Origin of the sequence: Myceligenerans salitolerans (assembly GCF_017349295.1) — a bacterium.
GTDB lineage: Bacteria > Actinomycetota > Actinomycetes > Actinomycetales > Cellulomonadaceae > Myceligenerans > Myceligenerans salitolerans.
The window spans coordinates 331,433-375,291 of sequence record NZ_JAFMPK010000027.1 but is presented as its reverse complement, the minus strand read 5'-3'; the positions used below and the strand labels follow the sequence as shown (position 1 = coordinate 375,291).

At 70.9% G+C, this 43,859-nt stretch carries 34 protein-coding genes (1 of these 34 cut by a window edge); 19 read left to right on the top strand and 15 right to left on the bottom strand.

The features are described 5' to 3' along the window. The first annotated feature begins 282 nt into the window (after positions 1–282). From J0911_RS07025 to J0911_RS06950, 16 genes are all read left to right on the top strand, one after another. Entirely contained in the window at positions 283–1,626 is a 1,344-nt protein-coding gene (locus tag J0911_RS07025; RefSeq protein ID WP_207274713.1) for a geranylgeranyl reductase family protein, read from the top strand. 22 nt (positions 1,627–1,648) lie between these two features. Beyond that, positions 1,649–2,008 (top strand): NADH-quinone oxidoreductase subunit A, encoded by a 360-nt coding sequence (locus tag J0911_RS07020; protein ID WP_123815812.1) that lies wholly within the window; start codon positions 1,649–1,651, stop codon positions 2,006–2,008. 101 nt (positions 2,009–2,109) lie between these two features. Continuing rightward, positions 2,110–2,661, top strand: a complete 552-nt coding sequence (locus tag J0911_RS07015; RefSeq protein WP_192865162.1) for a NuoB/complex I 20 kDa subunit family protein — start codon at positions 2,110–2,112, stop codon at positions 2,659–2,661. Then, on the top strand, positions 2,658–3,518 hold the full coding sequence (locus J0911_RS07010; RefSeq protein WP_372434847.1) for an NADH-quinone oxidoreductase subunit C: 861 nt from the start codon (positions 2,658–2,660) through the stop codon (positions 3,516–3,518). The genes J0911_RS07015 and J0911_RS07010 overlap by 4 nt, the downstream gene beginning before the upstream one ends. Then, a complete protein-coding gene (locus tag J0911_RS07005) occupies positions 3,515–4,885 on the top strand; it encodes an NADH-quinone oxidoreductase subunit D (protein ID WP_207274712.1) in 1,371 nt (456 codons plus the stop codon). The genes J0911_RS07010 and J0911_RS07005 overlap by 4 nt, the downstream gene beginning before the upstream one ends. Then, on the top strand, positions 4,882–5,694 hold the full coding sequence (nuoE, locus tag J0911_RS07000) for an NADH-quinone oxidoreductase subunit NuoE (protein WP_207274711.1): 813 nt from the start codon (positions 4,882–4,884) through the stop codon (positions 5,692–5,694). The genes J0911_RS07005 and nuoE overlap by 4 nt, the downstream gene beginning before the upstream one ends. Then, complete coding sequence (gene nuoF, locus J0911_RS06995; protein ID WP_207274710.1) at positions 5,691–7,049, top strand: NADH-quinone oxidoreductase subunit NuoF; 1,359 nt, start codon at positions 5,691–5,693, stop codon at positions 7,047–7,049. Before nuoE ends, nuoF begins: the two co-directional genes overlap by 4 nt. Further along, positions 7,049–9,853, top strand: coding sequence for an NADH-quinone oxidoreductase subunit G (locus tag J0911_RS06990; RefSeq protein ID WP_207274709.1), 2,805 nt, complete (start codon positions 7,049–7,051; stop codon positions 9,851–9,853). The genes nuoF and J0911_RS06990 overlap by 1 nt, the downstream gene beginning before the upstream one ends. Further along, a complete protein-coding gene (gene nuoH / locus J0911_RS06985; protein WP_207274708.1) occupies positions 9,850–11,145 on the top strand; it encodes an NADH-quinone oxidoreductase subunit NuoH in 1,296 nt (431 codons plus the stop codon). Before J0911_RS06990 ends, nuoH begins: the two co-directional genes overlap by 4 nt. A gap of 1 nt (position 11,146) precedes the next feature. Next, complete coding sequence (nuoI, locus tag J0911_RS06980) at positions 11,147–12,040, top strand: NADH-quinone oxidoreductase subunit NuoI (RefSeq protein WP_207274780.1); 894 nt, start codon at positions 11,147–11,149, stop codon at positions 12,038–12,040. Then, positions 12,037–12,852 carry an NADH-quinone oxidoreductase subunit J gene (locus tag J0911_RS06975; RefSeq protein ID WP_242636345.1) on the top strand — a complete coding sequence of 272 codons (816 nt, stop codon included), beginning with the start codon at positions 12,037–12,039 and terminating at the stop codon, positions 12,850–12,852. Before nuoI ends, J0911_RS06975 begins: the two co-directional genes overlap by 4 nt. Next, the gene (nuoK, locus tag J0911_RS06970; protein WP_207274707.1) at positions 12,852–13,151 is read left to right on the top strand and encodes an NADH-quinone oxidoreductase subunit NuoK; all 300 of its coding nucleotides are present in this window, start codon (positions 12,852–12,854) and stop codon (positions 13,149–13,151) included. Before J0911_RS06975 ends, nuoK begins: the two co-directional genes overlap by 1 nt. Positions 13,152–13,268: 117 nt before the next feature. Further along, the gene (gene nuoL, locus J0911_RS06965; protein WP_207274778.1) at positions 13,269–15,215 is read left to right on the top strand and encodes an NADH-quinone oxidoreductase subunit L; all 1,947 of its coding nucleotides are present in this window, start codon (positions 13,269–13,271) and stop codon (positions 15,213–15,215) included. Between the two features lie 12 nt (positions 15,216–15,227). Beyond that, a complete protein-coding gene (locus tag J0911_RS06960; protein ID WP_207274706.1) occupies positions 15,228–16,838 on the top strand; it encodes an NADH-quinone oxidoreductase subunit M in 1,611 nt (536 codons plus the stop codon). Next, on the top strand, positions 16,838–18,838 hold the full coding sequence (nuoN, locus tag J0911_RS06955; protein ID WP_207274705.1) for an NADH-quinone oxidoreductase subunit NuoN: 2,001 nt from the start codon (positions 16,838–16,840) through the stop codon (positions 18,836–18,838). The genes J0911_RS06960 and nuoN overlap by 1 nt, the downstream gene beginning before the upstream one ends. A 193-nt stretch (positions 18,839–19,031) precedes the next feature. Continuing rightward, complete coding sequence (locus J0911_RS06950; protein ID WP_207274704.1) at positions 19,032–20,198, top strand: polyprenyl synthetase family protein; 1,167 nt, start codon at positions 19,032–19,034, stop codon at positions 20,196–20,198. Between the two features lie 91 nt (positions 20,199–20,289). On the opposite strand, the gene J0911_RS06945 is transcribed toward J0911_RS06950, so the two are convergent. The 3 genes from J0911_RS06945 to J0911_RS06935 all read right to left on the bottom strand — a co-directional run bounded on the left by J0911_RS06945 (position 20,290) and on the right by J0911_RS06935 (position 26,505). Then, positions 20,290–21,309, bottom strand: a complete 1,020-nt coding sequence (locus J0911_RS06945) for a thiamine ABC transporter substrate-binding protein (protein ID WP_207274703.1) — start codon at positions 21,307–21,309, stop codon at positions 20,290–20,292. Positions 21,310–21,360: 51 nt separating this feature from the next. Next, complete coding sequence (locus J0911_RS06940) at positions 21,361–23,856, bottom strand: hypothetical protein (protein ID WP_207274702.1); 2,496 nt, start codon at positions 23,854–23,856, stop codon at positions 21,361–21,363. A 138-nt stretch (positions 23,857–23,994) separates the two neighbouring features. Next, positions 23,995–26,505 carry a hypothetical protein gene (locus J0911_RS06935; RefSeq protein ID WP_207274701.1) on the bottom strand — a complete coding sequence of 837 codons (2,511 nt, stop codon included), beginning with the start codon at positions 26,503–26,505 and terminating at the stop codon, positions 23,995–23,997. Between the two features lie 254 nt (positions 26,506–26,759). Here J0911_RS06935 and J0911_RS06930 point away from each other — a divergent pair, with 254 nt between their 5' ends. Next, positions 26,760–28,037: a DUF418 domain-containing protein gene (locus tag J0911_RS06930; protein WP_307864954.1), complete on the top strand. Its 1,278-nt coding sequence runs from the start codon at positions 26,760–26,762 to the stop codon at positions 28,035–28,037. Positions 28,038–28,169: 132 nt separating this feature from the next. Here J0911_RS06930 and J0911_RS06925 read toward each other — a convergent pair whose 3' ends face one another. The 12 genes from J0911_RS06925 to J0911_RS06870 form a co-directional block, all read right to left on the bottom strand. Then, positions 28,170–29,129: a hypothetical protein gene (locus J0911_RS06925; RefSeq protein ID WP_207274700.1), complete on the bottom strand. Its 960-nt coding sequence runs from the start codon at positions 29,127–29,129 to the stop codon at positions 28,170–28,172. A 1-nt stretch (position 29,130) separates the two neighbouring features. Then, positions 29,131–30,696, bottom strand: a complete 1,566-nt coding sequence (locus tag J0911_RS06920) for an OmpA family protein (RefSeq protein WP_207274699.1) — start codon at positions 30,694–30,696, stop codon at positions 29,131–29,133. A 32-nt stretch (positions 30,697–30,728) separates the two neighbouring features. Beyond that, complete coding sequence (locus J0911_RS06915) at positions 30,729–30,974, bottom strand: hypothetical protein (RefSeq protein WP_207274698.1); 246 nt, start codon at positions 30,972–30,974, stop codon at positions 30,729–30,731. A 64-nt stretch (positions 30,975–31,038) separates the two neighbouring features. After that, positions 31,039–31,749, bottom strand: a complete 711-nt coding sequence (locus tag J0911_RS06910; RefSeq protein ID WP_207274697.1) for a response regulator transcription factor — start codon at positions 31,747–31,749, stop codon at positions 31,039–31,041. Then, positions 31,749–32,978 carry a sensor histidine kinase gene (locus tag J0911_RS21025; protein WP_207274696.1) on the bottom strand — a complete coding sequence of 410 codons (1,230 nt, stop codon included), beginning with the start codon at positions 32,976–32,978 and terminating at the stop codon, positions 31,749–31,751. Before J0911_RS21025 ends, J0911_RS06910 begins: the two co-directional genes overlap by 1 nt. Positions 32,979–33,018: 40 nt before the next feature. Then, the gene (locus J0911_RS06900) at positions 33,019–33,900 is read right to left on the bottom strand and encodes a type II secretion system F family protein (protein WP_207274695.1); all 882 of its coding nucleotides are present in this window, start codon (positions 33,898–33,900) and stop codon (positions 33,019–33,021) included. A gap of 93 nt (positions 33,901–33,993) precedes the next feature. After that, a complete protein-coding gene (locus J0911_RS06895; protein ID WP_207274694.1) occupies positions 33,994–34,917 on the bottom strand; it encodes a type II secretion system F family protein in 924 nt (307 codons plus the stop codon). Then, complete coding sequence (locus J0911_RS06890) at positions 34,914–36,203, bottom strand: TadA family conjugal transfer-associated ATPase (RefSeq protein WP_207274693.1); 1,290 nt, start codon at positions 36,201–36,203, stop codon at positions 34,914–34,916. The genes J0911_RS06895 and J0911_RS06890 overlap by 4 nt, the downstream gene beginning before the upstream one ends. A gap of 1 nt (position 36,204) precedes the next feature. Next, positions 36,205–36,645, bottom strand: a complete 441-nt coding sequence (locus J0911_RS06885) for a TadE/TadG family type IV pilus assembly protein (protein WP_207274692.1) — start codon at positions 36,643–36,645, stop codon at positions 36,205–36,207. A 1-nt stretch (position 36,646) separates the two neighbouring features. Further along, positions 36,647–38,332 carry a P-loop NTPase family protein gene (locus tag J0911_RS06880; RefSeq protein ID WP_207274691.1) on the bottom strand — a complete coding sequence of 562 codons (1,686 nt, stop codon included), beginning with the start codon at positions 38,330–38,332 and terminating at the stop codon, positions 36,647–36,649. A gap of 2 nt (positions 38,333–38,334) precedes the next feature. Beyond that, entirely contained in the window at positions 38,335–39,045 is a 711-nt protein-coding gene (gene cpaB / locus J0911_RS06875) for a Flp pilus assembly protein CpaB (protein WP_207274690.1), read from the bottom strand. Then, positions 39,042–39,869, bottom strand: a complete 828-nt coding sequence (locus J0911_RS06870) for a hypothetical protein (protein WP_207274689.1) — start codon at positions 39,867–39,869, stop codon at positions 39,042–39,044. Before J0911_RS06870 ends, cpaB begins: the two co-directional genes overlap by 4 nt. A gap of 528 nt (positions 39,870–40,397) precedes the next feature. Here J0911_RS06870 and J0911_RS06865 point away from each other — a divergent pair. Both J0911_RS06865 and J0911_RS06860 read left to right on the top strand, forming a co-directional pair. Further along, positions 40,398–40,748, top strand: a complete 351-nt coding sequence (locus J0911_RS06865) for a DUF192 domain-containing protein (protein ID WP_207274688.1) — start codon at positions 40,398–40,400, stop codon at positions 40,746–40,748. Between the two features lie 260 nt (positions 40,749–41,008). Further along, a protein-coding gene (locus J0911_RS06860) for an Ig-like domain-containing protein (RefSeq protein WP_307864953.1) crosses the window boundary here: on the top strand, positions 41,009–43,859 show its 5' portion. 3,269 nt of this gene lie beyond the right edge of the window; only the first 2,851 of its 6,120 coding nucleotides appear in the window; its start codon is at positions 41,009–41,011; the stop codon falls past the right edge of the window.

Genomic DNA, 43,859 nt, shown 5'->3' with positions numbered 1-43,859 from the left:
CGGCCGGCCGGCCAGCGACCCCCCACCCACCCCCGGCCGGGCAGCGACACGCCACCCGGCCGGCGAGCACGCCATGTGTGGGCGTGGGAGCCCTCCCATGCCCCACGGATGGCGTGGTCGGCGATGTGGTTCGCGGCCCGGAGGGCGGCCTCGGGTTCCGGCGAGGGATGTCCATGGAGCTGGGGAGGGGCGTGGGTGCCAAGTTAGGTTCGCCTTGCTACCCAATGTCCGTCTCGTGTGGCTAGGGTGGCGGTGTTGTGACAGGGTTCACAAGGACCTTTCATGACACCCAGCAGCGAGTTCACAATCGGGGGTGAGCACGTGAAGCATCGGAACGACGACGCTGACGTCATCGTGGTGGGCGCCGGCCCGGCCGGCTCGTCCACCGCGCACTGGTGCGCGTCCGCGGGTCTCGACGTGCTGCTCCTGGAGAAGGCCGAGTTCCCCCGCGACAAGATCTGCGGTGACGGGCTCACACCCCGCGCGGTCTCGGAGCTGGTGCGCATGGGTGTCGACACCGACGAGCGCGACGGCTGGATCCGCAACCGCGGCCTGCGCGTCCACGCGACGGGTCGCTCCTGGGAGCTCGACTGGCCCGACCTCACCGCGTATCCCGGGTACGGCATGGCCCGCGCCCGCATGACGCTGGACCAGACGCTCGCCCAGCACGCGCAGGCGAGCGGCGCGAAGCTCCTCACCGCCACCAAGGTGACCGGCGCCGTCACCGACGAGCGCACCGGCCGGATCACCGGCGTCACCGCCCAGCCGCTCGACGGACGGGGGCGTGCCGAGGGACCCGAACGGACGTTCCGCGCGCCCGTCGTCGTCGCGTCCGACGGCGTGAGCTCGCGCCTGGCGACCGGTGTCGGGCGGATGCGCCGCGACGACCGGCCCATGGGAACCGCCGTCCGCGCCTACTACACGACGCCCCGGCACGCCGACCCGTTCATGGAGTCGCACCTCGAGCTGTGGTCCGGCGAGCCGGGCCGCTCCGATCTGCTGCCGGGCTACGGGTGGGTGTTCCCGCTCGGCGACGGCACCGCCAACGTCGGCCTCGGCAGCGTGCACAGCACCCCTGCCCGGCAGTCGCGGGCGGGGATCGACTACCGGGCGCTCCAGGACACCTGGCTCACCCACTCCGCCCCCGAGGGCTGGGACATCGGTCCCGAGGCCGCCACCGGCAAGGTCCGGGGCGCGGCGCTCCCCATGGGCTTCAACCGTGGCCCGCTGTACGCCGACGGTCTGCTGCTCGCGGGAGACGCCGCGGGAATGGTGTCCCCGTTCAACGGCGAGGGCATCGCCTACGGCCTGCAGGCAGGCCGGGTCGCCGCCGAGGCGATCGCCGCCGCCCGCCACAAGTCCACGGACGCGGCGCGTGAGGCGGCCCTGGCCACGTACGCGGACCGCATGCGCGCCGACCTGGGCGGCTACTACACCCTGGGCCGCTGGTTCGTGCGGCTCATCGAGCACCCGCAGGTCATGCGGGCCTGCGTGAGACACGGACTGCCGCGCAAGGTGGTGATGCAGTTCGTGCTCAAGCTCCTGTCCGACTGCTACGAGCCGAGCGGCGGCGACTGGATCGACCGCACCATCGCCGGCTTGACGAAGGTGGTGCCACGCTCGTGACGGAAATCCGGAAGGCAACAGCATGAATCCGTACCTGCCCATCCTGATCCTCATGGGGATCGGGGCGGTGCTCGCGCTGGGCGGTGTCGCCGCGAGCGCGGTCATCGGCCCCAAGCGGTACAACCGGGCCAAGCTCGACGCGTACGAGTGCGGCATCGAGCCGACGCCGAACGCGCTGGGCGGTGGCCGGCTGCCGATCAAGTACTACCTGGTGGCGATGACGTTCATCGTGTTCGACATCGAGGTGGTGTTCCTCTACCCGTGGGCGGTCGACTTCACCACCCTCGCCACGTTCGGACTGGTCGCGATGTTCGCCTTCTTGGCGCTCATCACCGTCCCGTTCGTCTACGAGTGGCGGCGCGGCGGGTTCGACTGGGTATGACATCGACGAACGGCGCGGCGCGGGCGGCCGTGGAGGTACGGGGCGGCCGCCCGGAGCAAGCCCGGGGAAATGCCGGCCAGGGGCACTGAGAAGGAGGAGACATGGGTGTCGAGGAAGCGCCGTCGGGATTCCTCCTGACGACGATCGAGGACTTCGCCGGCTACATGCGCAAGGCGTCGATGTGGCCGGTGACGTTCGGTCTGGCGTGCTGTGCCATCGAGATGATGGCCGCCGGCGCGCCGCGCTACGACCTGTCGCGGTTCGGCATGGAGGTCTTCCGGGCGTCGCCGCGCCAGGCGGACCTGATGATCGTGGCCGGGCGCGTGAGCCAGAAGATGGCGCCGGTGGTGCGTCAGGTCTACGACCAGATGAGCGAGCCCAAGTGGGTGCTCTCGATGGGTGTGTGCGCGTCGTCGGGCGGGATGTTCAACAACTACGCGATCGTGCAGGGCGTGGACCACGTGGTGCCGGTCGACATCTACCTGCCCGGCTGCCCGCCGCGGCCGGAGATGCTGATCAACGCGATCCTGGCGCTGCACCACCAGGTCCAGAACGCCCCGCTGGGCGCGAACCGCGCCGAGGCGGCGCGAGCGGCGGAGGCCGCCGCCATGGAGGCGACGCCCACCTTCGAGCAGAAGGGGCTGCTGCGGTGAGCGACGAGAAGGACAAGGTGACCCCGGACAAGGCGACCCAGGACGAGGCGGCGCTGGACAAGGCGGCTCAGGGCAGGGCCGTCCAGGACAAGGCGGCTCAGGGCACCGGCCTGTCCGGGTCCGGTGCCGGTGGCGAACCGGGGGACCTGGAGCGCGTCGCCTCGCCCCTCGAGGTGGTCGAGGTGCGGCACGGCATGTTCGGCGCGCACGACTCGGGCGACACCTCGGGATACGGCGGCCTGGTGCGGCCCGTGGCGCTGCCGGGGCCGTCGTCGCGCCCCTACGGGAGCTGGTTCGACCGGGTCGTGGACGTGCTGACCGAGGTCCTGCGTGAGGAAGGCGTCGACGCGGACGCGGCGATCGAGAAGGTGGTCGTCGACCTGCACGGCGCCCGGGCCGCGGACGCGCCGCAGGCGGAGCTCACGCTGTACGTGACGCGCGAGCACCTCCTGCCCGTGTGCCAGGCGCTGCGTGACGACCAGGACCTGCGGTTCGAGCTCTCGCTCGGCGTCTCGGGCGTGCACTACCCGCACGAGACCGGCCGCGAGCTGCACGCCGTCTACCACCTCGTGTCGGTGACGCACAACCGCCGCCTGCGCCTGGAGGTGACGGCTCCGGACGAGGACCCGCACGTCCCGTCCACCACGTCCGTGTACCCGGCCAACGACTGGCACGAGCGCGAGACGTACGACTTCTTCGGCATCGTGTTCGACGGCCATCCCGGCCTGGCGCGCATCGAGATGCCGGACGACTGGGAGGGCCACCCGCAGCGGAAGGACTATCCGCTCGGCGGCATCCCGGTCGAGTACAAGGGGGCCACGGTGCCCCCGCCCGACACGAGGAGGGCTTACTCGTGACCGCCACAGCAGAACCGCGCGCCGGGGCCGGCGGCCCCCACGCGACCCGGCCGATCGACGACGAGACCGCCCGCACGATCCGCGGGTTCGAGGCCTACGGCGACGGCGACTGGGACGAGATCGCCCGTGAGGCCATCGGCGAGGAGCGCATCGTCGTCAACATGGGCCCGCAGCACCCGTCGACGCACGGCGTGCTCCGGCTGATGCTGGAGATCGACGGCGAGACGGTGACCGAGGCACGGGCCGGCATCGGCTACCTGCACACCGGCATCGAGAAGAACATGGAGTTCCGCACCTGGACGCAGGGCCCCACGTTCTGCACCCGGATGGACTACGTGGCGCCGTTCTTCCAGGAGGTGGCGTTCTGCCTCGCCACCGAACGCCTGCTCGGCGTGACCGACGACGTGCCCGAGCGAGCGTCGGTGATCCGGGTGCTGATGATGGAGCTCAACCGGATCACCTCCCACCTGATCTGTCTCGGCACGGGTGGCAACGAGATGGGCGCCACGACGGTGATGACCGTGGCGTTCACCGCGCGCGAGGAGATCCTGCGCCTCTTCGAGGCGGTCACCGGGCTGCGGATGAACCACGCGTACATCCGCCCGGGCGGCGTCGCGCTGGACGTGCCGGAGGGTTTCACCACCCAGGCTCGCGACGCGCTGAAGAAGGTCCGCGGGTACCTCAAGGACCTGGGCGACCTGATGCTGGCGAACCCGATCTTCCGGTCCCGCCTCACCGACGTCGGTGTGCTCAACCTGGCTGGGTGCATGGCCCTTGGCGTGACGGGCCCGGTGCTGCGGTCCACCGGCCTGCCGTACGACGTGCGCAAGGCCGCTCCGTACTGCGGCTACGAGACCTACGACTTCGACGTCCCGGTCTCGAAGAACGCGGACTGCTACGACCGCGCCGTGCTCCGGCTGGAGGAGTGCTACCAGTCGCTGGGCCTGGCCGAGCAGGCGTTGACCAGGCTGGACGCCAGTGAGGGCGAGCCCGTCATCGTGGCCGACAAGAAGATCGCCTGGCCGGCCCAGCTGGCCATCGGGAGCGACGGCCAGGGCAACTCGCTGGAGCACATCCGCAAGATCATGGGCACATCGATGGAGTCCCTGATCCACCACTTCAAGCTGGTCACGGAGGGCTTCCCGGTCCCGGCCGGGCAGGCGTGGCAGACGGTCGAGCACCCGCGCGGCGAGCTCGGCGTGCACGCCGTGTCCGACGGCGGGACCCGCCCCTACCGCGCGCACTTCCGCGACCCCTCGTTCAACAACCTCCAGGCCACGTCGGTGATGTGCGAGGGCGGCCAGGTGGCCGACGTCGTCGTCGCCGTCGCGTCCCTGGACCCCGTGCTGGGAGGTGTGGACCGATGACGGCCGAGCCGGCCCAGACCAGGGCTTCCTACGACGCCGAGACGCTCGCGTCCCTGACGACCGATGCCGCCGAGATCATGGCCCGCTACCCCGACCCGCGTTCGGGTCTGCTGCCGATGCTGCACCTCGTGCAGTCGGTGGACGGGTATGTGAGCCGTGACGGGATCCTGTTCTGCGCCGAGCAGCTCGGGATCACCGCCGCCGAGGTGAGCGCCGTGGCGACGTTCTACACGCAGTACAAGCGCAAGCCGAACGGGAAGTACACCGTCGGCGTGTGCACCAACACGTTGTGCGCGGTGATGGGCGGCGACGCGATCTTCGACGAGCTCAGCGAGCGCCTCGGCGTCGGGCACGACGAGACGACCGAGGACGGTGCGATCACGCTGGAGCGGGTCGAGTGCAACGCGGCCTGCGACTACGCGCCGGTGATGATGGTCAACTGGGAGTTCTTCGACAACCAGACCCCGGAGTCCGCGGTCGAGGTCACCGACCGGCTGCGCGCCGGTGAGGAGGTGGCCCCGACCCGCGGTGCCGACAGCGTGTGCTCGTTCAAGCAGATGAGCCGGGTCCTGGCCGGGTTCCCCGACGGCCGCGCCCACGAGGGCGTGGGCGCGGGTGAGCCGACGCTCGTCGGACTGCGGCTCGCGCGTGAGCAGGGCTGGGCGCCGTCCGGTGACTCGTCCGCCCCGGACGCCGAGCAGCGTGAGACGCTCACGGGCGAGCCCGGTTCCAGCGCCGACCGCCGTCCTGTGACGCCCGCGGACGCCGAGGTGGGTATGGACAAGAAGCCGGGGGAGGACGCGCGATGACCGAGCTGCTTCCGGTGCTGACGGAGACCTGGGACGCCCCGCGGTCGTGGCGGTTGTCCACGTACGAGAAGCACGGCGGGTACGGCGGGCTCAAGAAGGCCCTGACGATGACGCCGGGCGACCTGGTCCAGGCGGTCAAGGACTCGGGGCTGCGCGGCCGTGGCGGCGCGGGGTTCCCGGCCGGCATGAAGTGGGGCTTCCTGCCCCCGGACGACGGCGGGCCGAGGTACCTGGTCGTGAACGCCGACGAGTCGGAGCCGGGTACCTGCAAGGACATCCCGCTGATGATGGCGAGCCCGCAGCACCTGATCGAGGGCGTGATCATCACGTCGTACGCGATCGGCTGCAACCACGCCTTCATCTACGTGCGCGGGGAGGTGCTGCACGTGTACCGGCGGCTGCTGGAGGCCGTGGCCGAGGCCCGGCGTGTCGGTTACCTCGGCACGGACATCCTGGGTTCCGGGTTCGACCTGGAGATCACGGTGCACGCCGGCGCCGGCGCCTACATCTGCGGTGAGGAGACGGCGCTGCTGGACTCGCTCGAGGGCCTGCGGGGCCAGCCGCGCCTCAAGCCGCCGTTCCCTGCCGTGGCGGGCCTGTACGCCCGCCCGACCGTGGTGAACAACGTGGAGACCGTGGCGAGCGTGCCCGGGATCGTGGCACGCGGGGTCGACTGGTTCACCGGGATGGGGACGGAGAAGTCGACCGGGCACGGTCTGTTCTCCCTGTCCGGGCATGTCACGCGGCCGGGACAGTACGAGGCGCCGCTCGGCATCACGCTGCGCGAGCTCCTCGACCAGGCCGGCGGCATGCGCGGCGGCAAGCCCTTGAAGTTCTGGACGCCGGGCGGGTCGTCGACGCCGTTGTTCACGGCCGAGCACCTGGACACCCCGCTCGACTACGAGTCGGTGGGCGCGGCCGGGTCGATGCTCGGTACGCGCGCGCTGCAGCTCTTCGACGACACGGTGTGCGTGGTCCGCGCGGTGAGCCGGTGGACGGACTTCTACGCGCACGAGTCGTGCGGCAAGTGCACGCCGTGCCGCGAGGGCACGTACTGGCTCAAGCAGATCCTGCACCGGATCGAGGAGGGGCAGGGGCAGGACCAGGACGTCGACCTGCTGCTCGACCTCTGCGACAACATCCTCGGCCGGTCGTTCTGCGCGCTGGGCGACGGCGCCACCTCTCCGATCACGTCGAGCATCCAGCACTTCCGCGAGGAGTACCAGGCGCACATCGACGGGCGCGGCTGCCCGTTCGACCCGTCGGCGTCGGCCCTCTTCCCGTACACCCCAAGAACAAGGACGCCGGACGCTGCTGGTCGTGAGCTTGCCGGCGCCGACGCGGGAGGTCACTGATGACCGTCACCACATCGAGGCCCGAGGGCGAGGTGACCGAGCCGAAGATGGTGACCTTCACCATCGACGGGATCGAGTCCCAGGTTCCCGAGGGCACGCTGATCATCCGTGCGGCGGAGCAACTCGGGATCGCGATCCCGCGGTTCTGCGACCACCCGCTGCTCGCGCCCGCGGGCGCCTGCCGGCAGTGCCTCGTCGAGGTCGCGATGCCGGACCGCGAGGGCAACGTGCGGCCCATGCCGAAGCCACAGGCGTCGTGCACCATGACGGTCACGCCCGGCATGGTGATCAAGACGCAGGTCACGTCACCGGTCGCGGACAAGGCGCAGCAGGGCGTGATGGAGCTCCTGCTCATGAACCACCCGCTCGACTGCCCGGTGTGCGACAAGGGCGGCGAGTGCCCCCTGCAGAACCAGGCGATGAGCAACGGCCGGGCCGACAGCCGGTTCGACGACGTGAAGCGCACCTTCACCAAGCCGGTGCCGCTGAGCGCGCAGATCCTGCTGGACCGGGAGCGCTGCGTGCTCTGCCAGCGCTGCACCCGGTTCAGCGACGAGATCGCGGGCGACGCCTTCATCGCCCTGCAGATGCGCGGGGCCCGGCAGCAGATCGGCCGCTTCGACGAGAAGGTACTGGGCTTCGAGTCCCCGGGCTGCGGGTGCGGTGACGGCGGCTGCGGAGGTGCGGAGGCCGGCGCCGAGTCCGACGAGGTGTCCCCGCCCTCGGTCCCGGACGCCGCTCCGGTGGAGACCGACGCGAACGGGCAGGCGTTCTCGTCCTACTTCTCCGGCAACACCGTCCAGATCTGTCCCGTGGGGGCACTCACCGGATCCTCCTACCGGTTCCGGGCACGGCCCTTCGACCTGGTGAGCGTGTCGAGCATCGCGGAGCACGACTCGTGCGGGTCCGCGATCCGGATCGACCACCGCCGCGGCCAGGTGATGCGCCGTCTGTCCGGTGAGGACCCGGTGGTGAACGAGGAATGGATCACCGACAAGGACCGGTTCGCGTTCGCCTGGCAGTCCGCGCCGGATCGCCTCACGACGCCGCTGGTGCGGGACCGCGACGAGCACGGCAACCGCGGTGACCTGCGCACGGCCTCGTGGGCGGAAGCCCTGGAGATCGCTGCTCGCGGCCTGGCCGAGGCGCGTGCGGCGAGCGGCGTCGGGATGCTTCCCGGTGGCCGCCTCACCGTCGAGGACGCCTACGCGTGGTCGCGGTTCGCCCGGCAGGTGCTCGGTACGAACGACGTCGACCAGCGCGCCCGCGCCCACTCCGCCGAGGAGGCCGAGTTCCTGGCCCACGCGGTGGCCGGGACCGGCATCGGCGTCACCTTCGCCGATCTCGAGAAGGCGCCGGCGGTGCTGCTCGTCGGTCTCGAGGCGGAGGACGAGGCGGGTGTCACCTTCCTGAGGCTGCGCAAGGGCGTCGCGAAGCGCGGCACCCGGGTCCTCGGCGTCGCGCCGTACGCCTCACGGGGGCTGACCAAGCTCTCCGGGACGCTGCTGCCGACGGTCCCCGGCGCGGAGGCCGGAGTGCTCGCCTCGCTCCGGGACGCCGCCGTCACCGGCGGGTCCCCCGGCACGGGCGATCCGACGCCGGGCGGCGAGCTGACGACCTCGGCGGCCGCCGCCCTGCGTGAGGAGGGTGCCGTGATCCTGGTGGGCGAGCGTCTCGCCGCCTCGCCCGGTGCCTACTCCGCGGCGCTGGCCCTGGCCGAGGCCACGGGGGCGCGGCTGGCCTGGATCCCGCGCCGCGCCGGCGAGCGTGGCGGGGTCGAGGCAGGGCTGCTGCCGAACCTGCTGCCGGGTGGCCGTCCGGTGACGGACCCGGCGGCGCGTTCCGAGGTCGCCGCCGCCTGGGGCCTGACCGACGCCGCGCAGCTTCCCGCCGCGCCCGGCCTGGACACGGCGGGCATCATCGACGCTCTCAGCGTCGGGCACCTGTCGGGCGTGGTCGTCGGCGGGGTGGAGGTCGCGGACCTTCCGGACCCGGCCCATGCCCGCACGGCGCTGGCCGCCGCGGGGTTCGTGGTGTCGCTGGAGGTGCGCCGGTCGGAGGTGACGGACCTGGCGGACGTCGTCCTGCCGGTCGCACCGCCCGTGGAGCGCGCCGGCTCGTACTGGAACTGGGAGGGTCGCGTGCGGTCCTTCGGCGCCGCGCTCGACTCGACGGCGCTGCCGGACCATCGGGCGCTGCACGCCCTCGCCACCCAGATGGGCAGTGACCTGCGCGCAGGTACGCCCGCCGAGGCACATCTCGCCGTCGCGGCGCTGGGCGCCTGGTCGGGCGAGCGGGCCGGGGCGGTCGGGGACGTCACCACGGCGAAGGCGACCTCCGCCGACGGAGCGGTGCCGGCCGGGCGCGAGGCACGAACGTTCGCGGCGGAGCCCGGCGGCGGGCCGGCGGCATCCGGATCCGCGGGGACGGCCGTCCTCGCGTCGTGGCGCCTGCTGCTCGACGCCGGGCGCGGCCAGGACGGTGAGCGGCACCTCGCGGGCACGGCCAAGCGGCCGGTCACCCGGGTCGCCCCGGCGACGGCCGCCGAGCTGGGGCTGTCCGAGGGTGATCGCGCGGAGGTCGCTACCGCGCGGGGGAGCATCACGCTCCCGGTGTCGGTGACGGCCGGCATGGTCGACGGTGTCGTCTGGCTGCCGCTCGCGAGCGTCGGGAGCCGGGTGCACGACACGCTCGGTGCGACACCGGGCGACGTCGTCCGCGTGCGGCGGGTCGAGACGGCGGGTCAGCGGCAGACGGCTGCCGAGGACGACGGAGCCCGGTGGCCCGGGAAGGAGCAGTCATGAACGGGGTGATCCTCGCCGCCGAGGGCGGCGTGGCCGCGGACTTCTCGGCCGAGCCGGTGCTCGCCTCGGTGGTCAAGGCGGTGCTGATCGTCGTCTTCCTGCTGACGTCGGTGCTGTTCGCGATCTGGTTCGAGCGCAAGGTCGTGGCGAAGATGCAGCTGCGTCCCGGCCCGAACTGGCACGGGCCGAAGGGCCTGCTCCAGTCGCTGGCCGACGCGATGAAGCTGCTGCTCAAGGAGGACGTCAACGTCACACGGGCGGACCGGGTGGTCTACCTGCTGGCGCCGATGCTGTCGGTGTCGGCCTCGCTGCTCGTGTTCGCGGTGATCCCGTTCGGGCCCACCGTGACGATCCCGTTCACGGACTTCTCCACGCCGGCGCAGCTCACCGACTTCCCCGTCGCGGTGCTGTACATCCTCGCGGCGGCGAGCGTGGGCGTGTACGGCATCGTGCTCGGCGGCTGGGCGTCCGGCTCGACGTACCCGCTCCTCGGTGCGGTGCGGTCCACCGCGCAGGTGATCAGCTACGAGCTGGCCATGGGCCTGAGCCTGGTCAGCGTGTTCATCATGGCGGGGTCGATGTCGACGTCGCAGATCGTGAACAGCCAGGCGCAGATCTGGTGGTTCATCCCGTTGGCGCCCGCGTTCGTCGTCTACGTCATCTCCATGGTGGGGGAGACCAACCGGCTGCCGTTCGACCTGCCGGAGGCCGAGGGCGAACTCGTGTCCGGCTACATGACCGAGTACTCGTCGATGAAGTTCGCCTGGTTCTTCCTGGCCGAGTACATCAACATGCTCAACGTCTCGGCCGTGGCGGTGACGCTGTTCCTCGGCGGCTGGCGGGCGCCGGTGCCGGACGGGTTCCTGGGTGACGCCCTGAACACGGGCTGGCTGCCGATCGTCTGGTTCCTCGTCAAGGTGTGGGCCGTCATGTTCTTCTTCGTGTGGGTGCGCGGCACGCTGCTGCGCCTGCGCTACGACCAGTTCATGATCTTCGGCTGGAAGGTGCTCATCCCGGTCGCTCTCGGCTGGGTCGTGGTGCTGGGCGGCGTGCAGTGGGCCCTCACCGTCGCCGAGCTGCCGCGCTCGACATTCCTGTTCGCCGCGCTCGGCGTGGTCGTGCTCGTCCTGCTTCCCATGATGTTCTGGCCGGAGAAGCGCCGTCGGCCCGAACCGGCCGAGCCCGAGACCATCGACGCCTTCGCCGGCGGCTACCCGGTGCCGCCGCTGCCCGGGCAGAAGCTCCCCGCCTCCGAGCGGTTCGGAAAGGAGGTTGCCGGCAGTGACCAATGACATTCACGACGAGACCGGCTACCAGCCGCTACGTCCCCAGGCGAAGGGCCTGGGCGAGTTCCTCGCGCCCGTCGCGGGCTTCGGGGTCACGTTCGCCTCGATGTTCAAGCCGGCGGTGACCGAGGACTACCCGCGCAAGAAGGTGGCGCCCCAGCGGCGCTACCACGGCCGTCACCAGCTCAACCGGTACGCCGACGGGCTGGAGAAGTGCATCGGCTGCGAGCTGTGCGCCTGGGCGTGCCCGGCGGACGCGATCTACGTGGAGGGGGCGTCCAACGCGGATCTCCCGGAGAACGCCGACGCCCCGCAGGGCGCGCTCGCGGCCGACTCGCCGGAGGGCGCGCACATCAGCCCCGGCGAGCGCTACGGCCGCGTCTACCAGATCAACTACCTGCGCTGCATCTTCTGCGGGCTGTGCATCGAGGCCTGCCCCACGCGGGCCCTGACGATGTCGAACGACTACGAGCTCGCCGGGAACTCGCGCGAGGGCATGATCTACGAGAAGCAGGACCTGCTGGCACCGCTCAGCGAGGGCATGCTCGCCGCTCCCCATCCCATGGCCGAGGGCACCACCGACACCGACTACTACCGGGGCGACGTGCTCGGCGCGACGCAGGCCCAGGTCGACTGGGTCCGCGAGCGGCGGCCCGACGACGAGACACTGGCGGCCGCGGAGGCCGTGGCCGCCGGGAAGCAGGCCGGGCCCGCGTCCCGGCAGCACGAGTTGCGGCCCGACGCCGGGCCGGGTGAGGCGGAGAAGGCCGCCGGCGCGGCCGCCGTCGGCTCCGTTCACTCGCCGGAGGCCGCGGGAGCCGGTGCGACGGCGCCCGTGGTGCGAGCGGCGACGCCGGGGACGGCCGAGCCGGGCGGCGACGCTGGAAGGGGAGTGCGATGACCCCCGACATGGCCGGGATGACGACCTCCGGTGGTGAGGCGTTCCTCTTCTGGGTGCTCGCGCCGCTCATGGTGCTCGCCGCGCTCGGGCTGCTGTTCGTCCGCCGCGCCGTGCACGCCGCGCTGTGCATCGTGTTCGTCATGGTGAGCCTCGCCATCATGTACATCGCCTCGTCGGCGCCGTTCCTCGGCGTCGTCCAGGTGGTGGTGTACACGGGCGCGGTGATGATGCTGTTCCTGTTCGTGCTGATGCTGGTCGGTGTCGACGCGTCCGACTCGCTCACGGAGACCATCCGCGGGCAGCGCTGGATCGGGCTGCTGCTCGGGCTGGGGCTGGCGGTCGTGCTGATCGGGGTGGTCTCGCAGGCCGCGTTCCGGCCCGGCACGCCGCTGACCGAGGACCAGGTCGCGAACCCGGTCGGGCTGGCGCGGGTCCTGTTCGGTGACTACGTGCTCGCGATGGAGACCGTCGGCGTGCTGCTGGTGACCGCGGCGATGGGCGCTCTCATGCTGACCCACCGACGCCGGCTGGAGCCGAAGCGCACGCAGCGGTACGTCGCCGAGCAGCGGGTCAAGGCGCTGCCCGAGGGAGGCACGCTCACGCCGCTGCCCGCACCGGGCGTGTACGCGCAGACCAACGCGATGGATGTGCCGGCGCTCGGCCCGGACGGGCGTCCGCTGGAGCACTCGGTCTCGCGGGTGCTGCGGATCCGTGGTCAGGAGAAGGCGGCTCCGGCGTCCCTGGTCGAGACGGGGCCCGCGGGCGAGGTCTCGACGGTCCGGACCGGCACCGACGGCGGGGAGGACGCCTGATGGACATCACCAACTACGTCGTCCTGGCGTGCATCCTCTTCGCGATCGGCGCGACGACGGTGCTGCTGCGTCGCAACGCCATCGTGGTCTTCATGGGCGTCGAGCTCATGCTCAACGCGACCAACCTCGTCTTCGTGACGTTCGCCAGGATCCACGGCGACCTCACGGGGCAGGTGCTCGCGTTCTTCGTCATGGTCGTGGCAGCCGCCGAGGTCGTGGTGGGCCTGGCGATCATCGTGACGATCTTCCGTACCCGCCGCTCGGCCTCGGTCGACGACGTCAACCTGCTCCATGGGTGAGGCGGAGATGCAGCGGAGGGTGAGGGCCGAGGTACTCCGCCGTCGACGGCACGCGCAGCGGAACCGGCGACTCAACCATCTTCAGCCTTCTGAGGGGGGACTGGGAAAGTGAACGACGTGATCGGGTATGCCCCCTGGCTGGTGGGCTTCCCCCTGGTCGGCGCGGCGGTCCTGCTGCTGGGCGGGCGTGCGCTGGACAAGTGGGGCCACTGGATCGGCGTACTCGCCTCCAGCGCCTCCGCACTGCTGGGTGGCTGGCTGCTGTTCCGGATGATCGGCGCGGACCCGGCCGAACGGGTCGCCGACCAGCGCCTGTGGACGTGGATGTCCGCGGGAGGCCTGGACGTGGACCTCGGGCTGCGCCTCGACCCGCTGTCGATGACGTTCGTGATGCTGGTGACCTTCGTGGGCACGCTCATCCACTTCTACTCCGTGGAGTACATGGCGCACGACCCGCACCGGCGCCGGTTCTTCGCCTACCTGAACCTGTTCATCGCCGCGATGCTGGTGCTGGTGCTCGCCGACTCCTATCTGGTGCTGTTCGTCGGCTGGGAGGGTGTGGGCCTGGCGTCCTACCTGCTCATCGGCTTCTGGGACCACAAGCGGCCCAACGCGGTCGCCGCGAAGAAGGCGTTCGTGATGAACCGGGTGGGCGACATGGGCCTGATCGTCGCCATGGCGCTGCTGTTCGCGCACACGGGCGCGCTCGACTTCGGGACGCTGTTCGACGCGGGTGACGCGGGCGCGGGCGAAGGGCTGGCCGAGGCCACCGGCGCGGTGAGCACGCTCGACCAGGGCACCGCCACCGCCGTCGGGCTGGCGCTGCTGCTGGCCGCCTGCGGCAAGTCCGCGCAGTTCCCGCTGCAGGCGTGGCTCGGCGACGCGATGGCCGGCCCGACGCCGGTCTCCGCCCTCATCCACGCCGCCACGATGGTCACCGCCGGGGTCTACCTGCTGGTGCGCTCCGGCCCGATCCTGGACGCCGCGCCCACCGCGCAGCTCGTGATCGTGATCGTCGGGACGGTGACCCTCATTTTCGGGGCGATCATCGGCTGCGCCAAGGACGACATCAAGAAGGCGCTGGCCGCCTCGACGATGTCGCAGATCGGCTACATGATGCTCGCGGCCGGTCTCGGTCCGGTGGGCTACGCCTTCGCGATCTTCCACCTGCTCACGCACGGCTTCTTCAAGGCGGGCCTGTTCCTCGGCGCCGGCTCGGTGATGCACGGCATGAAGGACGAGGTGAACATGCGCGGCTTCGGCGCGCTGCGCCGCGTCATGCCGCTGACCGCGTGGTCGATGTTCTTCGGCTGGCTCGCGATCCTCGGTATCCCGCCGTTCTCCGGGTTCTGGAGCAAGGACAAGATCATCGAGGCCGCGTTCACCGGCGAGGGCTGGCAGCCCTGGGTGTTCGGTGGGGCCGCCCTGATCGGTGCCGGGATCACCGCGTTCTACATGACCCGCCTCATGACCATGACGTTCTGGGGGCGGCCGCGCTGGACCGAGCCCGAGTACCACCCGCACGAGTCGCCGGCGTTGATGGTCTGGCCGCAGGTGATCCTCGCGGTCGGCTCGATCGCGCTGGGTGGTGTGCTCGCGTTCGGCGACGTCTTCACCACCTGGCTGGAGCCCAGCGTGGGGCATGTCGAGCACCACGAGCCGGTGCTGTCCGTCCCGGTCCTGATGGGCGCCACTATCGCCGTCGTCGTCGTCGGGGCGCTGGTCGGGTACCTGATGTACCGGCGCGACGTGCCCGCGGAGGCCCCACGCGGGTCGGTGCTGACCCGCGCCGCGCGCCGCGACCTCTTCCAGGACACGGTCAACGAGGGCCTCGTCATGAAGCCCGGACAGGGCGTCACCGCCGTGCTCGTCACCGCCGACACGGGCGTCGTCGCGCGCGGCTGGGGCGTCCTCGCCGTCGGCCTCGCGGGCCTCGGCGCCTGGCTGCGCCGGGCACAGACGGGGTACGTGCGCGCCTACGCCGCCTCCATGGCTGCGGGCGTGCTGATCATCGGCGCGGTGATCGTGCTCGTCGCGACCCTCGGGCCGACGGCCGGAGCGTAAGGAGACATCGAGATGACCTTTCCCTGGCTGACCACGCTCGTCGTGTTCCCGCTGGTCGCCGCCGCTGCCGTGTGGCTACCCGGGCTCGTGCGGACACGGCGCGGCAGCGCCGGCGGCGCGACCCTGGCCAAGACGACGGCGCTCGGCGCCGCGCTCGTCGAGGTGCTCCTGCTGATCGGCGCGTTCGTCGAGTTCGACACGGCGACCGCCGCCGAGTACCAGCTCTCGGAGACCTACGCGTGGATCCCCCAGATCGGCGCCTCGTACGCGCTCGGGGTCGACGGCGTGAGCCTTCTGCTGATCGCGCTGGCGGTCGTGCTGGTGCCGCTCGTGCTGGCCGCGGCCTGGCGCGAGCAGGGCGACAACGGCCTGCACCTGCGCCGGTACACGGCGCTCGTGCTGATCCTCGAGGCCCTCATGGTGGCGGTCTTCGCGGCGCGCGACGTGTTCCTCTTCTACGTGCTGTTCGAGGCGGTCCTGATCCCGGCGTACTTCCTCATCGGCGGTTTCGGGCAGGGCCCGCGGCGGCGCCGTGCCGCCGTGCGGTTCCTGATGTTCTCGCTCGCCGGCGGCCTCATCATGCTGGCCGCGGTGATCGCGCTGTACTTCCAGGTGCCGGTGGACCCGGAAACCGGCCTGCGCCCGGAGGACGCCTTCCTCACCGCCAACCTCACCGGGCTCGAGCTCGACACGGTCGCCGGCCGGCTGATGTTCGCCGGGTTCTTCATCGCCTTCGCGATCAAGGCGCCGATGGTGCCGGTGCACACGTGGCTGCCGGACGTCGCCGGCAACGCGACGCCCGGCACGTCGACCCTGCTGATCTGCGTGCTGGACAAGATCGGTACCTTCGGGATGCTGACCCTCTGCCTGCCGCTGTTCCCGGAGGCGTCCCGCTGGGCCGCGCCTCTGGTGATCGGCCTCGCGGTGGTGTCCGTGCTGTACGGCGCGATCGCGGCGATCGGCCAGACCGACCTGCTGCGCCTGGTGGGCTGGACGTCGGTGAGCCACTTCGGCTTCATCATCCTGGGCATCTTCACGTTCACCGAGCTCGGCACGGCCGGCTCGGCGTTCATGATGCTCAACCACGGGCTGGCGACCGGCGCGCTGTTCCTCACCGCGGGCTTCCTGATCGCGCGGCACCCCGAGAAGTCGCAGGTCATCAGCGACTACAGCGGGCTTCGTACGGTCACGCCGGTACTCGCCGGGACGTTCCTCGTGGCCGGGCTCGCGACACTGTCGCTGCCCGGACTGGCGACGTTCGCCTCGGAGATCATGGTGCTCGTCGGGGCCTTCGGCGACGCGCCCGGGTGGACGCTGGCGGCCGTGCCGGGCGTCGTGCTCGCCGCGCTCTACATCCTGCTCACCTACCAGAAGATGTTCACCGGCGATGTCGCCGAGGGGCTGGACCGGATGCCCGACATCGGCCGGCGCGAACGGCTCGTCGCCGCGCCGCTGGTCCTCGGGCTGCTCGTGCTCGGCCTCGTGCCGCAGCTCGCGCTCGACTACGTGGACGCGCCGGCCACCGAGGCGGTCGCCGCCATCGAGGCCGTGGCCGACGGCGGGGCCGACGACGGCGCCGCGGGTGCGGACGACACCGGCGCCTCCGCGGAAGGGAATGAGTGATGGTTGATATCACCGCGTTCGCGGGTCCCGAGATCGAGTGGGCCGCACTCGCGCCGCTCCTGATCGTGCTGGGCACCGGCGTCATCGGCGTGCTGGTCGAGGCGTTCGTGCCGGACCGTGCCCGCCGTACGACGCAGATCGTGCTCACCCTCGTGGCACTCGCCGGGGCGCTGGCCGCCGTCGGCGTGCTGTGGGTGAGGCTCCAGCAGACCCTGACCGGAGCGGTCGACCAGGAGGCCGCGCTCAACCCGGAGGTGCTCGGCGGCACGCTGTTCCTCACCCCGTTCGCGCTCGGGGCGCAGGGCATCGTCGTGGTCCTCGCGTTCCTCGGTGTGCTCGTGGTGGCCGACCGCACGTCGACCGGTGAGGACGCCTTCGCCCCGACCGCCGCCGCGGTTCCCGGGACGCACTACGAGGACCTCGCCCGCGAGGCCAGGCTGCGGCAGACCGAGATCTACCCGCTGCTGCTCTTCGCGGCGGGCGGCATGATGCTGTTCGCCTCGACGGATGACCTCATCGTCATGTTCATCGCGCTCGAGGTGCTGTCGCTCCCGCTCTACGTGCTGTGCGCGACCGCGCGCCGGCGCCGGCTCCTGTCGCAGGAGGCCGCGGCGAAGTACTTCCTCCTGGGGGCGTTCGCCTCCGCGCTGTTCATCTTCGGCGTGGCGCTGATCTACGGGTTCGGCGGGACGGTGCTGGGGATGCTGTCGCAGCAGACCGGGCCGGGCCCGGTCGGCGACCGGCCGGTGGGCGTGCGGCTCGCCGACATCTCCACCGCGGCGCAGCAGGTCGCCCAGACCGGCGGTCTTCCCGAGGGAATGTCCACGCTCTACCTGGCCGGCGTCGTGCTCGTCGTGGTGGGCCTGCTGTTCAAGGTCGGCGCCGTGCCGTTCCACGCCTGGACCCCCGACGTCTACACCGGGGCGCCCACGCCGATCACCGGCTTCATGGCCGCGGCCACCAAGGCCGCCGCCGTGGTGGCACTGGTTCAGGTGCTGTGGCGGGCGAGCTTTGGCATGCCGCCCCAGGTGATCGAGCAGCTGCAGTTGGCGGTGGTTGTCATCGCCGTGCTGACCATGGCGGTCGGCACCGTGGTGGGCGCCGTGCAGACCGACGTGAAGCGCCTGCTCGCCTACTCCTCGATCGCGCACGCCGGGTTCCTCGTCACGGGCGTGGTCGGGTTCGCGACACTGGTGGACGGCGGCGCCGTCGTCTCCGTCACCCAGACGGTCGAGGGCAACTCCTACGCGGGCGAGGTCATCCAGGGCATCCTCTTCTACCTGGTGGCCTACGGGGTGGCGACCGTCGGAGCGTTCGGCGTCGTCACGCTGGTGCGCGAGCGGTCGGCCGACGGCGTCGTCCTCGGCGAGGCCACCGACCTGGCCGCCTGGCGCGGGCTGGGACGCCGCGCCCCGTGGCTCACCGCCGCGTTCGCGCTGTTCCTGCTGTCGATGGCCGGTATCCCGCTCACGGCGGGGTTCGTGGCGAAGTTCGGTGTGTTCTCGGCCGCCGTCTCCGCCGGGTACTGGTGGCTCGCCGTCGTGGGCGTGCTGGCCTCCGTGGTCGCGGTGGCGTTCTACGTCCGGGTCATCGTCGTCATGGTGATGACCCCGAGCAACGCGGACACGGCCGCCGAGGTCGCGGCCGGCGGGGACACGACCGCCACCGAGGGCACCGAGAACGCCCAGGACCTGGAGCCTGCCGAGGACGTCGCCTCCACCGGTGGCGTCGCCGGGAAGGCGCCGATCCCGGCCGACGACTCCCGTGGGAGCGGTGCGGTGGAAGCCACCGCACCGGAAGGTGGCCTCGCCACCCTCACCGTCTTCGGGGAGGAGCACGAGGAGGCGGCCGAAACGCCCGCGAGCGATGCCGTCGTCGTCGGCTCGCGGGGACCGGCCGCCGTGGCGATCGCCCTGTGTGCCGCGGCCACGCTCGTGCTCGGCCTGTTCCCCTCGCTGCTCCTCGACCTGGCCGAGCAAGCCACCCGCTACGTCCCATGATCCGTCCGGCCCCCGCCCGCCCGTCGCCCTCCCGCCCGCGCGGCCACGCCGTCCCGAGCGCCGGCCGCGTTCCCACCCACCAGGGTGTCGTGGTCGGCGCCGGGCGGGAGGCGCGTCGGGTGTGGCTGAGGCCACGTCGGTCGTGCGATGGGTCGGTTCACCGAACCGGGCCGGTACGAAGTAAGTTCGTCCCGTGACTTCTGCACCCCACGAGACCGACGCCGCGGCGGCAGCCCTGCACGATTCCGCCGCGGCCGCCCCGGCGCTGGGCTTTCCCGTGCAGGACACCGAGCTCGCGAACCGGCTCGCCGACCGGCTCACGGAGGTGGACCGCGCCCTCGACGCCGCCGTCTCCCAGGCCGACGCACTGGCCGACGACGTCTCGCGGCACCTCGTCGACGCGGGAGGCAAGCGGTTCCGCCCGCTGCTCACGCTCCTGTGCGGCGAGCTGGGCGACGGGACGCGCAGTGAACTGATCGACGCGGCGATCGTCGTCGAGCTGACGCAGGTCGCCTCCCTGTACCACGACGACGTCATGGACTCCGCTCCCGTGCGGCGCGGCGCCCCGTCGGTGCACTCGGTGTGGGGCAACTCGGTGGCGATCCTCGTGGGCGACATGCTGTTCGCCCGTGCGTCACAGCTGGTCGCCGAGCTCGGGCCGGAGGCCGTGCTCATCCAGTCCCGGACGTTCGAGCGGATGTGCCTCGGCCAGCTGCACGAGACCACCGGTCCCGACAAGGGCGAGGACGCGGTCTCGCACTACCTGAAGGTGCTCAGCGACAAGACGGCCAGCCTCCTGGCGACGTCGGCCCGGCTGGGTGCGATGTTCGGCGGCGCGCCCACCGAGCAGGTCGAGGCCGTGGCCGCGTACGGCGAGAAGGTGGGCGTCGCGTTCCAGTTGGCCGACGACGTGCTCGACATCGCGTCCGACGGTTCGGTCTCGGGCAAGACCCCCGGCACGGACCTGCGTGAGCACGTGCCGACGATGCCGGCGCTCCTGCTGCGCAAGCGCGTCGCGGACGCCCAGGGCCTCGCGGACGGCGACGGCCGGACCCCCGGACCCGGTGACCCGGCCGTCGGCGGACGCGAGGACGACGCACCGGCCGTGCCGGCCGCACCGGGGCCCGGTACGACGGCCGACGCGGCGCTGCTCGCCGACCTGGAGGGTGACCTGTCCTCCGACCGGGCACTGGCCGACGTCGTGCGGCGGCTGCGGGAGCACGAGGTCCTCGCGGAGACGCGCGAGCTGGCGCGCACCTGGGCGCAGGAGGCGGCCGACGAGCTGGCCCCGCTCCCGGAGGGCCCGGTGAAGGACGCACTCACGGAGTTCGCCGCCGCGGTGGCCAACCGCACGGTGTAGCGGGCCCTTCCCCTCACCGGGCCGCACGGGCCCTGCCGGAGCACATGGTGTGCGCGGGGCCGTCCCGCCGTTCGCCCTCGGGCCTGGGGGCTCACTCGCTCGTGGTCGCCGCCCACGCCTCGATCCATGCCTCGCGGTTCTCCGCGATGTCCTCGGGGTCGAGCTCGTGCGGGTCCTCCACCCGGGGCGCGTGCTCCGCCCACGCGGCCGGCAGCCTCGCGTCCTCGTCCGCCGGGTACAGGGACATCGACGCCGGGAGGTCCCGCTGGACCGCGTCCGACGTCAGGTACCACAGGAGCTCCTTGCCGCCCTCCCGGTTCGGCGCGCCGGCCAGCAGGCCGGCGTACTCCTCGTGCCGGAAGCAGGTCTCCGGCAGGGCTGTCGTGACGGGCTCGCCGTCGTCCTCCACCGTGTCCGCCGGTGACGTCGAGTACGACACGACGAGCGGACGGTCACCGCCGCCTCCTGCGCCGGTGAAGCCGGATCCGTAGGCCTCGTCCCAGGAGCCGGCGATCTCGACGTCGTTCGCCCGCAGGCCGGTCCAGTAGTCCCCGACCCCCGTGTCGCCGTACTCGTCGACCGCGGCAAGCAGAAACGCGAGCCCTACCGACGAGGACGCCGGATCGGGCACCACGAGCAGTCCCTGGTAGGGGGGATCGATCAGGTCGTCGAGCGTCCGGGGCACCGGGAGGTGCTGCTCGGTGAACCACGCCTTGTCCGCATTGACGCAGACGTCCGCCTCGCCGACCTGCCACAGGTAGTTGACCTCGGTCGCGCCCGCGTCCACCACGCGCGACATGAACGTGTTGTCCACGCCGAGCACGACGTCCCCGGGTGGCGTCTCCGCCGGCGGCACGAGCTGGTCCGCGAGCGCACCGGCGTCGCCCACGGTCTTCACCTCGACGGTGAGCCCGGACTCCTGCTCGAACCGTTCGAGGACGTCGTCGCCCAGGGTGAAGGAGTCGTGCGTGACGAGCGTGACCGTGTCCGCCGCGGCCGGCGGCGCCGCGTCGTCGTCCTCCTGGTCGGGCTGGCCGGTGCAACCGGCGAGCAGGAGCGCGACGGCGGTCACCGCGGTCGCCGCGGTGCGGCGGAACGGGAGTGGGGACATGAACGATCCTTTCGACTTCATCACGGTGTCATCCGATCTCGAGTTGCCCGGCTACTCGTCCAGGAACGTCTCGTCGCGATCCTCCTCCTCGTGGATCGGCTCGAACCGGACCACGTTCCCGTCGCCCGGCCGGCTGTAGTTGCCGTCGAAGGACCAGTTGATGTAGCCGCCGTCGCCCTTGCGGGTCACCTTGCCCGAGTCGAGGGCGACCACGTAGAAGTTCTCCACCTCGGCCAGGTATTCCCTGCCCTTCACGTCGGGTGCGAACTCCAGGTCGATGTCCCGGTGGTAGACGATGATGTTCTTGTCCGGGAACGCCTTGCGGTACTCCGTCACGAGGGACTTGCTGATGTCTCCGCGCTCGCCGGGTACGTCACCGTCGAAGTCCGTGCCCGGGTACGGGCCGTCGCCGTCGTCCTCGTCGTACACCGGGTTGCCCTCGTCGCCCCCGGCACCCGTCTTCTGCTTGCCGTTGGTGTAGTAGTCGTCGTCCGGCACGAATTCCTCGTGCTTGCAGCGCGGGGCGGGCTTCACGACCTGCCTGTCGCCGTTAACGTCGGTGATCTCGAAGGAGGACTCCTTCAGGACCCGCTCCTCGTCCACGGTGATCCACTCGCTGCTGAACAGGTCGATCCCCTGCCAGCCGATGTTCACCTCGCCGAAGTCCTCGACCTTCGTGTCCTCGTACGTGAGCTCCCGGACGTTTCCGTGGTCCGCGAGTGCGTTCTCGATGTCGTCGTCCACCGAGTCCTTCTCGTGGATCTCGATGTCGCCCTTCTCGAGCTCCCCGGTCTCGTCGCGCGGGAACAGTTCGTCGACCATCGGGGCGAACGTCTCGCGCAGCTCGGGGTACTGGTTGAAGTCGAGGATGAACTCCTGGACCGTCGAGTTCCCCTCCTTCTCCGAGTGGGAGCCGCCGCCGCCGACGGTGAACCCGTACGGGAGTTCCGCCTCGACGTCGACGCCGGCCTGGTAGAGGGTCTGCAGGGCCTGCTGGTCGATGGTGATGTACATCTGCACGATGTCGCCGAGCCCGTCGCCGTCCTCGTCCTCGTTGCCGAAGTACACGGTCGTCTTCGTGGAGCCCTTCCACTCCCCTCCGGCGCCCGCGTTCGCGCCGCCGCTGCCGCCGCCCGACTTGTTGCCCTTCCCGAAGGACTTCCCGCCGCCGAGGGCTCCGCCGATGAGGAACCCGCCGATGTCGGTCGAGGTGTAGCTCACCTCGTACAGGCCGTTGTCCCACATGCGGTCCTCGACCATCACCTCGCCCTCGTAGCCGCCCTCGATGCCGCCGCTGAGCGGGCCGTTGCCGTTGTCGCCGTTGAGCGTGATGCCGCCGTTGAAGGTGACCTTCTTCGTCTCGGAGTCGGCCTCGGTGACGATGTGGTGGTCCGGCTCGTCCTCGATGAACTCGTCGTAGTCCTCGTTCGCCTGGTGGCAGCCGGCGCCCATCCTGGTGCTGCACGCGGAGTCCCGCTTGCGCTCCATGCCGGACTCCTGTTCCTTCCAGTCGATCCAGTCCTGGGCGTCCTGCCGGTTGACGAACTCGTAGGTGGTGTCCTGCACGTCTCCCTCCAGCGCCGAGACGCCGAAGGAAATCGGTGAGTTGAAGATCTCGTCGGCCGAGGCGCCGAACCCGAGGCTGTCGCCCGTCAGCATGTGGACGCGCACCCGTCCGTCACCGAGCTCCTCGATCATCACACCCTCGGAGGAGCTGAACCTGAAGAAGAGGAACTGGCTGCTCTTCTCCTCCATGTGCGTGTTGATCTGGATGTAGCAGTCCGGCTCCATGTTGTCGTACGCCTCGGTGACGCACTTGTCGAGGATTCCCGCGGCTCCCGCCCGGTCCCGTCCCGGCTCGGCGTTCGTGTACGCCTCCCACTCCGCGTCGCACACGTCCTCCGGCACGGGGAGCCACTTGCAGCCGATCCGGACCTTCGGTGGGTCCAGGCTCACGTCCTCGCTGGACGGCTTGGTCCTGTTGCAGCTCTCGTCGTCCGGGTCGTCGCTCGGGTCGCCCCAGCCCCTGGTGATGCAGCCGGCGAGCTCTTCCAGTTCTTCCCGCTGGTAGGCCGTCTCCTCGTCGCCGAACAGGTCGCGGACGTCGTCGTCGACGCAGCTCTCCGGCACCGGGTACCAGACGCAGTCGATCTGGATCACCGCCGGGGTCTTCGCCTCGTCCTCCCCGTCGAGCTCGATCTCGACGACGTCGGTCGTGATCGTCTCCTCGCACGGCCCGTCCGGCCCGTCGCCCTCGTCATCGGAGCCGGGCCCGTCGCCGCCGGGATCGTCCTCCCCGTCTCCGGCCCCGTCCACGCACTCCTCGTGCCCGTCCGGATCACCGATCGACTGGACCGCGCACACGAGCTGCCGGCCGACGTCCGCTCCCACGGGTGTCGCCAGGCCGACGACCACGATGACGACCAGGAGAACGACACCGACGACACCGACGTACTCGGTCAGGCCCTGCCCTGCCTCGGGATCGCGCGGACGCGGCCGGCGACGGACCGACAGCAGCGGGAGGCCGGGAGGGACACGACAAGACACGCGCTCCAACCTACGGAGCCGGAGGGCGCCGGTGCGACCGACCAGGGACCCACCATGACCTGGGTCTACGGCCTCTGGGCGCTGGGCCCGCGGACCCAGGCCGGGCTCGGGTCGCCGTGGCCGCGGGGCACGGCCTGGCTACTCGTCCAGGAACCTCTCGTCGCGTTCCTCGTCCTCGGTGATCGGCTTGAAGTGCACCACGTTGTCTTCGCCGGGCCGGTCGAAGATGCCGTAGAACGCCCAGTTGATGTAGCCGCCGTCGCCCTTGCGGGTGACGGTGCCGGAGTCGATGCCGACCACGCGGAAGTCACCCACCGTCGCGAGGTGCTGCTTTCCCTTGACGTCCGGGCCGAACTCGAGGCCGATGTCCTCGTGCACGACGATGATGTTCTTGTCCGGGAACGCCTTGGCGTACTCGGCGGCCAGGGACTTGCTCTTCTCGCCGCGGTCGCCCGGCGCGTCGCCGTCGAAGCCGGTGCCCGGGTAGGGCCCGCCGTCGTCCTCGGTGTAGCGCGGGTTGTCCCAGTCTCCGCCGGCCCCCGTCTTGTCCTTGCCGTTGGTGTAGTAGTCGTCGTCCGGCTCGAACCTCTCGTGCGCGCACCGTGGCGCAGGGTCGATGACAACCCTGTTGCCGTCGACGTCGGTGATCTCGAACGTGGAGCTGTTGAGGGTCCGCACCTCGTCGGAGGTGATCCACTCGTTCTTGAACAGGTCGATGCCCTGCCAGCCGATCCCGAACTCGCCGGACTCGGTGGTCTTCGAGTCGTCGTAGGTGAGCTCGCGGACGTTGCCGTACTTCTCCAGCGCGTCCCGGAAGTCGCCGCCCGGATTCTGGTCGGACGGTTCGATCTCGATGTCGTCCTTCTTCAGCCTGCCGTTGGTGTCGCGGGGGAAGAGCTTGTCGACGATCGGCTCGAACTTCTCCCGCAGGTCCGGGTACTGGTTGAAGTCGATGATGAACTCCTGGACCGAGGACTTGCCTTCCTGCTCGTTCTTGCTGTAGCCGCCGCCGATCGTGAACCCGTACGGAAGCTCGGCCTCGATGTCGATGCCGGCCTGGTACAGGGTCCTGAGAGCTTGGTCGTCGATGGTGATGTAGATCTGTACGAGGTCGCCGCGGTCGTCGGGATCGTCGCCGTCCTCGCCCCAGTACACCGTCGTCTTGGTCGACCCCTTCCACTCGCCGCCGACCTTGGCGCTTCCCTCGATCGAACCGCCCCCGCTCTTGCCTCCCTTGCCGAAGGACTTGCCGCCGCCGAGCATTCCACCGATGAGGAATCCGCCGACGTCGGTCGACGTGTAGCTGACCTCGTAGAGGCCGTTGTCCCAGAGCCGGTCCTCGACAACCACCTCACCTTCGTAACCGCCCTCGACGCTTCCGCCGAGGCCCCCGACGGCACCGTCGAGCCCGCCGTTGAACGTGACGGTCTTCGTGTGCTGGTTGGCGTCGTGGACGACGTGGTGGTCGGGCTCCTGCCCCTCCAGTTCTTCGAGCTTGTCCGCTCGACCGCCGTCGTCCAGGCAGCCCCCGGCCCACTGCTGCATCGCACCCGAGCAGCTCGGCGACGACCTGTAGACCTTGTCGTACTCCTCCTTCCAGTCGATCCACCGCTGGGCGTCCTCCATGTTCACGAACTCGTAGGTCGTGTCGTTCGTGACGCCCTCGATCGCGGCCACGCCGAACGAGATCGGTGAGCCGAAGAGGTTGTCGGCGGAGATGCCACCGCCGAAGCCGGAGCCCTCCAGAATGTGCACCCGGACGCGGCCGTCGCCGAGCTTCTCGATCAGCACGGCCTCTGTCGAGCTGAACCGGAAGAAGAGGAACGACGTCGTCTCCGTCTCGGTGTGGGTGTTGATCTCGATGTAGCAGTCCGGCTCCATGTTGTCGTAGGCGGTGCGGACGCACTGGTTGAGGGGCCCTGCCGCCGCGGCTCGCTCGCGTCCGGGCTCGGCGTTCTTGTACGCCTCCCACGCGCCGTCGCACACCTCCTCGGGGATGGGGCGCCACGTGCAGCCGATCCGGACCTTCGGCGGATCGAGGCTGACCTCCTCGCTCGACGGCTTGGTCTTCTTGCAGCTCTCGTCATCGGGATCGTCGCTCGGGTCGCCCCAGCCATTGGTGACGCAGTTGGCGAGCTCCTCGAGCTCCTCGCGCTGGTAGACCGTCTCCTCGTCGCCGAACAGAGCATCCCCGCCCTCGTCGACGCAACTCCACGGCACCGGATACCAGACGCAGCCGATCTGGATCACCGCGGGGGTCTTCCGCTCCTTCTCACCGTCGTTGTCGGTGTCGATGTCGATCTCCACGACGTCCGTCGTGATCGTCCCCTCGCACGGGCCGTCGTCGGAGTCGTCGTCGTTGCCGGGACCGTCGCCGCCGTCGCCCGGATCGTTCTCCCCGTCGGGCCCGTCGCCCGCCGCCACGCACTCCTGGAAACCGTCGGAGCTGCCGATCGACTGCACCGCGCACACGAGCTGCCGGCCGATGTCGGCTCCGACGGGTGTCGCCAGACCGACGACCAGAATGACGACCAGGAGGACGATGCCGACGATGCCGACGTACTCGGTCAGACCCTGCCCGGCCTCCGGATCGTACGGGCGCGGGCGGCGACGCACCGAGAGCGGCGGGAGGGATTCGCGACGGGACACGCACCCCAACCTAGGGAGGGGCGCGATGTCGCTGCGACAGGCCAGAGACCTACTGCGGACCCACTGTGACCTGGGCCCATGGCTTCCCGGCCGCTGGGCCCGAGGGCCCAGTGCGAGGTGGGTCGGAGGGCCGTCGTGAGCGAGCGGGTCGTTCCCTAGGGTGGACCGGTGGTCAGCCTCGGCACCGCACGCGCCGCCACGCAGCGCCTGCGTACGGACATCCCGGTCGAAGCGTGGCGAGGAGTGAGTTCTCGGTGTCGACGACGCTGACCCGGGGACCCGTGCGTGTCTCCGAGCGTTCACCCGCTCCGGACCTCGCCCGCGGCTGCATGCTGTTGCTGATCGCCATGGCGAACACCGTCTGGTACCTGTGGGGTCGCGAGCACGCCGTGGGCAGCGGCCGACCGGTCGACGGCTCCTGGCTCGACAAGGCGACCGATGCCGTGCTGATCGCGGCGGTCGACATGCGGGTCTACCCGATGTTCGCGTTCCTGTTCGGCTACGGGATGGTGCAGCTGTACTCGCGGCAGGTCGCGGCCGGCACGTCGCCGGCCAGGGCCCGGCGCCTGCTGCAGGTGCGGAACCTCTGGCTCCTCGCCCTCGGGTTCGCGCACGCGGCCCTGCTCTGGATGGGTGACGTGCTCGGTGCGTACGGTGTGGCCGGGCTCCTGCTCGTGTGGATGTTCTTCCGGCGCGCGGACGGGACGCTCCTCGCGTGGACCGCCGCTCTGCTCGGACTGCTCCTGCTCGGCACGGCCGTCTCCGCCGCCGGCTCGTACGTCGCGGCCCGGACCCGGACGGCCGGGGCGGCACCGGACACCGGCTCCTTCGTCGATCCGTCGATCTCCCTGACCTCGTACCTGGCCTCCGTCCCCGACCGGCTCGGCCAGTGGGTGTACACCACGCTCGGCCAGGGCGTCGCGGACCTGGTGGTGCCGATGATGATCCTGCTCGCCTTCTGGGCCGGCCGCCGCCGCGTCCTCGAGAACCCGGGCGACCACCTGCCGTTGCTGCGCCGTGTCGCGGCGGTCTGCGTCCCCCTCGGTGTGCTCGGCGGCCTGCCGAACGCCCTGGACCATGTCGGCGTGCTGGGCGTTCCCTCGCACGCCGAGGGCTTCTTCCTCTTCGTGCAGCTGCTCACCGGGTTCTTCGGCGGTCTGGGGTACGTCGCGTTGTGGGGGCTGGCGGGACATGCCGTCACGCGACGACGGTCACGCCTGCTCACGGCCGGACGGCCGGCATCGCGCGCGGCCCGGGCCGGTGGCGTACTCGCCGCCGACGGGCTCGTGGCCGGGGCGCTCCAGGCGGTGGGCAGGCGGTCACTGACCTGCTACCTGCTGCAGTCGGTGTTGTGCGCACCGGTGCTCGCCGCGTGGGGGTTCGGACTGGGGCAGCACCTGACGTCGTTCACCATGTTCCTGTACGCCGTCGCGGTGTGGGGGCTCACCGTGCTGTTCGCCGTCGGGCAGGAGAACCGGGGCCGCCCCGGGCCGGCGGAGGTTCTCCTGCGCCGGCTGACATACCGGTCGTGACGGCCGTTCCGGGCTACGGTTCGCGGCGGCCCTCGGGGAGCAATGGGTGGCCGGAAGGGGACCCTCATCAACCCTTCCGACCACCCAGTTCTTGGGGTCCGCGCGGACGTGCCGCGCGATGTGCGCCCGGCCTCAGTCGACCAGGACGACCTCACTGCCGAACCCGGCCACCTCGGGGAGCGTCAGCGCGTCGTCGCCGCGCGGCATGAACCGCACCACGTTGTCGTCCCTCTCGAAGCGGCCGTAGAAGGCCCAGTTGATGTATCCGCCGTCGCCCCTGCGGGTGACCGTGCCCTCGTCGAGGGCGAACACGTCGAAGTCGCCCTCCGCCGCGAGCCGCTCCAGCCCTTGCACGTCGGAGCCGAAGTCGACGCCGATGTCCTCGTGGACGACGATGATGTTCTTGTCCGGGTGGTCCCTGGCGTACTTCGCGGCCAGATACCGGCTCATCTCCCCGCGGTCGTCGGGCACGTCCCCGAGTTCCGGGAGGTCGCCGTCGCCGTCACCCTCCTGCGGCTCGGTCGCGCAGTCGCCGTCGATCCGCCAGCCCAGGCCGGTCTCGCCCAGGCACAGGCCGCCGGTCAGCCGGATCTGCGCCGTCGCCGACGCCTCCGAGCGCACCTCCGCGACGGGGATCTCGTCCTCGTGCCGCACCTGCGCCGTGACCCGCAGGTTCGCCGCGTCGATGTGGAGATCGGTCAGCTCGGCGCCGTTGCGTTCGGCGTACTCCTCGGCCGCCTGGTACATCTCCCCCCGGACGTCCTCCGTGAGCAGCGGCGCGTCGAGGATGCCCCAGAACGAGAGGAAGTCGAGCGCGCCGAGGTGCAGCCCGCTCAGGATCCCCAGGTGGTCGTCCCATTCCTGCGCCGCCGCGAGCGCCGCGGCGTCGGCGGCCGTGCCGGTCGCGCGGCGGTCGTCGGTGGCGGACCCGACCATCGCGATGACCAGGACGGCACCCGTCACGAAGGCGACCGCGGTCGGGATGGTCATGACGTGGAGGGATCCGCGTTCGCCGTCGTCGGTGCGTTCCATGCCCTGCGTGACGGGCGAGGCCGGCTCGGCGGCGGGGGAGCGCTCGCGTCCGTGCGTCATCTCAGTCTCCTGTCCCGTCGGTCACCGGTACGCCGGTGATCCGGAACCGGTCCGGGGCGTCGACGGTCACGGTGTCCTGGCCGGTGTCGGGCCAGACCAGGGTGATCGTGGTGGTGTCGCCGTCGCCGAGGGTGGTGACGTCCTCGTCCCCCAGGAGCCGGCGCATCTGGAATCCGGTCGGTGTCCGGTATGCCTTGTAGTCGAACGGGAGGACGCGTTCGGCGGTGCCGAGCAGCGCGAGGTTGTGTGGGCCGGCGGACTCGGCGAGCGTCCCGAAGTTCCGGTCTCCCACCAGCTTGAGATAGGAGGGAAGGAACCAGGCGGGGTCGACGGCGTCGCCGCCGGTCCGTGTCGCCGTGAGGGTTCCGACGATCGCTCCCGGCCGGCGCACCATCGCGTCGACCTCGATCGTGTAGTCGCCGGCCTTCGTGCTGATCTCGACGGGCTCGTTCTCGACCGTGGGGGCGTCGGTGTCGGGGATGTCGGTGCCGGCGTCGTCGTTCTCCACCACGAGATGGCCCTGGAACTCGATCTCGACGCGGCGGTTCGCCGCGCGTGCCGTGTCGCTCGTTCCCTCCGCGATCGGCTGGGACTCGCCCCGCCCCTCCTCGCTGACGGTGTACCCGCCGCCGAGCTGGGCTCTCAGCCTGTCGGCGACCGATGCCGCGCGCCGCTCGGACAGCGACTGGTTGTAGGAGTCGGAGTCGACGTCGTCGGTGTGCCCGACGACGTGCACCTCGCCGCCGTCGGCCTGCTCCTGGATGGAGCGGGCGGCCCCGTCCACGACTCCCCGGGCCTTCTTCGACAGCGTGTGCCGGTCGGAGGCGAAGAGGACGTCGGACGCGAGGGTGACGGTCACCTGGTCCTCCTCGGCGGAGGTCACGGACTCCTCGTCGTACGAACGGGTGAAGGCGCGAAGCTCTCGTGTCTCGGTGTCGGGTGCGCCGCCGACCCGGTCGAGGGCGTCGTCGAAGTCGTCGCCGGCGTCGACCACGGGTACGTCGAGGACGGCGCCGAACCGGGGGATCAGCACGTCGACCGTGGCTCCCCGGGGCGCCGCGAAGACGGTCGTGGCCTCGCCACGCAGGATGCCGGTCTCCGCGTCGGTCTCCTCGCGGACGCGCTCGATCGTGGACGCGGGACCGCCGGCGTTCTCGCCGGCCGGGTGGACGAGGCCTGCGTCGGTGTCGAACAGGCGAACCCCGCGGCCGTCGGTGGTGGTGTTGCCGAGGCCGCCGAGGCTCAGGGCGAGCGTGGACCAGAGCTGGGCCTCCGACGGGTCGTCGGGCGTCGCGGTGAAGTCGTACCTCAGGAGCGCGTGCTCACCGTCGGTCTCGATCGGGTACACGTCGAAGCGCACCTGTGTACCGGAGACCCAGGACCTGTCCAGCGTGCCCACGGCAGCGACCCCGTCCGAAGGCGCGGAGCCTTCGGACGGGGTCGCCGTGGCCGAGGTGCCGGACGACGCCCCTCCGTCGGGGACGGGTTCCTCGGGGCCGAGGATCCCGCAGCCTGCCGACAGGCCCACCACGGTGACGGTGAGCATGGTGAGTGCGGTCCGACGCATCGACTTCCTCCGTAGTTTGTCCGAAGCGGGTGTTACTCCCCGCCGCCCTCGCCGCCGATGTCGTTCACGGCGTTGGTGAGCTGGGTGACGATCGCCTTGCCGACGTCGTTGCTCGCGGCGACGACGACGCCGACGATGGCCACGACCAGCAGGATGGCGCCGACATACTCGACGGTCCCCTGGCCGGCCTCGTCGTCGTTCGCGCGGCTGGTGAGGCGGTCGGCGTGAGCCTTGAGCGCCACCTGGGCGGCGACGACCTTCTGCGTGAGCATGTTCATGACGTCCTCCACGTGTGCGGTTCTCGTTCCTGCTGCGGGACTGCGCCGCAGCACGGTGACGAATCTATGGACGGACGGGGCTCGTTCCCAGGGTGCGAGGTCCCAAGTCAGGGCCTGTCCTGCCTGGGCCTTCGGGCCCATCGGCAGCGGGGCCGTGGCCCTGCCGGAGCCACATCACGATGGCCTGGCTCCGCGTCGTCACGCCGAGCTTCGCGAACAGGCTGTTGACGTGGTTCTTCACGGTCTTCTCCGAGACGAACAGCTGCCGCGCCACCTCCCGGTTCGACAGGCCGTCGGCGACCAGGTCCATCACCTCCGCCTCCCGCGGGGAGAGCAGCGCACGTACCGCCGGGTCCGGACCGGCGGGCGGGTGGTGGCCGGCCGGGGGAGCGCCGACGGCGACGCCGGAGACCACCTGGCTCCCACCCCGGCACAGCCGCATCGCGTCCACCATGGCGCGAGGTTCGAGCGCCCCGTGCACGAGGTACCCGGACGCCCCGGCGGCGATGGCCTCGGACACGGTCGCCGGGTCGTCGGTGTGTGTCAGCATCACCACGGTCGCCCCGCCCGCCAGGCGGGGCAGGAGTTCCAGCCCGCTCATCGCGGGCATCCGTACGTCCAGGAGGACGACGTCGACCCAGCCGGCCAGCACATGGGCCACGGCCTCCTCGGGGTCGCCGGTGTCGATCACCGACGTGACCCCCTCGGTGCCTTCCAGCAGGGTTCTCAGGCCCATCCGGATGATCGGGTTGTCGTCCACGGCGAGGATTCGCATCAGGCCACCTCCGCGGTCCGGCCACGGCGGGCGTCGGGCAGCCGCGGCGTTCGATGGGGGACGACGTCGGACACGCCGTCCGGTTCGTCGGCCGGTTCGTCCGGTTCGGCGGGCAGGAACACGCGCACGGCCGTCCCGCCGTCGGGCGCGGGCGCCCAGATCACGTCGCCCCCGCACAACGCGGCCCGCTCGCGGATGCCGCGGAGCCCGTAGCCGCTCGTCGCCGGCACGTCGTCGGGGAGGCCACGACCGTCGTCCGTGACCAGGACCTCGGCCGCCGGCCCGTTCGTGGTCACCACGACCTCCACCCGCGAGGCGGCGGCGTGCTTGCGGATGTTCTCCAGGAGCTCGGTGACGATCGCCCGGATGTGGCGTGCCCGTGCCGGGCCGATGATCTCGTCCGTGCCCGCGCGTACGGTGACGTGGGCCGGGACACCGGTGCGGTCGGTCCAGCGCCGAGTGAGGTCGGTGACGGGGCCGGTGACACCGTGGGAGTCGTCGCGGAGCTCTCCCAGAGCGCTGCGGGTGTGCCGGTGTGCGGCCTGGACGGCGTCGCTCAGGTGCCGGGCGACCTCGACGGTGCCCGGCGCCGCCCCCTCCCGCTGCAGGCGGTCGGCGAGCCCGCGGGTGGTCAGGGAGAGTCCCGCCAGATCCCCGGCGACGGTGTCGTGCAGGTCGCGGGCGAGGCGCAGCCGCTCGGCCAGCACGGCCTGGTGCTCACGAGTGGCGGCCAGCTCCGCCGAGAGAACCGCCTGCTTCCGCAGCCGGCGCCCGAGCATGGTGCCCGTCCACGTCATCACGGTCGTGAGGGCGGCACCGGCGATCCCGGTGACGAATCCCTGCCAGGACGGCTCGTATGCCGTCAGCTGGAACAGGCAGAGCGGAACAGCCATGACGAGACCCAGCCGCAGACCTGCGAAGAGGCCCCAGAGCGCGGCGGTCGCGGCCGCGTACACGGCCATGAGGGGCGAACCCGCGAGCGGGATGAGCGCGACGACCGCGACGACGATGTCGCACGCGAGCAGGATGCCGTTCCGGGCGTAGACCCGGCCGCGGGTCTCCCAGTTGAGGGCAGGGACGAAGGAGAACGGCGCAGCGAGCACCACGAGGGCCACACCCGGCCAGCCGGTGCCGTTGAGCGTCGCCAGGACGAGCGAGAACGCGAGGACCACGAGCCGCACCTGGCACAGCAGGCGCACGACCGGCCCGATCGCGCGCTGCGTTGTCACGTCCATCCCGCGCCGCGGCCCGCGGCCCGGGGACGACCGCTCAGAAGAGCCCACCGAGCACCCCCGCGTTGGCGATGAGGACCGCGGAGACGATGAGGATCAGCGCTCCGGGCAGGATCGTCACGGTGACCGCGAGCGAGACCATCGGCGTCGCCCGGGCGGCTCGCTGGCGGACGTTCTCCGCGTGCTCGCGGCGCACGTCGGAGGCGATCGAGGTGAGCGCCTCCGCCAGTGGCACACCCAGCTCCTCGGCCTGGAGGAGGGCCGTCACGAACGTGCCGACGGCACGGGACTTGTTGCGTTCCCGCAGCGCCTCGAAGACCTGACGCCGGGCCGACCCCATGTTCATCTCCCGCAGGGCGGTGCGCATCTCCGCCGCCAGGGCACCGCCGTGGAACTCGCACACCCGTTCCAGCGCCTGGCGGAAGCCCAGACCGGCGGTGACGGTCACGGCGAGCACATCGAGGAAGTCGGGCAGCTCCTGGTCGATCTGCTGCTGGCGCTTGCCGGCCTCCAGCTGCAGCCACAGCCTCATCCAGGTGCTCAGCGCCACGAGCAGCACCAGGCCGACCTGCCAGAACCCCTGCAACGCGAAGAGCAGGCAGAAGGCGACGCCCAGCAGGACGAGTGCGGCCTCCCGGCGTACGAACATCGTCAGCGTGACGCCGTCGGGGCGGCCCGCACGGCGCAGCAGGGTGTCCAGCCGCTGGAGGCGTGCGCGGCCACGCAGCCGCACGGCGGTGCGTTGCAGCGGCGCGCCCAGCACGTCGAGCAGCGCGGCGAACCCCCGCGCCCGCTTCACCTCCTCGGGCGCGTACTCCGCCTCGACATCCTCCAGGCCGGTACTGGTCACCAGGCGGTAGCCGGTCATCCCCAGGACCGCCACCCCGGCGGCGGCACACGCGATCAACAAGCCGAACACGTCACACCTCCCCTCCTCCAGGTCGGTACTCCTCGGACTTCGTTCCCGGCGCGTGCCTCGTTCCTCGGCTCGCACCGTCCACTGCGCCCTTCGTCACACCTCCACCTTCGCCAGGCGGCGGACCAGTACGTAGCCCAGCACGAACAGGCTGGTCGCGATCAGCAGCACCACCTGGCCGATCAGGTTGGTGAGCATCTCGTCGACGACGCCCGGGCTGAACACGTTCATCAGCGCGACCGCACCGAACGCCAGGAAGATCACCGTGTACCCGGAGACCTGCGCACCGAGCGTGGACGTGGCGACCTCACGACGAAGCCGCCGCCGCTCCTCCAACGTGCTCCCGATCCCCGACAACGCGGTCACCAGCGCCCCGCCCGCACGCCCCTGGATGGAAAGCGTCTGCACCAGGACCGACAACTCGCGCGACGGAAGACGGTCGCTCAGGGCGCCGAGCGCCTGCTGCAAGGAACGGCCCAGCGCCATCTCCGCGCTCACCTGCGCCACCTCGGACCTCGCGGGCTCCGCCATCTCCTCGGCCGTCATCTCCAGCGAGCGCCGCACCGCCAGACCTGCCGACGCACCGTTCGCGAGCAGCCGTGCGAGTTCGGGCAGCTGCGCCACGAAGCGGTCCACACGCTGCTTGCGACGCCGCTCCAGCCAGCTCCGTACCGCCACCACGACGATCAGCATCGCCAGCGCCGCCGTCGCCCGGCCGAACAACGGGAGGACGACCAGCCCGGCGGCGAGGGACGCGGTGGCAGTCGCGGTGAGGAACATCGAGGGCGACCAGGTCGGCAGGCCGGAACCGGCGAGCAGTGCCTCGAGCCGCTGCCCCCACCGGAGCCGGTGCAGGCGCTCGTCGAGGCGGACGAACACACCGACACGCTGCTTGCCGTCCAGTTCGGCCGACTCCACGATCCGCCGCTCGATCTCCGCGTTGTTCGCGAGAGTCGCTACGGTCGCGGCCGCCATCAGCAACGTCACGACCAGACCCGCCGCCACGAGAAGCAGGATCATCGCGGGTCACCTCCCTGCACGGTCTCACCGGCGCGACGCAGCCGTTCGACCAGTTCACCCGGCGGCTGTGACGGGACGAAGCTGCCCGTCACCACACGATCCGGGCCGAGCGGATCGGGAACGAACTCGACCAGCGGCGTCAGCGCGTAGTCCTCCCGGCGCCGCGACGTCACGGCCTGCACCTCCGTCACCCGGCGCGAGCCGTCCTGCGAGCGCTCCAGATGCACGATCACGTCGATCGCCGAGTTGATCTGGTCGCGCAGCGTCGACACCGGAAGCTCCACCTCGCTCATCGACGCGAGCGTCTCCAGACGCCCCAGCGCGTCCTGCGCGGTGTTGGCGTGCACCGTCGCGATCGAGCCGTCATGACCGGTGTTCATCGCCTGGAGCATGTCGAGCGTCTCACCGCCCCGGACCTCCCCGACGATGATCCGGTCCGGCCGCATTCGCAGGGCGTTGCGCACCAGGTCACGGATGACGACCGCACCGCGTCCCTCCACGTTCGCCGGGCGGCTCTCCAGCCGCACCACATGCCCCTGCTGCAGGGACAGCTCCGCGGCGTCCTCGATCGTCACGATGCGCTCGTGCTCCGGGATCATGCCCGACAGCGCGTTCAGGAACGTCGTCTTCCCCGAGCCCGTACCACCCGAGACCACCATGTTGAGCCGTGCACGCACGCACGCACCGAGCAACGCCGCCGTCCGCCGGTCGAGCGTTCCCCGGTCCACCAGCTCGCTCATCCGGAACGGCGTCGGGAACCGCCGGATCGTCAGCGTCGGACCGTCCAGCGCCAACGGCGGGATGATGACGTTCACGCGCTCACCGCTCGGCAGACGGGCGTCCACCATCGGAGAGGACTCGTCCACGCGACGGTTCACCTGCGACACGATGCGGTCGATCGTCTGATACAGCTGGTCCGACGACGGGAACCGCGTCGGCACCCGCTCCACCTTCCCGTACCGCTCGACGAACACGTCCTGCGGCCCGTTCACCATGATCTCCGTGATGGACTCGTCCGCCAGCAGCGGCTCCAGCACACCCAGCCCCAGCGCGTCGTCGACGATCCGCTGCACCAGCGCGCTGCGTTCACGGGCCGACAGCACCGGACCGTCGACCGACAACATGCGCGACAGCACCCGCTCGAGGCGGACCCGCCGCTGCGACGGAGCAAGGCGGGAGAGCTCGTCGACATCGATCTCCTCGAGCAGGCGCTCGCGGTAGACCTTGGCGAGATCGTTGTCGTCGTCGTGGCGTTCGTCAGCGGCAAGCCGGTCGCGAAGGGCCATGTCATCCCTCCATCGGGAACTCGGCCGAACGGGTGAGGGCGACGTCGGTGACCGTCATCTCGCCCAGGCCCAACGGTGCGGACACGGTCACCCGGACGCGGGCGGTGCCGTCGTCGGTCGCCGCCTCCGCGTCCTCGAGCCGCAGGCCGTCCGGGATCTGGTTCTCGACCACGGAGAGCCAGTCGCCGCCCTGGCTCAGGGCGCGGGCGCCGTTCCGGGCGGCCTCCTGGGTGATCGACGCCGTCTGGGCGACGGTGATGCCCTGGATCGCGAGCAGTGCCACCAGCAGGACGACGAACACGACGCCGACGAGCTCGACCGCCGCCTGGCCCCGGTCTTCGGTGGCGGGCCACTGCCGCGCCGGCCTTCCGGCGCCGTCCAGGGGCCGGGCTCGTGGGCCCGCCGGGTCCACGGCATCACGTTCTGGGGTGAGGACAGTCATCTCAGCGCTCCGAGTACACAGGGGCGGTCGAGGACGCGGACAGGTCCACGCCGGGAAGGATGGTCCGGACGGTGACCCGCACGCTCACCTCGTCGGACGAGATCGTGATGTCGGAGTCACGGACCGTGTCCCGCATGGCGTCGGGCAGGCGGTCCCGCACGTCGTCCCGGACTCGCCGCTCCACCTGGGCGACGCGCTCGTCGGCGCCCGCGTCGCCCTCGGGGTAGCCGGCGACGCCGACGGTCCGGGCGCCCTCCTGTGCGGCGGCGCGAGCAGCCAGCAGGCCGGAGGCCCAGCCGATGCCCTGCACGCACAGCAGGATCGTCAGGAGCGCGATGGTGATGAAGACAGGCATCTCGACCGTCGCCTGGCCGGCGTCCCGTGCACCGGAGCGGGTGGCCGGGCGGTCCTTGCGTCCCTTTTCGGCCGGCTCCGCCCGCTCCCCGGTCTTGCGGTCGCGGCGACCCGCCCGCCGGGACGAGGCGGCCACGAGGGTCTCCACCTCCGTCGGTCCGTCCGGCGTGTCCGACGGGGTGGCACCTGCCTCCTCACGGATCGCGGCCGCGCCCACCTCCGCGACGGCCTTGTGCACCGGTGTCGGGGACTCCAGCAGCGTCGCGGTGTTGATCGCCGCGGCGAACGGGGCGCCGCCGTCGGGCACGGTGAACGCGACCGGACGTTCCACGATGCGTTCGGCGAGCTGCGGCGTGATCTCGTCCTTCGGGGTACGACGGTTGAGCACGAGCTCCACCGACGCCGACTGCCGGATGGCCAGACGTTCCCACTGCGCGAGGGCGCGACGTGCGGACCGCAGGGAGGGAAGGTCGGGGGTGCTGACGAGCAGCACGCGGTCGGCGAACTCGAGGGCGGTGGCTCGTGCCTCGTCGAGATGTGTCCCGACGTCGAGCACCGCGAGGTCCGACTCGAAGCGGAGGCCCGAGAGGACCGACCGGACGGCGGCCGCCGTGATCTCCTCCCCCCGTTCCCCGTCGGCAGGTGCGGGGAGCAACCGGATGCCGCCCGGCACCTCGTACGTCGTCTCCCGGAGCATGCGCCCGGTGATCTCGCCCTCCACCCCGGCCAGGTCGACGATCGAGCGGCGGGTTCGCACCCCGGAGTACGCGGTGAGGTCACCGGCGCCGACGTCGAGGTCGACGAGCGTGGTGTCGCCGGTGCGGCCGGCGCGGGCCAGCAGAAGGGCCAGCACCGAGGTACCCACACCGCCCTTGGCGCCGGCCACGGCGACGACCCGTCCGCTGCGCCCGCCGCTGCGTTCCGCCGAGACGGCGGCCTGTGCCACGGCCGACCACGCCGCCACGGCCTCGAACCGGCTGAGCACCTCCTCCAGTCCGGCGTTGCGGGCGATCACCGAGCGGGCACCGACGTCCATGGCGGCGGCCATCGCGGTGCTCATCTCGGCCGGGTTGTGCGCCTCGACGACCATGACGATGCCGATCAGGGGGACCGCCATGCCGACGCTCCGGGTCAGGGCGTGGCCACGGCCGTCGTCGGCGGCCTCGTCGATCACGATGAGCCCGACGTCGGGATGGCGGTCCAGCGCGGTCATGACGCCGGGGCTGTCGGGGACCGAGGCGGCCAGCTCGAAGCCGTCGGACTCGGAGAGCACGTGCCCCAGGTGATCCCGGACCTCGTACGACGCCGTGACGAGCAGGACCTTGGTGGCCACCTTCAGCCCTCCTGCTTCTTCTTGGACACGGTGCCGTTGAAGGTCCGCTCATCGAACGGGATCTCCTCGTCGTCACCCGCGCCGCGCAGGGCGATGCGCATCTTCTCGGAGAACGTCTCGATGTAGGCCAGGGTCAGCGCGTCCTCGGTACTCAGCGCGAACGTCACCGGCAGACCCCTGCTCGGGGCGATGTCGTCGGGTTCCTCGACCGTGGTCGGGATCCCGACCTCGACGACGAGCACGTTCGACACCCACACGCGGGCGAGGTTCTTCGAGTCCCCGTTCGCCCGCATCGTCGCGATGACGTCGACCCGGTCGCCCGGCTTCACCTTGCCGGCGACACCCGTCTCGGCGTCCACGATCACGGCGACCTCGCGGAATCCGGGCTCCACGATCGGGCGCTCGACGAGCATGCCCGTCTGGATCATCGCGCCCCGCCGGTAGGCGGTGGCTGCGACGAGGCCCTCCACGTCGGCCTTGTCGTGCAGGGCGGAGTCGGGCGCCCAGCGCTCCGGGATCTCGACCTCCTCCAGCATCGCCGGCTCGATGGGCTCCTGGGCCTCCACCGCGCGGTTCAGCTGCAGCACGGTGGTCATCGGGCCGACCTGGGTGCTCACGGTGCGCACGTAGTACAGGACGCCGGCGAACACGGCGACCGCGAGAACGGAGGTGACGACGAGAAGGAACACTCCGCGTCGCTGCCGGGGGTTCAATTGACCGCCTCCAAGGGCTCGGTGTGGGGGGTAGGTCCTGCGATGCCGCCGCGCGGCCCGGTCCGGGCGGGTCGCGCGGCGACATCGCAGAAGAGGCACGACTCCGGGGCCGCCCGGCCGCAGACGTCACAGGCCGGCCAGCGGAAGAACCCCGAGGCCACGTTGGTGATGGTGGAGGTGAGCGGAGCATCGAGGCTCGATGCCTCGAACCACCGTGGTGCGGGCCACTCGGCGGCCTTCAGGCCCTGCGGCCCGCCCAGCTCGACGTCGGCCGGGTGGGGAAGCAGGTCGTGCGCCTCCGGCACGACGGGCCGTGGCGAGTGAGCGACGGCGATCGTCTCCCCGTCCGGTATCCCGAGGTGACCGAGGAACCGCCCGACGGTCCCGCGGCGAGGGTCCACCACGAACGCCGAGGTGGGCAGAAGGCTGCCGGCGTGCTGGCGGAACGTCGGCGCGGGCTTCTCCAGGGACGTGACGGTCGAGACGATGGCCCGGGTCGACACGTGGGCGAGGACGTCGTCCGCCACCGCCCGTGCCGATGCCGCCGGGAGGGCGGGGGTGGTCAGGCCGGCGAGCACGAGGGCCCAGGCAGTGAGGTGGACGTCGAGGTGCAGCAGGGCGAGCCGCTCGGATCCCAGCACCAGACGAGCGGCCCGTGCGACCTTGCGCGCCTCCTCGTCACGCGTGGCGACGACGATGTCGTCCACGGGCAGGCGGCGGATGGCAGCCACCACGGACTCCAGCGTCGGATCGGCGCGGTGGACGGCGGCGTGGACGCCATCCGGCGCACCGATCGCGACGACGAGCACGATGTCCCCCTCCATGTGCCGGACCGCTTGTGAGTGGAACTAACAAATCGGTCCCGGGCTTTTCCAGATGTATGGGCTGCGTGTTCCGGGGCGCCGTCGTCCTGGCTCCCGCCGCTCGCTCCCGGTGAGTGGGGAACTGTGACAGAGGCCATTTCAGCGGTCCCAAGGTGGATGTTGGCGGGCGAGTTGCTGACCGTCAAGGATGCCCGTGGCCGAACGGTCATCGTTTCCGCGGAACCGGGCAGGGGGCGTGGCCGACCTCGGGCGGTCGAAAACGATGGCGAGCCCGGAAGTAAAGGGGTCGACGCCCGTGGTGTCCGGAAAGGGCGTCGTGCGAACCAGTCACGAAGTGCACACCGCGGATGCCCGATCGGTCATCGGCGAACGGGCTTTCGGGACGAGAGGAAAACCTGACGCAAGGCTGTCGCGCGGACGACACTTATGTCGCGCCGGTCGTGCGTGGTAGAAATCCCCACCAGTCATCGAGAAAGCGGTGTGAAAGATTCTGCGTGGACCAAGGGTCCGTGAACGGAAGGGGACGCGATGAAACGGTCCACGCTTGTGGTGGACGGCGACCCTGTCGCCGAGGCAGAGGTTGCCGACACGGTACTGACCCGGGCGCGCGGCCTGCTGTTCCGGCGCGAACTGCCCGAGGCGCTCGTCCTGCGGCCGTGCTCGTCCGTCCATGGTGCCTGGATGAGTGTGCCGCTCGACGTGGCACTGCTGGACCGGGACGGCGAGGTGCTGCACGCGCAGGTGCTGCGGCCCTGGGGCTTCTCGGCGACACGACGGGGCGTGCGGGCTGTCCTGGAGGCGCCGGCCGGCAGCTTCGCGCGGTGGGGCCTGGGAGCGGGCAGCCGGGTGAGGCTCCTGGGGCGTGATCGAGAGTTCTGACGAGTAGTCGGTCGTTTCGGGCAGGGCCGAATCGGCGGCGGTCATCGCCCCGGAATGACCCCAGGACTGTGTAGATCCTGCGGATGGGGAGATCTCCCCGTGCCCTTCCCTGTCCGCGTGTCAGTGGCTGCTTGTAGGGTGATCTCCGGAATCTGGGCGGATTAAACCAGATGATTCGGACAGGCCGGGACGGGGCAGCGCGGGGTGCGGAGCCCGTGCCCAGGTCGGCCACCACAACGTTGTAGTCGAGGAGGAGACTCGTGTCCCTGGTGTCGCGTCTCATGGAGAACAAGCGTGCGGTCGCGTCGGCGGGTGTGGTCGCTGTTTTCTCCGGCGCCCTGGTCGCGCTGGCGCTCTGGTATGACGGTGAGGCCACCGCTGATGTGGTGCTGAACGACTCGGGGATCTGGGTGACCCGGGTGAGTCATGGTGAGCTGGGCCGGTACAACTTCGAGGCCGGTTCGATCGACGGCATCATGGCGACGAACTCCACGACGTTCGACGTCTCGCAGGACGGCGGTCGTGTCCTTCTGGACGACGACGGCGCCTCGGAGGCTAGCCCGGTCGATCCGGCGCATCTTCAGCTCGACGGCACGCTGGCGCTGCCGGCGGGCGCGCAGGTTGCCTCCGGTGGTGCGACGTCGGCGGTCTACGACGGCGAGTCGGGCCGTCTGTGGGTGCTGCCGTTCGACGGTGCCCAGGCGTTCGACGAGGAGAAGCTCGATCCGACCGCCGAGATCGGCACGGGCGGCGCCCTCGCGGTGGGCACGGACGGCACCGTCTATGTGGCCACGACGGCCGAAGGGGGGCAGCTGACGGTCGTCCCGACGAGCGGCAGGGGCACTCCGGGCGAGGTCGGAACCGAGCGCATCAGCGTCCAGGAGGGCGCGGACCTGCAGGTCTCCGCGGTCGGTGACCGGCCCGTGGTGCTCGACCGTACGGCCGAGACCTTGATCATCCCGGGCGGCGACCGGATCCGCGTCGAGGGTTTCGGCGAGGCGCAGCTCCAGCAGCCGTCCGGTGAGTCGGACACGGCGGCTGTCGCCACCCCCGATTCCCTGGTCAGCCAGCCTTTGGACGGCAGTGACGCGCTCAAGCAGCCGGCGTCCGGTTCTCCCGCCGCTCCCGTCCAGGTGGGGGGCTGCACCTACGGCGCCTGGTCGACCACCGGCGACGTGATCCGCGACTGCCCGGGGACCGACTCGGACGACCGCCAGACACTCGAAGGCCTCGCGCCGGGTGCGGTCCTGCAGTACCGGACGAATCGCGACCGGATCATTCTCAACGACGTGATCGGGGGCAATCTCTGGTTGCCCACCGAGCAGTACCGGAAGGTCGACGACTGGGACCTGAAGGACAACGAGGACGACGAGGGCGAGGAGACGGACTCTCAGGAGACCGTCTTCGAGCAGGTGGACCAGACGGTCGCCGACCGCGACAAGCCGAACAAGGCACCACAGCCCGAGGACGACGACCTGGGCGTGCGTGCCGGACGCACCACGGTGCTCAACGTGCTGGGAAACGACGTCGATCCGGACGGCGACGTCATGACCGCCTCCGTCCTGGAGGGGCCGGAGGGAAGCTCGGGCGTCACCGTGGATCGCGTGCTCGACGGCGCCGCCCTGCAGGCGAACGTGCCGGCGGACGCGACGGGCACGATCACGTTCACGTACCAGGTGGACGACGGCCGGGAGAACGGTACCGCCGAGGCCGACGTCACCCTGACGGTCCGGCCGGCGGAGGAGAACGAGGCTCCCGCCCTCATGGCCGACGACGTCTCCGGGCCCGTGCTCAAGGCGGCCCAGGGCGGGACGGCGAAGATCAACGTGCTGCCGTACTTCCGCGACCCGGACGGGGACGACCTGTTCTTGTCGACGGCCACGACGAAGGACCCGAACGACGAGGTGCGTTCCCGTCCGGACGGGACGCTCGAGTTCCTGGACGGCGGCGGCGCGACCGGGCGCAAGATCGTCGACATCACCGTGTCGGACGGTGAGGGAGCGGTGACCAAGGGCGTCGTCAACGTGCAGGTCGAGGCGGACAACCAGCCGCCGATCCCGGTGCAGGACCATGTCACGACGCTGGTGGGTGAACCGGTCACGGTGCGCCCCCTGGCGAACGACTCCGACCCGGATGAGGACCGGCTCCGGCTGGTCGAGGTGGGCAACGCCGAGTCGGTGGAGATCACGCCCAACCACACGGCCGGCACCTTCCGGTTCGTCAGTGAGAAGCCCGGCTCGTACGACATCCCCTACTACGTCAGCGACGGCCCCAACCCCACGGTGACGGGCCTGGTGCGGGTCGACGTTCTCGAGCCGCCGAGTGACGCGGGCAAGCCGGTGGTGGTGTCGGATCAGGTGCTCCTGCCCAAGGGTGGTGAGGGTCTGGTGGACGTGCTGGCGAACGACACCGATCCGGCGGGTGGGGTGCTTGTCGTGCAGGAGATCGATGTTCCTGAGGATTCCGGTCTCACGGTGGCGGTGCTGGATCATCAGGTGCTCAAGATCACCGAGAACCGTCGCCTCGAGTCCACGGTGACGATCGGCTACACCGTGTCGAACGGCGAAGCGGCCGCCGACGGCGAGGTGCACGTCGTGCCGATCCCGACGTCGGACCGTCTGCGTCCGCCGGAGGCCGGTGCGGACGAGGTGGATGTGCACGTGGGCGACACGGTGACGATCCCGGTGCTGAAGAACGACTCCCACCCGGACGGGTTGCCGATCGAACTCACCCGAGAGCTGGTCGAGGAGCCGGGCGCCGACATGGGGGAGGCGTTCGTCTCCGAGGAGGTGGTGCGTTTCAAGGCGGGTGATGAGGCGGGGGTGGCTCATGCGGTCTATGAGGTGAGTGATCCGAATGGGCAGCGTGATTCGGCGCAGATCACGATCAATGTGCGTGATGACGAGGAGAATGCGGCGCCGCAGTTGCCGGATGTGACTGCTCGGGTGTTGTCGGGTGGGACGGTGCGGGTGGATGTGCCGTTGGACGGGATTGATCCGGATGGTGATTATGTGATGCTGTCGGATATCTCGGGTGCTCCGACGATGGGTCGTGCGCGGATCACGGACGGTTTCATCGACTTCGAGGCGTCGCCTGATGCGGTGGGTACCG

Excerpts from the sequence above, each read along its gene's own strand:
- nuoE (WP_207274711.1), top strand. The coding sequence starts at position 4,882 with ATGACGGCCGAGCCGGCCCAGACCAGGGCTTCCTACGACGCCGAGACG.
- J0911_RS06865 (WP_207274688.1), top strand. The coding sequence starts at position 40,398 with ATGAAACGGTCCACGCTTGTGGTGGACGGCGACCCTGTCGCCGAGGCA.
- J0911_RS06870 (WP_207274689.1), bottom strand. The coding sequence starts at position 39,869 with ATGGAGGGGGACATCGTGCTCGTCGTCGCGATCGGTGCGCCGGATGGC.
- J0911_RS07020 (WP_123815812.1), top strand. The coding sequence starts at position 1,649 with ATGAATCCGTACCTGCCCATCCTGATCCTCATGGGGATCGGGGCGGTG.
- J0911_RS07025 (WP_207274713.1), top strand. The coding sequence starts at position 283 with ATGACACCCAGCAGCGAGTTCACAATCGGGGGTGAGCACGTGAAGCAT.
- J0911_RS06925 (WP_207274700.1), bottom strand. The coding sequence starts at position 29,129 with ATGACGCACGGACGCGAGCGCTCCCCCGCCGCCGAGCCGGCCTCGCCC.
- J0911_RS06915 (WP_207274698.1), bottom strand. The coding sequence starts at position 30,974 with ATGAACATGCTCACGCAGAAGGTCGTCGCCGCCCAGGTGGCGCTCAAG.
- J0911_RS06990 (WP_207274709.1), top strand. The coding sequence starts at position 7,049 with ATGACCGTCACCACATCGAGGCCCGAGGGCGAGGTGACCGAGCCGAAG.
- J0911_RS06895 (WP_207274694.1), bottom strand. The coding sequence starts at position 34,917 with ATGATCCTGCTTCTCGTGGCGGCGGGTCTGGTCGTGACGTTGCTGATG.
- nuoH (WP_207274708.1), top strand. The coding sequence starts at position 9,850 with ATGAACGGGGTGATCCTCGCCGCCGAGGGCGGCGTGGCCGCGGACTTC.
- J0911_RS06910 (WP_207274697.1), bottom strand. The coding sequence starts at position 31,749 with ATGCGAATCCTCGCCGTGGACGACAACCCGATCATCCGGATGGGCCTG.
- nuoK (WP_207274707.1), top strand. The coding sequence starts at position 12,852 with ATGGACATCACCAACTACGTCGTCCTGGCGTGCATCCTCTTCGCGATC.
- nuoF (WP_207274710.1), top strand. The coding sequence starts at position 5,691 with ATGACCGAGCTGCTTCCGGTGCTGACGGAGACCTGGGACGCCCCGCGG.
- J0911_RS06920 (WP_207274699.1), bottom strand. The coding sequence starts at position 30,696 with ATGCGTCGGACCGCACTCACCATGCTCACCGTCACCGTGGTGGGCCTG.
- nuoN (WP_207274705.1), top strand. The coding sequence starts at position 16,838 with ATGGTTGATATCACCGCGTTCGCGGGTCCCGAGATCGAGTGGGCCGCA.
- J0911_RS06960 (WP_207274706.1), top strand. The coding sequence starts at position 15,228 with ATGACCTTTCCCTGGCTGACCACGCTCGTCGTGTTCCCGCTGGTCGCC.
- J0911_RS06975 (WP_242636345.1), top strand. The coding sequence starts at position 12,037 with ATGACCCCCGACATGGCCGGGATGACGACCTCCGGTGGTGAGGCGTTC.
- J0911_RS06945 (WP_207274703.1), bottom strand. The coding sequence starts at position 21,309 with ATGTCCCCACTCCCGTTCCGCCGCACCGCGGCGACCGCGGTGACCGCC.
- J0911_RS07015 (WP_192865162.1), top strand. The coding sequence starts at position 2,110 with ATGGGTGTCGAGGAAGCGCCGTCGGGATTCCTCCTGACGACGATCGAG.
- J0911_RS06890 (WP_207274693.1), bottom strand. The coding sequence starts at position 36,203 with ATGGCCCTTCGCGACCGGCTTGCCGCTGACGAACGCCACGACGACGAC.
- J0911_RS06885 (WP_207274692.1), bottom strand. The coding sequence starts at position 36,645 with ATGACTGTCCTCACCCCAGAACGTGATGCCGTGGACCCGGCGGGCCCA.